The following is a 53,953-nucleotide window of genomic DNA, read 5'->3' as shown; positions in this document are numbered from 1 at the left end:
AGTGGTCCTCTCCCGTCTCTTCCGGCTGGAACTTCCCCCTGGGGGCAGGCCCCCTTTCCCCGCGACCCCTTCGGGATGGCGGCCCTGAAGCCCCTAGCCCAAAGACGCTAAACTAGATGCCATGACCCAGTGCGGGCGGCGGGCACAGGTAACCAAACGCGTTCCGGACCTCCCTGGGCCCCCGGCATGAACCCCTTACGCATCGGCATGGTCGCCTATCCGGGCCTGGGTGGCAGCGGCATCGTGGCCACGGAGCTGGCGGACCGGCTGGCCCGGATGGGGCATAGGGTCTATCTCTTCGCCACGGAAAGGCCCTTCCGCCTCCCCCAGGAAAGCCCCGTGACCTATATCCCCGTAGACCTCCCCTACTATCCCGTCTTTCCCGGACCCCTCTACACCCTCTCCCTGGCTGGGGTATTGGAGCGGGAGGCCAAGCGCCTGGGCCTGGACCTAGTCCACACCCACTACGCCATCCCCCACGCCGCCGCCGCTTTCTTGGCCTTCGGGGAGGACTTCCCTTTGGTTCACACTCTACACGGCACCGACGTTTCGGTCCTGGGCATGGACCCCGCCTTCCACGGGCCCACCCGAAGAGCCCTGTACGCCGCCCGGGCCACCACCGCGGTGAGCCGGGCCCTGGCCAGGGAGGCAGAGCGGGCTTTTGGGGTGAAGCCCACCGTCATCCATAACGCCGTGGACCCGGACCGCTTCTTCCCCAGGCCGGAGCGCAAGCGGCTCTACGCGGCGGAAGGGGAGTGGCTCCTGGTCCATGCCTCCAACTTCCGTCCCATCAAGAGGGTACCGGACATCGTGCGGGCCTTCGCCAAGGTACGAAGGCGGGTGGAGGCCAGGCTCCTCCTCCTAGGGAAGGGACCAGAGGAAGGGGAGGCAAAGCGGGTGGCGGAAGAGCTTGGGGTAGAACGCTTCGTCACCTTCTACCCACCCACCCCCCATCCGGAAGAGATCCTGGGGGCGGCGGACCTTTTCCTTCTGGCCTCGGAGGAGGAGTCCTTTGGCCAGGCGGCCCTCGAGGCCCTGGCCAGCGGGGTGCCCGTGGTGGCCACCGCCGTGGGCGGGGTTCCTGAGCTTATCACCCCGGAGGTGGGCCGCTTGGTGGAACTCGGGGACCTGGAAGCCTTCGCCGAGGCGGTGCTGGAGCTTTTGGAAAGCCCCCAACTGCCCCAGCTCCGCCAACAGGCACGGGCTTACGCCGCGGAGGCCTTCCACCCGGAGAAGATCACCCGCCTCTACCTGGAGGTGTACGCCCACGCTTTAGCGGGCGGCTCCGCCCGCTAAAGCGCTGAAAACCCCTTTCGGACCTGCGGCCGGGGGCCCCACCTTAGGCTCGGGCCACCACCTCCTTCTTGGACTTCCGGGCGGGCACCTTACCCTTTTTCTCCTTGGCGCGGGCCTCGAGGGCCTTGAGCCCTCCCACCAAGGCCAGGTCCAGCACCTGATCCAGGTGTTCCACGAAGTGGAAGGTCATGTTCTGCCGCAAGGGCCTGGGGACGTCCGCCAGGTCGGGCTCGTTCTGCTTGGGGAGGATGACCTCACGGATCCCCGCCCGCCTGGCCCCCAGCACCTTCTCCTTCACCCCGCCGATGGGAAGCACCCTACCCGTAAGGGTGATCTCCCCGGTCATGGCGATGTCGTGGCGGACGGGCACCTCGGTGAGGGCGCTGACCAAGGCGCTCACGATGGCTACCCCCGCGGAAGGCCCCTCCTTGGGGATGGCCCCCGCGGGCACATGGATGTGGATGTCCGAGCCCTCAAAGCGCTCCTCGGGGATGCCGAAGCGCAGGGCGTTCTTCTTCGCGTAGGACAGGGCGGCCCGAGCGGACTCCTTCATCACGTCCCCCAGTTGCCCGGTGAGGATCAGGTTCCCCTTGCCCGGCATCACGGAAACCTCCACGAACATGATGTCCCCGCCCACCGGGGTGTAGTACATCCCCGTGGCCACCCCCACCTGGGGCTCCCGGGCCTCGGTTTCCGGCAGGAAGCGGGGCGGACCCAGGTACCGCTCCAGGTCCTTCTCGGTAATGCGCACCCGCTTCTTACCCTCCTCCAGGATCTGCCGCGCCGCCTTACGGAGGAGGGAACCGATCTCCCGCTCCAGCTGCCGCACCCCCGCCTCGCGGGTGTAGTGGGTGATGAGGCGCATGAGGACCGCCTCCGTCACCACCACCTGCCCTTCGGAAAGCCCCGTTTCCCGCATCTGCCGGGGCAGGAGGTAGCGCTTGGCGATCTCCAGCTTCTCCTGCTCGATGTAGCTGGTGAACTCGATGGCCTCCATCCGGTCCCAGAGGGGGGCGGGGATGTTCTGGGGGAAGTTGGCGGTGCAGATGAACATCACCTCGGAAAGGTCAAAGGGCACCCCCAGGTAGTGGTCCACGAACTCCTTGTTCTGGGCGGGGTCTAGGACTTCCAAAAGCGCCGCCGCCGGGTCCCCCTGGTAGGAGATCCCCAGCTTGTCCACCTCGTCCAGGAGGAAGACCGGGTTCTTGGTCCCCGCCTGACGGAGGCCCTGGATGATCCGCCCCGGCATGGCCCCGATGTAGGTGCGGCGGTGGCCCCGGATGTCGGATTCGTCCCGCACCCCCCCCAGGGAGATGCGCACGTACTTGCGGCCCAAAGCCTCGGCGATGCTTTTAGCGATGGAGGTCTTACCCACCCCAGGCGGGCCCACGAAGAGGAGGATGGGGCCCTTGTTCACCTCTTCCTCGGGGATCTCCCCTCGCTTGGCCCTTTCCACCTTTAGCTTGCGCACCGCCAAAAACTCCAGCACCCGGTCCTTCACCTTCTCCAGGCCGTAGTGGTCCCTTTCGAGGATCTCCTTGGCCCGGGTGAGGTCCAGGTTGTCCTCCGTGCGCCGGTTCCAAGGCAGGTTCACGACCCAGTCCAGGTAGGTGCGGATGACGCTGGCCTCGGCGGAGTCCGGGTGCATGCGGGCGAAGCGGTTGAGCTCCCGCTCCACCTCCTGGCGCACCACGGGGGGCAGGTTCAGCTCCTCCACCCTCTTCCGGAATTCCTCCACCTCCTCGGCGCCCTCCTCCCCGTGGAGCTCGCGCTGGATCGCCTTCATCTGCTCGCGGAGGAAGTACTCCCGCTGGTTGCGGTCGATCTCCTCCTTGACCTGCTGCTGGATGCGGCGCTGGGTTTCGATGAGCTCCAGCTCCGCTTCCAGAAGGACCAGGACCCGCTTCAGGCGCTCGGCGACGTCGGCGGTCTCCAGAACCCGCTGCTTATCCTCCAGGCGGAAGTCCATGTGGAAGGCGATGTAATCGGCGAGCTGGGAGGGGTCCTCCAGGTTGAGGACGAACTGGGCCACCTCGGGGGCCAGGTACTTCCCCTCCTTGAGGAGGGCCTGGAACTTGTCCTTAACCTCCCGCACCAGGGCTTTCACCAGGGTGGGATCGGAGGGTTCGTCCGCCAGCACCTCCCCCTTGGCCTCGAGGTGGTCCTTGAGGTCCAGCCACTCCTTGACCCACACCCGGGCGAAGGCCTGCACCAGAACCTGGACGGTTCCGTCCGGGTTCTTGCGCATCTTTAGGATGTTGCAGGCGGTGCCCACCTCGTAGAGGTCGGAGGGTTTGGGCACCTCCACCTCCTTGTCCTTCTGGCTCACAATGAGGAGCACCCGCTCCCGCGCCAGGGCCTCGTCGATGGCCCGGATGGAGATGGGTCGGCCCGCATCGATGGGCATGACCATGGTGGGGTAGATGACCGACCCCCGCACGGGGCAGACGGGCAACGTTTCCGGTAGCATGCTCTCCCTCCTTTCGCTGTGTTCGTCCATAGCCTAAGCCTACCTGTGTCAAGTTTACTGCAAAGTGCGTTTTAGCGCAAAGCCTCGAGGCCCTGGCGTATGCTTAGAGCCATGCGCCGCCTCCTCTGGCTCCTCCTGGTGGGGTTGGCCTTGGCCCTGGCCCAGAAGAGCGGGGGCGGCGTGGGGGGGCGTCCCTACACCCCAAGCCCACCCCCCATGGCTCCCGGCCCTGCCCCCACCTTCCCCACCCCCGTACCCACCTACCCGGGGCCGGTGGTGGTCTACCCTGGCGGCGGAGGCAGCCTGGGCCTCATGCCCGTCCTGGTCTTCTTCGGCCTGGTGGTGGTGGCGGCCCTCATGGTGCGGGGCCTGCGCCAGGCGGGAGAAGGCCCCGTGGCCAGCGCCGCTCGGCTGCGCCTGGCCCTTCTCCTCCGGCCCGAAACGCAGCGGGCCCTGCGCCGTTTGGCGGAAGAGGCCGATACCACCTCCGCCAAAGGCCTGGCCGATCTGGTGGACGAGGCGGTCCTCATCCTCCTGAGGGAGGAGCCCGCCTGGCGCTTTGCCACCTACGAGGTGAAGGCGGGGGGAGAGGAAGAGGTCATGGCCCGCTTTGATGCCTGGATGGTGGAGGAGCGCAGCAAGTACCAGGAAACCTTCCGCCACTTCGAAGGAAAGAAGCGCTCCGAGGAAAGCTATCAGGCCCAGATGGAGCCTGGGGGAAGGTACCTGGTGGTCAGCCTCCTCTTGGCGGAACGCCGCCTCCATCCGCCCAAACCTAAGCTCTCCCGGGCCGCGGTGCGGGAGGCCCTTCTGGACCTGGCAGGCTCCAGCCCCTACAGCCTTTTGGCCGCCTACCTCTCCTGGACCCCAGAGCGGGAGGGCGAGGCCCTCACGGAGGAAGAACTCCTCCTCCTCTACCCGGAGCTGGAGAAGCTCTGATACCACCCCACGCGGACTATGTCCGCGTGGGCGCCCCGGCAAACGGGTGGGGCATGGCCTCGGGTTTCGGAGAGGAGCCAAGGGTTGAGCGGCAGAGGGTGCAAGCCCTCTCCCTTGGCCCGCCCCGGCGGGTTCCGGGTAGAGTAGGGCCGTGGTGCGGATCGGCACGCGTACGGTGACCTTCTTCCCCCCCGAGGGCGCCGCCGCCCTGGTGGGCGACTTCACCGACTGGGAGCGAAACCCCATCCCTCTCCCCGGGCCCCTCACCCTGGAGTTCCCCGAAGGCGCCTACGTGGAGTACGCCTTCTTGGACGCCAAGGGAAGGCCCTTCCCCGACCCGGACAATCCCGAGAAGGCGGACAACCCCTGGTGGACCTACCCCCGGGCGGTGCGCCTGCCCGGCCACCGCTTCGAAGCACCCCCCGAGCCCCTGCTGGAACCCAAGGTGGAGCGGCACCGTCTGGGGGAAAGGCGCTTTTATGTGGCGGAAACGGGAGATGCCCCCAAGGCCACCCTGGTGGCCCAGGACGGGGTGGCCTTCTACCGCACCGCGGGCCTGCACAAGGTGGCCCAGGCCCTTCTGGAAGAGGGGCACATTCCCCCGGTGCGCCTGGTCTTTGTGGAACCCATAGACCGCAACCGGGAGTACCGCTTCTCCAAAGCCTACGAAGCGGAGTTCCACCACCTCTTGGGGGAGGTGGAAAGGACCTATGGCCCTTTGGGGGAACTGGTCCTGGTGGGGGCCTCATTGGGGGGGCTTTTCTCCTTGTGGCAGGCCTGGCGGCATCCGGGGCGCTTCGCCAAGGTCCTTGCCCTCTCCCCTGCCCTCAAAGCCCACCCCGGGGGGCAGGACGCCTACCGGGACCAGGAGTGGCTCCTGGAGCGCTACGCCGAGGCAGAGGCCCTGCCCAGGGTGTACCTGGAGGTGGGCCTATTGGAGTGGCTCCTGGGCCCCAACCGCCGCTTCGCCGCCTTGCTGGCGGACCGCAAGGCCGCCCACGCCTACCGGGAACGCCCTTCTGGGCACAACTGGGTCACCTGGAAGCAGGCCCTGGCCCCAGGGCTTCGCTACCTTCTGGGGGAGCCGTGAGCGGGGAAGCCCTGCTGGTCCTCCTCTCCGTAGCGGCCCTCGAGGCCCTGCTCTCCGGGGACAACGCCCTGGTCTTGGCGGTGATGGTCAAGCCCCTGCCCCCGGACCTAAGGCGCAAGGCCCTCTTCTACGGGGTGCTGGGGGCCTACGTGCTGCGGGGCCTCGCCCTTCTCTTCGCCGTCTACGTCATCCAGCTGTGGTGGGTGCAGGTGCTAGGGGGGCTTTACCTCCTCTACCTCATGCTCCAGCACCTCCGCGACCACCCCGAGGCCAAGCCCCTGCCCGAGGCCTCGGCCCAAAGCTTCTGGCGGGTGGTCCTCATGGTCAACCTGGTGGACCTAGCCTTCGCCGTGGACTCCATCCTGGCGGTGGTGGCCTTCTCCAAGGACCTCCTCCTGGTCTTCCTGGGGGTGGCCCTGGGCATCCTCTTCATCCGCCTGGCGGCAGGCTACGTGGTGGCCTTCATGGAGCGCTACCCCGGGCTGGAGAGGGTGGCCTATGTCCTGGTGGGCTGGGCCGGGGTCAAGCTCCTCCTGGAGGGGGAGGGCACCCTGGCCCACCTCCTTCACCGGCCCGAGTGGGCCCTGCACCTCCCCAAGGAGGTCTTCTGGGGCATCACCCTGGCCATCCTGGTGGGAGGAAGCCTTCTCTCCCTCAAGAGGCATGCCTAGGGACTGGGACGCTTTCTACCGCAAGGCCCACGGACCGCGGGAGCCCGCCTTCGTGGTGCGGGCCTTCGGGCCCCTGGCCCCCCCAGGGCCGGTGCTGGACCTGGCGGGGGGCCTGGGGCGGAACGCCCATTTCTTTCTCCAGCGGGGCCACCCCGTGGTCCTGGTGGAGAGGAGCCGGGAGGCCCTCCGCGGGCTTGCGGACACCCCTGGGCTTACCCTGCAGGCGCTGGACCTCGAGGCGCCGGGAGCAGAACGGGCGCTACCCCCTGGCCCCTTCGCCGCCATCCTCATGAGCTACTACGTGAACCGCCCGCTCCTCGAGGCCCTCCCTCCTTTGCTCCTGCCAGGAGGGCTCCTCCTGGTGGAGGGCTTCACCCGGAAGGAGGCGGCCAGGCGGGGAAGGCCGGAAAGCCCCTTCTACTGGGAGCCCCTAGAGCTCCTCACCCCTCCCCCTGGCCTTTCCCTGAAGGCCTTCGGGGAGGGGTGGATGGGGGGGTGGCGGGCTTTCGCCGCCTACCTCAAGCCTTGAGGCCCTGGGCCACCAGCTCGGCGATGTCCAGCACCTGGGGCGGGGCCTGGTCCTGGGCCACCTCCACGTTCATCATGGCCATGCAGAAGGGGCACCCGGTGGCGATGACCTCGGCCCCGGTGCCCTTGAGCTCCCGGTAGCGGTTCTCGGAAACCCGCATGGCCCCAGGCTCCTCCTCCTTCCAGAACTGGGCCCCACCCGCCCCGCAGCAGAAGCTCCCTTCCCGGTTCCTGGGCGGTTCCACCAGCTGGAAACCTACCCCCTTGAGCACGTCCCTGGGGGGGTCGTACACCCCGTTGTGGCGGCCCAGGTAGCAGGGGTCGTGGAAGACCACCTTCTTGGTCTCCTCGGACACCTGGAGTTTGCCGCTTTGCAGAAGCTCGGCGATGAACTCCGAGTGGTGCACCACCCGGTACTCCCCGCCAAAATCCTTGTACTCGTTGCCCAGGGTATGGAGGCAGTGGGGGCAGGTGGTGACGATGGTTTTGGGGGCCACCTGGTTTAGGGTTTCCACGTTCTCCGTGGCCAGCTGGAAGAAGAGGTACTCGTTCCCTGCCCTCCTGGCCGCGTCCCCGGTGCACTTCTCCCGCTTGCCCAACACCGCCCAGTCCACCCCGGCGGCGTTCAGGATTTCCACCATGCTCCGGGCGATCTTCTGCGCCCGGGGATCGTAGCTGGCGGCGCACCCCACCCAGTAAAGGACCTCAGGGTGGGGCTTTTCCTCCACCGTGGGCACGGAAAGCCCCTCGGCCCAGTCCAGGCGCTTGTCCTGGCCGATACCCCAGGGGTTGCCCGAGCGCTCCATGCCCCGGAAGGCGTTGTTGAGCTCCTGGGGGAACTCCCCTTCCATGAGCACCTTGGCCCGGCGCACGTCCAGGATGTGGAGCATCTGCTCGTTGCCCACGGGACAGACCTCCACGCACGCCATGCAGGTGGTGCAGGCCCAAAGCGCCTCCTCGTTCAGGGCAAACTCCATGAGGGGCCTCGGGCTTTCCTGCCCGCTGGCAAAGGCCGGGAGGATCTCATTCAGTTCGTACCGCTCGGAGATGACGATGGCCGCCGGGGAGAGGGCCTTTCCCGTGGTGTAAGCAGGGCAGGCTTCCTGGCAGCGGTTGCACATGATGCAGGCATAAGCGTCCAGAAGACGCTTCCAGGAGAGGTCCTCCAGCTTCTCCGCCCCAAACTTTTCCTCTTCCTTCTCAAAGTCCAGGGGCTTGAGGGCGCCGAGCTTCTCCTGGCGGAAGGCCAGGTTGACGGGAGCCATCATCAGGTGGATGTGTTTGGAGCGGGGAAAGTAGGGCAGGAAAAGGAGAATGGAACCCAAGGCGCCCCACCAGAAGACGTGCTCCACCGCCACCAAAGCCCCAGGAGAAAGCCCCGCCAGGACCGAGGCCAAGGCGCTGGCCACCGGCTGGAAGGGGTCGGGCTCCCCCTGGGCCAAGGAAGCGGCCTTGGAGAGCAAGCGGCTTCCCACGTGAAAGGTGATGAAAGCGCCCACGATGGCCGAGTCCCTGGGGATGCCCTCGCGCACCCGTTCGTGCAGGGGCACGTTGGGGTTCCAGGTGAAATCCCGCGGGGCCACCAGGTAGCGGCGGAGCATCAGGCCCAGGATGCCCACCAGGATGGCCGCGGTGAGGAGGTCGGCCACCAGGTTGTAGGGGTTCCACATTCCCCCCTGGGTGTGCAAGGGGAAGTACCCCTCCAGAAGATCCACCAGGTTAACCAAGAGGTAGTACACGAAGCCGTAGAAGACGAAGGCGTGGAGGAGGGAAACCAAGGGCCGCCGCTTGAAGACCGTCTGCTGGGTGAGGGTAAGCCAAATGGCCCGCCCCACCCGTTCGGGAAGGCGATCAAAGCGCTCCTCTGGCCTTCCCCGGCGGATGGCCAGGTAGACCCGGCGGAACCCGGTGTAGGCGAAATAGAGGCTTCCCGCCAGGAGCAGGATAAAGAGGATTTTTTCCGGTAGGGTCAGCATGGGTGTACCCTCCTTATACTCGGTAAAAGTTTACCCCAATCCCCCCCTTTGGCAAGAGCGTACAATGGTGCCCCGTGGAAACCGTAGGCTTTGCCCTCCTTTTGCTCTTCGGGCTTCTCAATCTTTGGGTCTTCCATCGCTTTAAGAAGCCCCTCCTCCCCTTGGTTCTAGCCCTCTTCACCAGCTTTCTCGTCTACTTCCTCTCCCCTGTTTTGGGCCTTTTGGTCTTCCTCATCGGCCAGACCCTGGCCTTTTACGCTGCCGGGAAGAGGTGAAAGCTGACGAAAGCCACCAGCGCTCCCAGGAGCGCCCCCACCAACACCTCCAGGTAGGTGTGGCCCAGAAGTTCCTTCAGAGGCTCCGGGGCAGGCCCCTTTTCCAGCACCTTCTGCAGCTCCTGCACCAGCTGGTTTAAGAGCTGGGCGTGGAGCCCCGCAGCCCGGCGAATGCCGGTGGCGTCGTACATGACGACGAGGGCAAAGACCGCCGCCACGGCGAAGAGGGCGCTCCCGAACCCCTCCTGGAACCCCACCCCCATGGCCAGGGCGCTCACCGTGGCGGAGTGGGAGCTCGGCATCCCCCCCGTCTCCAAGAACCGCTCCCACTGAAAATGGCCCTCTAACAGGTAATAGAGAAAAAGCTTTAGGGTCTGGGCCAGGAAGTTGGCCAGGATGGCAGTCCAGAAAATTTGGTTAGCGAGAAGCTCCATTCCGCCTGAGGAGGGCCGCCTTCACGGTGTTGGCCATGAGCATGGCCACGGTCATGGGCCCCACACCCCCAGGGACCGGGGTGAGGGCCGAGGCCACCTCCGCCACCTCGGGGTGGACGTCCCCGAGGAGCTTCCCTTCCACCCGGTTCACCCCCACGTCCACCACGATGGCCCCGGGGCGCACCCACTCCCTGCGCACCAGGTGGGGGCGGCCCACCGCCACCACCAGGACGTCCGCCCGGCGAGTCACCTCCGGCAGGTTCCGGGTGCGGGAGTGGGCCACGGTGACCGTGGCGTCCTCCCGGAGGAGGAGGCCCACCAGGGGCTTGCCCACGATGTTGGAGCGGCCCAAAACCACCACCTCCTTGCCGCCAAGCTCCACCCCGTAGTGCTTCAAGAGGCGCACGATGCCCAATGGGGTGCAGGGGAAAAGCCCCTCGCCCCCGCTCCAAAGCCGCCCCACGTTCACCGGGTGGAAGCCGTCCACGTCCTTGGCAGGGGAAATGGCCTCCAGAACGCGCTCCGCCCGGATATGCTTGGGAAGGGGGAGTTGCACCAAGATGCCGTCCACCTCGAGGTCCTCGTTGAGCTCCGCAATGCGCTCCAGCAGGGCTTCCTCGCTGAAGTCCTCGGGGTAGACCTCCACCTGGCTCCTTAGGCCCAGCTCCCGGGCCCGCTTGTCCTTGAGCCGCACGTAGGACACCGAGGCTGGGTCCTCCCCCAAACGGATCACCCTTAGAGAGGGGATAAAAGGAAGGCTCTGAAGGGTCTGCCGCAGCTCCTGGTACACTGCATCTGCCACCTCGTGGCCGGAAAGAACTCGGGCTAGCGTCATCTCACCCCTCCTTGGGAACGGTGCTCACTTCCCCCTCCTGGATCCGCCGGTAGAGGCGGCCCAGCACCCCATTCACAAAGGCCCCGGAGTGCTCCCCCCCGTAGCGGTTAGCGATCTTCACCGCCACCTCAATCAGGGGCGCAAAAGGTGTGGGCTCGTAGAGCATCTCGTAAGTGGCCAAGCGCAAGACGGTGAGGTCCGTTTTGGACATCTGGGCGAAATCCCAGCCCTCCACGGTATCCCGCAGGACGCGGTCCACCTCCTCCTGGTGGGCCTTGTACCCCGCAAGGAGCCTTCGGGCAAAGACCACGCCCTCCTCGTCCAAGGCCTCCCCGTAAGCCTCCTCGTCCCCCCCCATCTCCTCCAGGGCATGGCGCAGAGCCTCCTCCAACTCCACGCCCCCTTGGGTATGGGCGAAGAGGGCCCGCATGGCCAGCTCCCTAGCCCGCCTGAGCATGGGCCTCCTTCCGGTATTCCACCTGGGCCACGGTGAGGTTCACCGCCCGCACCTTCTCGCCGGTGGCCACAAAGAGGGCCTCGGCCACCGCCTTCTGCACCGCCTGGGCCAGCTCGGGGATGACGACCCCGTAGTCCACGGAAAGCACCAGGTCCACGGAAAGCCCTTCAGGGGAACGCTCCACCTTCACCGGCTTCATCCGGCGGAACACCTCCCCCAGGGAGCGGGGAGCCGTCTCCAGAAGCCGCACCCCCTCGAGGCCCTCCAAGGCGTGCGCCACAAGGCCCTCGAGGGCGTGGTCGCTGATCTCGTAGTCCACCATCACACGCCCAGTCTACATCTCCATGCGCCGGGCCACGAAGTTGGTGTAGACGGCACCGCGGCGGAAGAAGGCGTTTTGGAGCACCTTCTGATGGAAGGGAATGGTGGTCTTGAGCCCAGGGCCCTCAATCACCGTCTCAGAAAGAGCCCTTTCCATGCGCCTTATAGCCTCCTCCCGGGTGGGAGCCCAGGCGATGATCTTGGCGATGAGGCTGTCGTAGTGGGGCGGGATCTGGTAGCCCGCATAGAGGTGGCTGTCCACCCGGATGCCAGGTCCACCTGGGAACAAAAGGGTTTCCACCTTGCCGATGGAAGGCCTAAAGCCCTTCTCCGGGTCCTCGGCGTTGATCCGCACCTCAATGGCGTGCCCCCGGGCCTGGATCTCCTCCTGCCTAAGCCAAAGCCTCTCCCCCCGGGCGATGCGGAACTGGGCCTGGACCAGGTCTACCCCGGTGATCATCTCCGTGACCGGGTGCTCCACCTGGATGCGGGTGTTCATCTCGATGAAGTAAAAGTTCCCCTCCTTGTCCACCAAAAACTCCAGGGTACCCGCGGAAACGTACCCCACGTGCTTGGCCAGGCGCACCGCGGCCTCGGCGATGGCCCTCCGCGTCTCATAGGGGAGAACGCTGGGCGCCTCCTCCAAGAGCTTCTGGTGGCGGCGCTGGATGGAGCAGTCCCGCTCCCAGAGGTGCACCACGTCCTCCCCATCCCCCAGCACCTGGATCTCGATGTGCTTGGGTTCTTCGATGTACTTTTCCAGGTACACCGCCGGGTTGCCGAAGGCCGCCCGCGCTTCCTCCTGAGCCTGCTGGATGGCCCTTTCCAGCTCTTCCTCCGTGTGCACCACCCGCATCCCCCGGCCCCCACCCCCGGCGGAGGCCTTGAGGATCACGGGGTAGCCGATCTCCAAGGCGGCGCGTTTAGCCTCCTCCACGCTCGTGAGCTCATCCGTGCCCGGCACCGTGGGCACCCCTGCCTCCCGGGCCACCTTCCGGGCGGTGGCCTTGTCCCCAAGGGCGCGCATGTTCTCCGGGGTGGGACCGATGAAGGTGATGCCGTGCTCCCGGCACATTTCGGCAAAGGTGGCGTTCTCCGCCAGGAAGCCGTACCCGGGGTGAATGGCGTCCGCCCCGGTGACGATGGCCGCGGATAGTAGGTTGGGGATGTTCAGGTAGCTCTGCCCCGAGGGGGGGGGTCCGATGCAGATGGCCTCGTCCGCCAAGAGCACGGGCAGGCTCTTCTCGTCGGCGGTGGAGTGGGCCACCACGGTCTTGATGCCCAGCTCCCGGGCGGCCCGGATGATCCTGAGGGCGATCTCGCCCCGGTTGGCGATCAGCACCTTTTTCATAGGGGCTGGATCAGGAAAAGGGGCTGCCCGTACTCCACGGGCTCCCCGTTTTGCACCAAGATCTTCTTGACGATGCCCGAAATCTCGGACTCAATCTCGTTCATCAGCTTCATGGCCTCGATGATGCAGAGCACCTGCCCCTTTTCCACCCGGTCCCCTTCCTTCACATAGGGGGGAGCGTCGGGGGCTGGAGCCCGGTAAAAGGTGCCCACGATGGGGGCCTTGACCTCCACGCACCCGGGGCACTCCTCTGCCTTCTCCCCTCCCCTAGGGGCCTCCTGTGGAGGTGGGGTGGGGGGGGTAGCCTCTGCCGCAGGCGCAGGCACGGGGGCCGGGGCCACCTGAACCTGAGAGGCTGGGGCCGCCACCACCTGGGGTACCGCCACCACCTGCACCTCGCCGCCTCGGCGCACGGTGAGCTTGTAGTCGGGGGTCTCTAGGGTGAGTTCGCTCACCCCATGCTCCACCAGGGCCTGCAGTATCTGCTTGAGCTCCTTGGGCGTCATAGGCCTACCTCGTGCCATAAAGCTTACCCTATGAACGGAAAGACTGCGCTTTAAACCGGGTCAAGATAAAGACGAGGGCCCGGCCCTCTGGCCAGGCCCGCAGGGGCTCGGCCTCAGGCCCGGCCCACGTATTGGCCGGTGCGGGTGTCCACCTTGATCACCTCCCCCGGCTCCACAAAAAGGGGCACCTGCACCACCGCTCCCGTTTCCAGGGTAGCGGGCTTGCTACCGCCCGAGACCGTATCCCCCCGTACCCCCGGGGGCGTGTCCACCACCTTGAGCTCCACCACCGTGGGGGGGGTGATCTTCAGGGGGCGCCCCTCGTACATGTCCCCTAAAACGGTCATCCCCTCCTTAAGGAAGCGGGCCGCCTCCACCTGGTTCTTGGGGAGGTGGAACTGCTCGTAGGTTTCCAGGTCCATGAAAACCAGGTCGTCCCCCTCCTGGTACAGGTACTGGAGCTCCCGGGTTTCCACGTAGATGTCCTCCAGCTTCTCCCCGGAGTTGAAGGTGCGCTCAATGGTGGCCCCGGTTTCCAGGTTCTTGAACTTGGCCACCACCTTGGCCCCACCACGGCCAATCTTTTGGTGCTGGTACTCCACGCACTCCCAAAGGCCGCCCTCCATCTTCACCTTGGTTCCGGGTCTAAGGTCGGTCACGCTGATCATGCTTCCTCCTGTAGGTCCAGGACCTGGGGCCTAAGCCCTAAGAGGTCAATATACCGGAGGTACTCCTCCTCCCCAAGCTCCCGCCCGGCCAGGGCCACCAAAAGGGCCTCCATGACGTTGGTACCAAAGCTCCTCCCTCCCAGGCGAGGCGTGGTGGTGATGAGGCGCTTTACCCCCCGCTCTCGCAAGAAGTCCACGTCCTCCTTGGTGGTGGTGTTGGTGAGGACAGACTTGCCCCGCATATCGTCGGGCATGTGCCGCCTTAAGTAGTGCCAGTCCCCGGCCACCAGGTCTGCCCAGGCGTAGTAGCGGCTCCGCCAGTCCACCACCCGCCTTTCCTGCTTCTCCCCCGTGGGGTAGAGGAGCTGAAAGGGAAGCTGGGTCAGCACGGGCAGGAGGACGTAGGCCAGCTTCTGCAGGAAGGAGAGGGAGTAGAGGGGGATGGGAAGCCCCAAGGCGAAGATGAAGTCCCCGTAGAGCACCCTGGCCCCCGCCTCCGCCAAGGCCTCGGCCAGACCGAAGCGGTCCACCGCCGAGGGGAGGAGCACCTTCGTGTTTTTCCAATCTATTAGGACGGAAAGCTCGGCCACCGCCCGCCGCTCCAGGGTGTGCTTGAGGCCGGAGCCATCCACCACCGGCGTCCTCTTGGCCGCCTCCTTGAGCCTCCGGGCATCCCGGATGGTGTACCGCCTTCCCCCGGCCCAAAGGTAGAGATCGATCCCTCCCAGCCCAATGGCGTCCACCTGGCCGTCCAGCTCCGCGATGAGGCGAAGGGCCTTCTGGAAGTCCCCATCCGTGCCCCGCCGCTCCAAGACCACCTTTTCCCCCAGGAGCTCCACCTCGGCCACGGAGTCCCGGCGGCTTGCCCCCAGGGATACGGAAACCACGCGCTTGGCCACGAGGGGCTATTTTAGCCCAGTCCAAAGGGCTAGCGTCAGGAACAAAGCGGCGAGAAGGAAAAAGGGCCAGACCCGCTGCGCCCCCATCAAGCGGGCCAGCAGGCCGTACACCGTGCCGCCAAAGGCCAGGGCCAGGAAGAGGGCCGGAAGGTTCTCCAAGAAGACCCGCATGCCCTAAGCCTACCGGAAAATCCGCCCCAGGAAACCCAAAACCCGTTTTTGGAACACCCTCTTCGCCTCCCCGTGGAAAAGGTGGCCGGCGGGATAGCTGAAGCATTCCACCGACTTCCCCAGGGCCTTAAGCCTCCGGCAAAGCTCCCATGACCATTCCGGGGGCACCTGGGCGTCCTGGGTGCCGTGGTGAACGCTAAAGGGCACGGAAAGCCTCTCCAGGTAGGTCCAGGCAGAGGCCTCCTCCAGGGTTTCTGGAGGAAGGGTAAAAAGCTCTTGGCCTCGAGTACCCCCCGACCAGTCGCGGATCCGCTCCAGGTTCCGCCTCTCGTCTCCGCTCATGCTCCCGTAAAGCACCACACCCCTCAGACGAGGATCCACCAGGGCCGCCACCTGGGCGATCCCCCCACCCATGGAGTGCCCGAAGAGGGCAATGCGTTTCCCGTCCGCTTGGGAAAGGACGCCCTTCCGCACCTCGGCCAGCAAATGCAGCACGTCCACCGCGTAGACATGGCGGAGCCCCTTGGCAGGCCTCCCCTCGGAGGGGGGGTGGCCCCGGTAGTTGGGGTGGAGGACCAGATACCCTGCCGCGGCCAAAAAGTCAGCGTAAGGGGTGGTGTACGCAAGGGTCCGGTAACGGCTGGGTTCCACGTACCCGTGGAGCACCACCACCACGGGAAAGGGACCCTGCCCCAAAGGCAGGTTGGCAAATCCGTACACCCGAAGCCCATCGGAAAGATGGGAGAAAAGCACTCGGGTGAAACGGGGGGTCCTCTCCAAGACCCGTTCCACCCGAAACCCCCCTTCCCCGTAAACCCTCTCCCAGAGGTCGGGCAGGGTGAGGGGCTGGGCCAGACCCACCTCCAAGAGGAGCACGCCCAGGAGCCAGGGCATCCTGTTCCCAAGCTACGGGCAAGCGAGCGAAGGAAATGTAGCCTACAGGCCCCTGGCCACGAGCCACCCTGCCTGGAGGCCCTTCAGGCCGATGGCGTGGTAGACCAGCTGGGCCGCGGTCATCTCCGCGTGGAACTGCCCGTTGGGGGAAAGCTCCACGAAGTCCATCCCCACCACCTCCTTCTCCCGGAAGACGGCCTCCAGGAGGTCCACCGCCTGGCGGTAGGTGAGGCCCCCGGGGAGGGGCGTGCCCACGCTGGGCATCACCGAGGGGTCCAGGGCGTCAAAGTCAAAGCTGATGTAGACCCGCTCCCCTAGGGCCTCGAGGATTTCCCTCAAAGGTAGCCCCTCCCGGTGAAGCCGGTGGGCGGAAAAAAGGCCCACCCCCCGCTCCCGCGCCAGCTCCAAGGACTCCCGGTCCATGGCCCGGAGGCCCACCTGCACCAGGGGAAAGCCCTCCTGCAAGAGCCGATAGAAGGGGGAGGCGTGGGAGTACACCGAGCCCTGCCACTCCGGGTAGAGATCGGCGTGGGCGTCGATATGCAGGAGGGAGAACTCCCCCAAGGCCTCCCGGTGGGCCTGGACCAGGGGGTGGGTGATGGAATGGTCCCCCCCCAGAGCCACCAGGAACTTGCCCGCCCGAAGATGGGTGAGGGCGGCTTCCCGGATCAAAGCGTGGCTTTCCTCAGCGCTTCCCGCCACCCAGGGCACCGGCTCCGCCGCGTGGATCCCCACCTCCTCCGGAGCCACCCCGAGCTCCAGGAGAAAAGGCTCCAGCTCCCGGCTGGCCAGAAGGATGGCCTCAGGGCCCCGCCGGGCCCCCGGCAAGAAGGAAAGGGATAGGTCGTAGGGCACGGGCAGGACCACCACCCGGGCCTCTTGGTAAGGGGTATCGCGCTCACCAAAGACTAGGCGCATACCCCAAAAGCCTAGCAGATGCCGGGTCTAGCGGCCCAGGAAGTAGAGCTCCAAGAGCCTGAGGAGGGCCAGGGTGCCCCGTTCAAAGTCCTGGATGCGGATGTGCTCGTTGGGGCTATGCACCCGGCTCCCCGGGTACCCCACCCCCAGGCCCACCGCCGGGGCCTTCAGGTGGTGGAGGAAGGGGTGCATGGGGCCGGAGCCCGCCATGTTGGGGTACACCACCGCCTTCTGGCCGAAGGCCTCCTCCAAGGCCCGCCTCGCCAGACCCACGAAGGGGTGGGTGAGGTCCGAGCGGGCGGGGTGTTCCCCCTTTTCCAAGACCACCACTTCCACGTCGTGGAAGCCCTGGGCCTCGAGGTGCCGCTTAAGAAGCCCTGGGATCTCCTCCGGATCCTGGTCCGGCACCAAGCGAAAGTCCAGCTTGGCGAAAGCTTCCGCTGGGAGTACCGTCTTGGAGCCTGGGCCCCCATAACCGGAGTGAAAGCCGTTGATGTTGACGCAGGGCTCCGCATAAAGGCGCTGGTTGAACTCCAGGTTCCTGGCCCCGCCCAGGAAGTCCCGCACGCCGAAAGCCCCCCTTAGCGCTTCTGATTCATCGGGAATCTCCGCCAGCACCTCCATCTCCGTGGGCGAGAGGGGCCGGACCCGGTCGTAAAACCCCGGGATGAGGACCCTCCCTTCCTCATCCCTAAGGCTGGCGATGGCCTGGCTCAGGCGGTAGATCGGGTTCTCCACCACCGCGCCGTAGGAGGAGTGGAGGTCAAAAGCCGCGGTGTGCACCCTAAGCTCCAGGGCCACGATGCCCTTGAGCCCTGCATACAGGTAGGGACGGCCCTTAGCGTCCACCCCTCCTGCCTCCCAGACGATAGCCTCGGACTTCAGGAGGTCCTTTTTGTCCCTGACGTAGTCCGCCAGGTGAGGGCTCCCCACCTCCTCCTCTCCCTCTACCACGAACTTCACCCAGGGAAGGAAGCCATGCCGTTCCCGGAAAAGCCTGAGGGCCACGAGCCGGGCCACCAACTCCCCCTTGTCGTCGTGGGTGCCCCGCCCGTACCAGGCCCCATCCCGCTCGGTGAGGGTAAAGGGGTCGCTCTCCCATAGCGCCAAAGGGTCTGGGGGCTGGACATCGTAGTGGTTGTAAAAGAGAAGGGCTTTCTCCCCCTCGCCCCCTTCCGCGTACACCACCTTGGGGCCGTAGCCCCCGTGGAGCTCGGCCCTGAGCCCCAAGCCCTCCAAGAGCTCGGCCACCTTGGCCGCACCCTCCTCGAGGGCCCTCCCCTCCGCGCTCACCGTGGGTAGCGCCACCAGCTCCGCCAAAACGGCCTTGGCCTCCTCCAGAAAAGGGCGCATGGTAGACTGAGCATACTATGGTGGAACCCTCCTTGGTCCTCTATGGGGCGCTTTACGACCGGGCCCTCGGTATCCTAGACGAAACCCTCCGGGAAACCGGGGCCCGCTACGCCTTGCTGATCGACCGCAAGGGCTTCGTTCTGGCCCATAAAGAGGCCCTCTGGGCCCCCAAGCCCCCGCCCCTGGACTCCCTGGCCACCCTGGTGGCGGGCAACGCCGCCGCCACCCAGGCCCTGGCCAAGCTCCTGGGAGAGGTTCGCTTCCAGGAGGTGGTCCACCAGGGAGAGCGCATGGGCCTTTATGTGGACGAGGCGGGCGACCACGCCCTTTTGCTTCTCGTCTTTGACGAAAACGCACCCCTAGGCAAGGTGAAGCTGTACGGCAAGCGGGCGGCGGAGGCCCTGACCCAGCTGGCCGAGGAAGCCATCGCCAACCCGCCAAAGCTCAACCTGGACACCCAGTACCGCGAGGAGGCCAAAGCCCTCTTGGACGAACTCTTCGGCAACTAGCATGAGCACCATCAACTTCGCCAACCGCGAGATCAACTTCAAGATCGTCTACTACGGCCCTGGGCTATCTGGGAAGACCACCAACCTGAAGTGGATCTACGGCAAAATCCCCGAGGGCCGCAAGGGCGAGATGGTTTCCTTGGCCACGGAGGACGAGCGCACCCTTTTCTTTGACTTCTTGCCCCTGGATCTGGGAGAGGTCAAGGGATTCAAAACCCGCTTCCATCTCTACACCGTACCGGGGCAGGTCTTCTACAACGCCAGCCGCAAGCTGATCCTTCGGGGCGTGGACGGCATTGTCTTCGTGGCCGACTCCGCTCCCAACCGCCTACGGGCTAACGCCGAGAGCATGCGCAACATGCGGGAGAACCTGGCTGAGTATGGCCTTAAAGTGGAAGACATCCCCGTGGTGCTCCAGGTGAACAAACGGGATCTGCCCGACGCCCTCCCCGTGGACATGGTCCAGGCAGTGGTGGACCCGGAGGGGCGCTTTCCTGTGTTCGAAGCCGTGGCCACAGAGGGCCGGGGGGTCTTTGAAACCTTGAAGGAGGTAAGCCGCCTGGTGCTGGCCAGGGTGGGCAGCAACGCCTGAACCCAAGGTCTCCGGTTCCGCCACCCCCATACCCCCATGGGTATGGGGGTTTTTCCAAGCCCTAAGAGGCCCCCAACTAAAGGAAGGGACAAATGTACTTCACGCTTTTCCAGGCCTTTCGCTAACATAAGCCCCGTATACGGCAAGCCGCCGTAAGGGAGGAAGGGTATGGAAGAAAAGCCTGTCGGCGCCATGGGAGTAATCGTGGTTCTTACCCTCAGCATCCTTGTCTTTTGGTTGGGGGTATACGCCGTCTTCTTCGCAAGGGGGTAAGGTATGGTGGACGAGCACAAGGCCCACAAGGCGATCCTGGCTTACGAGAAGGGCTGGCTGGCGTTTTCCTTGGTAATGCTCTTGGTCTTCATCGCCCTGATCGCCTACACCTTGGCCACCCATAGCGCCGGGGTGATCCCTGCAGGGCAACTGGAACGCGTGGACCCCACCAAGGTGCGCGCCGAGGGCCCCTGGGCTGACCCAACACAGGCTGTGGTGCAGACCGGGCCCAACCAGTACACGGCGCACGTCTTGGCCTTTGCCTTCGGGTATCAGCCCAACCCCATAGAAGTCCCCAAGGGGGCGGAAATCATCTTCAAGATCACCAGCCCCGACGTGATCCACGGCTTCCACGTGGAAGGCACCAACATCAACGTGGAAGTCCTCCCCGGTGAGGTGTCCACCGTGCGCTATACCTTCAAGAAGGCGGGCGAGTATCGGATCATCTGCAACCAGTACTGCGGCATCGGCCACCAGAACATGTTCGGCAAGGTCGTGGTGAAGGAGTGAGCCATGGCGGTGCGCGCAACGAATATCACTCGTGTCTACGAAGCCTACCCGGAGAAGAAGGCCACCCTCTACTTCCTGGTGCTGGGCTTCATCGCCGTGATCATCGGGAGCCTCTTTGGCCCCTTCCAGGCCCTGAACTACGGCAACGTAGACGCTTATCCCCTGCTTAAGCGCCTGCTGCCCTTCGTCCAGTCCTACTACCAGGGCCTGACCCTCCACGGCGTTCTCAACGCCATCGTCTTCACCCAGCTCTTTGCCCAGGCCATCATGGTGTACCTTCCCGCCCGGGAACTGAACCTAAGGCCCAACATGAGCCTGATGTGGCTCTCCTGGTGGATGGCCTTCATCGGCTTGGTGATGGCTGCCTTGCCCCTTCTCGCCAACGAGGCCACGGTCCTTTACACCTTCTACCCCCCTCTCCAGGGGCACTGGGCCTTCTACCTGGGGGCCAGCATCTTCGTCTTGTCCACTTGGGTGAGCATTTACATCGTGCTGGACCTCTGGCGGCGTTGGAAGGCCCAGAACCCGGGTAAGGTGACCCCCTTGGTCACCTACATGGCCGTGGTCTTCTGGCTCATGTGGTTCATCGCCTCCATCGGGCTGGTGCTGGAAGCGGTGCTCTTCCTCCTGCCCTGGTCCTTCGGACTCATCAAAGGGGTAGACCCGCTCATCGCCCGCACCCTCTTCTGGTGGACGGGGCACCCCATCGTGTACTTCTGGCTCATGCCTGCTTACGCCATCATCTACACCGTGTTGCCCAAGCAGGCCGGGGGGAAGCTGGTTTCCGACCCCATGGCCCGGTTGGCCTTCCTCCTCTTCCTCGTCCTCTCCACCCCGGTGGGGTTCCATCACCAGTTTGCCGACCCCGGCATCGACCCCACCTGGAAGATGATCCACTCCATCCTCACCATGTTCGTGGCGGTCCCCAGCCTTATGACCGCCTTCACCGTCGCCGCCAGCCTGGAGTTCGCCGGGCGCTTGCGGGGCGGGAGGGGGCTTTTGGGCTGGATCAAGGCCTTGCCTTGGGATAACCCCGCCTTCGTAGCCCCGGTCCTGGGGTTGATCGGCTTCATCCCTGGGGGGGCCGGAGGCTTGGTGAACGCCAGCTTCACCCTGGACTACGTGGTGCACAACACCACCTGGATCCCCGGCCACTTCCACCTCCAGGTAGCGAGCCTAGTTACCCTTACCGGTATGGGCTCCTTGTGGTGGCTCATCCCTAACCTCACGGGCAAGCCCATCTCCGATGCCCAGCGGCGGCTTGGGCTGGCGGTGGTCTGGCTCTGGTTCATCGGCATGCTGGTCATGGCCATCGGTCTCCACTGGCAGGGCCTTCTCAACGTGCCCAGGCGGGCCTACATCGCTCAGGTGCCTGACGCCTACACCCATAGCGCCATCCCCATGGTCCTGAACATCATTGCGGGGGTCATCTTGCTCGTGGCGCTGCTCCTCTTCATCTACGGCCTCTTCAGCGTCTTGCTGGGACGGGAGCGCAAGCCCGAGCTGGCCGAGACCCCCGTGCCCTTTGCCGAGGTCATCTCCGGCCCTGAGGACCGGCCCTTGGTTGCCGCCATGGACCGCATCGGCTTCTGGTTCCTGGTGGCGGTGATCCTGGTGGTGCTGGCCTACGGGCCCACCCTGGTGCAGCTTTTCAGCAACCTGAACCCCGTGCCGGGCATGCGGCTCTGGTAGGCCCTCGAGGGGTCAAGGGCCAGGGTCTCCTGGCCCTTGACCTTTTTTTCCGGAGGCGCAAGGCTATGCCCGTGGGCTTCGTGACCTCCTCTGCCCTGAGCTGGATGGTGAGCCTGACCCTTCTCCCCTTTTTTCTCCAGTTCCTTGGGCTGGGCCTGGGTCAGGTGCTGGGACAAGGGCTTTGCGGAAGCGCCCTGGGGGTTTCCGAGGCGGAGGCTGTCCGCCACGGTCTGGTGAACGAGTACTACCTTTACGGCCAGCTCTTCCTCCTTTTACTGGCCCTAAAGGTCACCTACGCCCTTGTCCTGATCACCCTGCGCTTCATGTACCCCAAGGGGGAACCCCCCGTCGCCCCCTTGGTGTGGCGCCTTGGGGTGGGGCTTTCCACCGTTTTCCTCCTGCTCTTCCTCCTCACCCGCACCCTGCCCCTACCCTTCGCCACCCCCCTGGGGCCAGCCCTGCTTTCCCCAGCCCCTTTGGACCCCCTTTCCCTGCTGATGGTCCTTCCAGAAGCCCCCCTGCTTTTCCTTTACCTGAGGTATCGGCCATGAAGCTTCCCACGCAAGTGTACCTCCTGGGCTTGGTCAGTTTCCTCATGGACGTGGCCAGCGAGATGGTTTATCCCCTTTTGCCCCTCTTCCTCACCGGACTGGGAGCAGGCGCTGGGGTGCTGGGCCTGGTAGAAGGCATCGCCGAGGCCACGGCCAGCCTCTTTAAGGTGGTGGGAGGAAGGGTTTCGGACCGGGTAGGCCGAAGAAAGCCCCTGCTCCTCCTGGGCTACGGCCTTCCAGCCTTTTTACGACCCATCTTGGCCCTGGCCCAAAGCCCGGTCCACGTGCTCCTCTACCGCTTCCTGGACCGCACGGGCAAGGGGCTGCGCACGGCGCCGCGGGACGCCCTCTTGGCGGAAAGCGTGGATAAGGGCGCCTTAGGGCGGGCCTACGGCCTCCACCGGGGCCTGGACACCCTGGGGGCCACCGTGGGCCCCTTCCTGGCTTTTCTCCTCCTGCCGCACCTGGGCATCCGGGGGGTCTTCTGGGCCTCGGCCGTCCCCGCCTTTCTGGCCCTCTTGGCCCTTTTATGGGTGAAAGAGGCCAAGCGCCAAGAAACCAGGCCCCCGCTACCCCCCTTGCGCCTGGCGGCCTACCTCCGCGCCCTCCCCGCTTCCTACCGACGCTTTCTCCTCATCTCCGGGGTCTTCGCCCTGGCCCTTTCCTCCAACGCCTTCCTCCTCCTGCGCCTGAAGGAATTGGGCCTAAGCCAGGAGCAGGTCACCCTGGCCTACACCGGGTACAACCTCCTCTATGCCCTCCTTTCCTACCCCCTGGGCAGCCTGGCAGACCGGGTAGGGTTGCGGCGCGTGGTGGCCTGGGGGTTCAGCCTTTATGCCCTGGTGTACCTGGGCTTCGCCCTAGCGCAAAACGCCCTGTGGGGAGTAACCCTGCTCCTCCTCTACGCCCTTTACTCCGCCGCCTTTGAGGGGTCAAGCCGAGCCTACCTGGCTACCTTAGTGCCCGAGGCCACCAAGGCCACCGCCATCGGCCTTTACCACACGGTGGTGGGGGTCTTGCTCCTCCCGGCCAGCCTGGTCTTCGGAGCCCTTTGGCAAGCCTACGGGCCTGGGCTGGCCTTCGGCGCGGGTGCCGGCCTGGCCCTTTTGGCCCTGGCCCTTTTCCTGCTTGACGGAAGGAGGCCAAGGGCCTATTCTGGTTCAGGCCCCACGGGGCTTTGAGGAGGAAGGGGCATAAGCGCCTTCCCCCCTGACGGAGGAGAAAATGCCCATCACTAAGGAAGAGAAGCAGAAGGTCATCCAGGAGTTTGCCCGCTTCCCGGGGGATACGGGGAGCACCGAGGTGCAGGTGGCTTTGCTCACCCTGCGCATCAACCGGCTCTCAGAGCACCTGAAGGTCCACAAGCACGATTTCCACTCCCACCGGGGCCTCCTGATGCTGGTGGGGCAGCGGCGGAGGCTTCTAAGGTACCTGGAGCGGGAGGACCCGGAGCGCTACCGGGCCCTGGTTGAGAAGTTGGGCCTCAGGAAGTAAACTGGACGTTAGGTCGGGGGCGGGGCCTTTGGGCTCCGCCTTTCGTTTGAGGACAGCCATGCCGGATGCCACACCCAACACCCCCCAAGCTCAGCGGTACGAAACCCAGGTGGCGGGCCGCCGCCTGGTGCTGGAAACCGGTAAGTACGCCAAGCAAGCCTCTGGAGCCGTCTTGCTTCGCTACGGGGACACCGTGGTCTTGGCCACGGCCCAAGCCTCGGAGGAGCCCATAGAGGCAGACTTCCTCCCCCTCACGGTGGAGTTCGAGGAGCGGCACTACGCCGTGGGCAAGATACCGGGGAGCTTCATGCGCCGGGAAGGACGCCCTGGAGAGAAGGCCATCCTTTCCGCTCGCATGACGGACCGGCCCATCCGTCCCCTCTTCCCCAAGGGGTTCCGGCACGAGGTGCAGGTGATCGTCACCGTGCTCTCCGCCGACCAGAAGAACCCTCCGGACATCCTGGGGCCTACGGCGGCCAGCGCTGCCCTCATGCTCTCGGACATTCCCTGGGAAGGCCCCGTGGCGGCCGTGCGGGTGGGCCTCATTGGGGGGCAGTTCGTCCTGAACCCCACCCTGCAGGAGCTGGAGGAAAGCGCCCTAGACCTGGTGGTGGCGGGAAGCCGGGAGGCCATCCTCATGGTGGAGGCCGGAGCCCAGGAGGTGGACGAGGAGACCCTGGTCCAGGCCCTGGAGTTCGCCCATCGGGAGATGCAGCCCATCCTGGAGCTGCAGGAGGCCATGGCCCGGGCCCTGGGCAAACCCAAGATGGCCTGGACGCCTCCCGAGAGCCTATCCGATGAGGAGAAGGAGGCCCTTTACCGCCTGGCCCTGGAACGGGGGCTTTCCGCCGTGCTCCAGACCGCCAGCAAAGGGGAAAGGAGCCGGGCCCTCGAGGCCTTCGCGGAAGCCCTGATCCTCGAGGCCCTACCCAGGCTGGAAGACGGCACCCCGGACGAGAGCAAGAAACCCCTCTACGTGAGCGCCTTTGATGAGATCGTGCGCCGGGAGCTGAGACGGCTGGTGCTGGAAGAAGGCAAGCGGGCAGACGGCCGCAGCCCTAAGGACCTCCGCCCCATCTGGATCGAGGTGGATGTCCTGCCCCGCACCCACGGCTCGGCCGTCTTCACCCGGGGGGAGACCCAGGTGCTGGGCACCGTCACCCTGGGCACGGGCCGGGACGAACAGATCATCGACGACCTGGGCATCGACGAGACGGAAAAGTTCCTGGTCCACTACAACTTCCCTCCCTTCTCCACCGGCGAGGTCAAGCGCTTAAGGGGGGTTTCCCGCCGGGAGGTGGGCCATGGCAACCTGGCCAAGCGGGCCTTGAAGGCGGTCTTACCTCCAGAAGACGCCTTCCCCTACACCATCCGCGTGGTGGGGGATGTGCTGGAGTCCAACGGCAGTAGCTCCATGGCCACGGTCTGCGCCGGGTGCCTGGCCCTCATGGACGCCGGGGTACCCATCCGCGCCCCCGTGGCCGGGGTGGCCATGGGCCTGGTGTGGGAGGGGGAGCGGGCGGTGATCCTCACCGATATCCTAGGGCTGGAGGACGCCTTAGGCGACATGGACTTCAAGGTGGCGGGGACGCGCCAGGGGGTTACCGCCTTGCAAATGGACAACAAGGTGGGTGGGCTTCCCCGGGAGGTGCTTAAAGAGGCCCTCATGCAAGCCCGTGAGGCCCGCATGAAGATCCTGGACCTCATGGAAAGCGTCCTTCCCGCCCCACGCCCCGAGCTCAAGCCCTTCGCGCCGCGTATCCTGAGCCTCAAGGTGCCGGTGGAGAAGATCGGCATCGTGATTGGCCCAGGGGGCAAGAACGTGCGGGCGCTGGAGGAGCTTGGGGTGGAGGTGGACATCGAGGAGGACGGGACGGTGCGCATCTACTCCAGCGATATGGAGGCGGCCCAAAAGGCCAAGAAGCGCATCGAGGAGCTCACCATGGAGGCCAAGGTGGGCGAGATCTACGAGGGCACCGTCACCAAGATCACCCCCTTCGGTGCCTTCGTGAGCCTCTTCCCCGGCACCGAAGGGCTCCTCCACATCAGCCAGATCGCCCCCGGCCGGGTGGAGCGGGTGGAGGACCACCTCAAAGTGGGGGACGTGATCAAGGTCAAGGTCCACCGCATCGACGAGCGGGGCAAGATCGACCTGATCCGCCCCGAGCTGGAAGGCAAGATCCCCCCCAGGCGGCGCGGCTAGCCCCTGGAGGTCTTCTCTAGCACCCATCCCGGCTGGGCCGGGAAAATAGGAGGCTTATGGAAAACCAAGAGCGCAAACCCAGAAGGAGGCGGCGGCGCAAGCCCCAAGGGGGTGTGGCCCTCGAGGCGGGAAGCCCCCAGGACCACGTGGAGATCATCCCCTTAGGAGGGATGGGGGAAATCGGCAAGAACATCACCGCCTTCCGCTTCCGGGATGAGATCTTCGTTCTGGACGGCGGGTTAGCCTTCCCTGAGGAGGGGATGCCCGGGGTGGACCTCCTGATCCCCCGGGTGGACTACCTGGTGGAAAACCGTCACCTCATCAAAGCCTGGGTCCTCACCCACGGCCACGAGGACCACATCGGGGGGCTTCCCTTCATCCTCCCCATGGTCTTCGGCAAGGACTCCCAGGTACCCATCTACGGGGCCAAGCTCACCCTGGGCCTCCTAAAGGCGAAGCTGGAAGAGTTTGGCCTGAGGGCCAGCGGCTTCAACTTAAAGGAGGTCTCCCCCGATGACCGCATCCAGGTGGGGCGGTACTTCACCCTGGACCTCTTCCGCATGACCCACTCCATCCCCGACAACTCCGGGGTGGTCATCCGCACCCCCATCGGCACCATCGTGCACACCGGGGACTTCAAGCTGGACCCTACCCCCATTGACGGGCAGGTTTCCCATCTGGCCAAGGTGGCCCAGGCAGGGGCGGAGGGGGTCTTGCTCCTCATTGCCGACTCCACCAACGCCGAGCGCCCGGGCTACACCCCTAGCGAAATGGAAATCGCCAAGGAGCTGGACCGGGTGATCGGCCGGGCCCCGGGAAGGGTCTTCGTCATCACCTTTGCCAGCCACATCCACCGCATCCAAGCGGTGATTTGGGCGGCGGAGAAGTACGGGCGCAAGGTGGCCATGGAGGGGCGGAGCATGCTGAAGTTCAGCCGCATCGCCTTAGAGCTCGGCTACCTCAAAGCGAAAGACCGCCTCTACACCCTGGAGGAGGTGAAGGACCTCCCCGACCACCAGGTGCTGATCCTGGCCACGGGAAGCCAGGGCCAGCCCATGTCCGTCCTCTCCCGCCTGGCCTTTGAGGGCCACGCCAAGATGGCCATCAAGCCCGGCGACACGGTGATCCTCTCCAGTAGCCCCATCCCCGGCAACGAGGAGGCGGTGAACCGGGTCATCAACCGCCTCTACGCCCTGGGGGCCTACGTCCTCTACCCCCCCACCTACAAGGTGCACGCCTCCGGCCACGCCTCCCAGGAGGAGCTCAAACTCATCCTGAACCTGACCACGCCCAAGTTCTTCCTCCCCTGGCACGGGGAGGTGCGCCACCAGACCAACTTCAAATGGCTGGCGGAAAGCATGAGCCGCCCCCCGGAGAAGACCCTCATCGGGGAGAACGGAGCCGTGTACCGCCTCACCCGGGACACTTTCGAGAAGGCGGGGCAGGTGCCCTCGGGGGTGCTCTACGTGGACGGGCTGGGGGTGGGGGACATCACCGAGGAGATCCTGGCCGACCGCCAGCACCTGGCCGAGGAGGGCCTCGTGGTCATCACCGCCCTAGCCGCCCGGGACCCGGTGGTGGAGGTGGTGTCCCGGGGCTTTGTGAAGGCCGGGGAAAGGCTTCTCGGCGAAGTGAAGCGCATGGCCCTCGAGGCCCTGCAAAACGGCGTGAGGGAGAAGAAGCCCTTGGAGCGCATCCGGGACGACATTTACTACCCGGTGAAGAAGTTCCTCAAAAAGGCCACGGGCCGCGACCCGGTGATCCTTCCCGTGGTCATCGAGGGGTGAGCCATGTACCAAAGCCTCCTCCTCCCCACCGACGGCAGCGAGGCTGCCGAACGTGGCGTGCGGGAAGGCCTCCGCTTGGCCAAGGCCCTGGGAGCCAGGGTGGCCTTCCTGTACGCCCTGGAGCCCTTGGGGCCCAGGCTCCTCCTGGGCCCGGAAACCCTCCCCTACTACCAGGAGCTTCTGGAGGACGCGCGCCAGGCGGGCCTGGCCGCCCTAGACCGGGCCACCCGCCTGGCGGAAGAACTCGGCGTGCCCTTTGAGGCCCACCTCCTCGAGGGCCGGGCGGCGGAGGTCATCCTCAGGGAGGCCGAAAACCACGACCTGGTGGTCATGGCCTCCCACGGGCGCACGGGGTTGGACGCGCTCCTTCTGGGCAGCGTAACGCAAGAGGTGGTCCGCCGCAGCCCCAAGCCCATCCTGGTGGTCCCCTATCGGCCCAGCGACAGCCAAGCGGCCAGCAGGTAAAGCCCCAGAATCGCCCAGGAATCGTAGGCTAATACCCAGAGCTTGCGCAGGCTCTGGTACATCAGGCCCACCAGCACTGCCCCCGACATGGCCAGAAGGATGAGAACGCTGACCAGGTGGCCCTCCCCCACCTCCCGCCCCAGGGGCCCCGGCGCCAAGAGGTCGGCGTAAAAGAAGAGGAAGCTGTTGAACATGCCGCTGCCCAGGGCATTACCCAAGGCCAGGTCCACGGCCCCCAAGCGGGCGGCGGCCATGGTCACCGTGGCCTCGGGGAGCGTGGTCACCAGGGCCACCAAAAAGGTCCCCACCCAAGCCTCCCCCAAGCCCGTTTCCTGGGCCAAGCGCTCGGCTAGGCCGGGCAGGAGCACCGCTGCCCCCACCAGGAACAAGGCCCCTACCAGGTAGCGCACCAAGGCCCCCGCCAGGGTGAAACCCTCGTAGGCCTCAGCCTCCACCTGCTCGTCGCGGGGAAAACGCCTGGCGTAGCGAAAGGACAGCCAAAGGGCGAAGAGGTAGAGGGGAAGCAAGGCCAGGGTAAACATCCCAAGCCGGCCGCTACCCCGGTCCAGGACCAAGCCCAGCCCCAAAATGGCCAGGAGTACGATGAGTAGCCCCAAGCTCAGGGCATGCTCTTGGCTAGCCCGGGCGGTGAGGGGCCTAGGGTGAAGGGCATCCAGCAGGGTGAGCAGGAGGAAGTTCACCATGGTGGCGCCCAAGAGGTTGCCCACCGCGATTTCCGGCAGGTCCTGGAGCACGGCGCTGGTCACGTTGAAGAGCTCCGGCAGGCTGGTGGTGACCCCCACCAGGAAAAGCCCCATGAAGGTGCGGCCCAAGCCCGTCTTCCCCGCCAGCACGTCGCCGTAAAAGGCCACCTGGCGCCCCGCCAGGAGGATGACCAAGGCTACGCCCAGGAAAGCCCAAAGGGTCATAGGTGGGGCCTTAGGAGGCGCAACAGGTCAAAACGGGTGATGATGCCCACAGGCCTTCCCTCGGCATCCACCACGGGCACATGGTTGATGTCGTACTCCAGCATGATCTCCAGCACCTGGGACAGGGGCGCCTCCGGGCCCACCGCATGAACGGGTGCGCTCATGATCTCCTCCACCTTGGTGCGCTTGGCCTCCTCCAGCAGGTGGTCCAACCCTTCCCTTCCCAAAAAGCGCCCCAGAAGCACAGGGGCGCGGAACGTGGAAAACGGGATGCCCCGTTCCTTGAGGAAGTCGCTTTCCGTGACAATCCCCGCCAGGCGCCCCTCCTCGTCCAGCACCAGCACGCTACCGATCCTTTTCTCCAGCATGAGACGGGCAACCTCCTCCAAGGAGGTCCCGAGGGGCACACCCACCACCGGGCTGGTCATGGCGTCCTTCGCTTTCATGGTCTAGCCTCCTTTCGCCAAAGCCATCGATCCACACCCTCGGCCATCAGCCAAGCGAGAAGGGCCAACCCCAGTATGACACCCCACCCCCAAAGGGGAAGGGCAACCCCTTCCACGAACTGGGGCGCCAAAAGGCCCAAGAGAAGCTGCACCAGAATGCCCAGGGCCACGGCCCCGTGCAGGTAGGGATTGGGCAGGGGGATGAGGTGGGTGTGCCGGGCGGCGTAGGCGAAGAAGAGCTGGCCAATGGCCATGAAGTGGAAGGTGGCGGAGCGGGCCGCCTCGAGGCCCAGCCACCCCGGGAAGACCGCCAAAATGGCCAAGGCCACCCCCGCTTTCACCGAACCGGTGATGAGCACGAAGCGGAGAGAAATCCGGTCCAGAAGGGGAGCCTCCTTGGGCCTTGGGGGAGAGCGCAACACCCCGGGGTTCTGGTCCAGGGCCAGGGCCAAGGCGGGCAAACCATCGGTGACCAGGTTGATCCAAAGGATCTGCGCCGCGGTCAAGGGAAGCAGCAAGTGCCCAGCCGCGTCCCTGAGGTTCAAAAGGGCGGCGAAAACCATACCGATGGCCACCACCAACACCTCGGAAAGGTTGGTGGAGAAGAGGAAGCGGATGAACTTCTGGATGTTCTCGTAGATGTTGCGCCCCTCCTCGATGGCCGCCACGATGGTGGCGAAATTGTCGTCCAAGAGGACCAAGTCCGCCACCTCGCGGCTCACGTCGGAACCCCTTTGCCCCATGGCCACGCCCACGTCCGCCCGCTTCAGGGCGGGGGCATCGTTCACCCCGTCCCCGGTCATGGCCACCACCTCTCCAGCCTTCTGCAGGGCCGCTACGATGCGGAGCTTGTCCTCGGGACGGACCCGGGCAAAGACGTCCACCTCCAAAAGCTCCTCGTCGGAAAGCTCGGCGATTTCCTCCCCGGTGGCCACCACCTCGGCGGGGATGCCCACCTGACGGGCGATGGCCAGGGCGGTGGCCGGGTGGTCCCCTGTAACCATCACCACCCTCACCCCCGCCTCCTGGACCCTCCGCACCGCTTCCGGCACCTCGGGGCGGGGAGGATCCAAGAGGAGGACAAAGCCCAAAAACCTCAGGCCCTCTTCCCGCTCCCCCTCGCCATAGGCCAGGGCCAGGACGCGGAAACCCCTTTGAGCGTGGGCCTCGGCCTCCTCCAGGAGACGGGCCTTTTCCTCCGGGGAAAGGGCCAGGCGGGGGATGAGGGCCTCGGGAGCCCCTTTGAGGAAGCTCCCCTTGGGGGTGGCGACCCGCATAAACTTCCAGGCGCTGTCGAAGGGGCGCTCGGAAAGCCGGGGGTGCTTGGCCCTAACCTGGGCCACATCGAGATAGGGAGCGGCGTAGCGCAAAAGGCCTAGCTCCAAGGGGTCTCCCGCCCCCGTGTCCAGGTCGGCGTCGTTGCAGAGGACCATGGCGAGCAGGGCCCCTTCCGGGTCTGGCCCCACCACCTCCCGCACCTCCATGCGGTTTTCCGTGAGGGTGCCGGTCTTATCGGTGGCGATCACCGTGACGCTCCCCAGGGCCTCCACCGCCGCCAGGCGGCGCACCACCGCCTTGCGCCGGGCCATGCGCTCCACCCCCAGGGCCAGGGCCAGGGTGAGGATGGCAGGAAGCCCCTCGGGCACCGCGGCCACCGCTAAGGCCACGGCGAAGAGGACCACCTGCGCGGATACCCCTTCCACCAGGAAGCCGAGGACCACCAAGGCCGCGGCCAGGAGGATCACCCAACGGGCCACCCGGTGGCCGAAGGCGGTAAGGCGCCGCTCCAATGGGGTTTTTTCCTCCACCATCCCTGCCAGCAGGCCCGCGATGCGGCCCATGGCGCTCTGGGGGCCCGTGCGGGTCACCTCCACGAGGGCCCGGCCCCGCACGAGAAGGGTGCCCGCATAGACCTCCTCCCCCATCCCCTTCTCCACGGGGACGCTCTCCCCGGTGAGCAAGCTTTCGTCCACCATGACCCCGCCCGCCTCTACCAGCACGCCATCCGCAGGCACCCGGTCCCCGGCCTCGAGGCGCACCACATCCCCTGGGACGATCTCCCGGCTCCGGATGTGCCTAAACTCCCCATCCCGGAGCACCCAGGCCATGGGCTCCGCCAAAGCCTTCAGGCGGCGCAGGGCATCCTCGGAGCGCTTCTCCTGCAGGGTGCCAAGCCCCGCGTTCAGAAGGAGAATGGCCGAGATGGCCAAAGACTCTAAGGGTAGACCCTGTGCCCCCTCAAGACCCCACAAGACCAGGTCCACCGCCAGGGCAAAAAGCAGAATGTAGATGAGAGGACTTTGGAATTGGCGCAGAAACTTTCGCCAGAGAGGCTCGGGAGGTTTTTCAGGGAGGGCATTAGGCCCATACTCTTTGAGCCTAAGCCTGGCCTCTTCCGAGGAAAGCCCGCGCATAGGGCCAGGATAACCGAAAAGGCCCAGGGCCATTGTCCCGAAAGCCGCGGCGTTGATACCATGGGGCCATGCTCCAGTATCCCGAGCTTCCCTTAGAAAGCCCCCTCATCGACGCCGAGCTTCCCGACCCCCGGGGCGGGCGGTACCGGCTTTCCCAGTTCCAAGAGCCCCTTTTGGCCGTGGTCTTCATGTGCAACCACTGCCCCTACGTGAAGGGCTCCATCCGGGAGATCGTCGCCCTGGCGGAGAAGTACCGGGGCCGGGTGGCCTTCGTGGGCATCAACCCCAACGACTACGAGAAGTACCCGGACGATGCCCCGGAGCAGATGGTGGCCTTCGCCGAGGAGCACGGCATCTTCTTCCCCTACCTCCTGGACGAAACCCAGGAGGTGGCCAAGGCCTACCGGGCCCTGCGCACCCCCGAGGTTTTTCTCTTTGACCAAAAGCGCCTCCTCCGCTACCACGGGCGAGTGAACGACAACCCCAAGTTCCCCGACCAGGTGCAAAGCCACGACCTGGAGGCGGCCCTCGAGGCCCTGTTGCGGGGAGAGGAGCCCCCGCTGAAAGAGGCCCCGGCCATCGGTTGCACCATCAAGTGGCGCCCCGGCAACGAGCCCGAAGTCAAAATCGGCTAGCCCCCTTGGGGTAAGGGAGTCTTTCCTGCCGGGCCGGTTTCGGGTAAACTGGCCCGGGTTTTTTGGAGGTGCCCTATGCGCGTACTGGTCACGGGCGGTGCCGGGTTCATCGGGAGTCATATCGTGGAAAGCCTCCTGGAAGAGGGCGTGGAGGTGGCCGTCTTGGACAACCTCTCCACGGGCAAGCGGGAAAACGTCCCCAAAGGGGTCTACTTCTACAAGGTGGACCTCAGGGACCGGGAGGGGCTGGAAAGGGTCTTCCGCGAGTTCCGCCCCACCCACGTCTCCCACCAGGCGGCCCAGGCCTCGGTGAAGGTGAGCGTGGAAAACCCCGTCCTGGACTTTGAGGTGAACCTCTTAGGTGGCCTTAACCTCCTCGAGGCCATGCGCAAGTGGGGGGCAGAGAAACTGGTATTCGCCTCCACCGGGGGAGCCATCTACGGGGAGGTGCCCGAAGGGGAGGCCGCGGAGGAAACCTGGCCCCCCCGGCCCAAAAGCCCCTACGCCGCCAGCAAGGCTGGTTTCGAGCACTACCTTTCCGCCTACGGCCAGAATTACGGCCTCAAGTGGGCTTCCCTCCGCTACGCCAACGTCTACGGCCCCCGGCAGGACCCCCACGGGGAGGCGGGGGTGGTGGCCATCTTCGCCGAGCGGGTGCTGAAGGGAGAGCCCGTCACCCTCTACGCCCGCAGAACCCCGGGGGACGAAGGGTGCGTGCGGGACTACATCTTTGTGAAGGACGTGGTGCGGGCCCATAACCTGGCCCTCAAGTCCCTGGAAGGGGTATACAACGTGGGCACCGGGGAGGGGCACACCACCCAGGAGGTACTCCAGGCCGTGGCCGAAGCCGCAGGGAAAACGCCCGCCGTGAACCCCGCTCCCCCTCGCCCCGGGGACCTGGAGCGGAGCGTCCTCTCCCCCGCCAAGCTCCTGGCCCACGGCTGGCGGCCTGAGGTGGGTTTTGCCGAGGGCATCCGGCTCACGGTGGACCACTTCCGCGCCCATTGACCTACCCCCTCCCCGTATCCCATCATGGGGGGTATGAGCGTGCGTTTTTTCCACCCCGCATGGTTCGCCGCCATCATGGGGGGAAGCGGGGTAGCTTTGGTTCTAACCCACTTTGGTTTACCCAGCCTGGGGCTTGGGGTGTATGCCCTCGCAGGTCTCTTTTTTGCCCTCACCCTGGCCTTCTTCCTCGCCAAACTCTTCCGCCACCCCGGCCAGGTGTGGCAGGAGCTTCACCACCCCTTGCTCTCCCAGATGTACGCCACCTTCCCCCTGGCCTTCCTCCTCTTCTCCCTGGCCAGCCTCAAGGTGGCGGGCCTAAAGGGCCTGGCCCTGGCCGCCTTCGCCTTGGGGGCCCCTTTGGTGCTCCTCTTCAGCCTGCTTCTGGGCTACCTGGTCTTCACCCGCATGCGCCTGCCCTTTGAGGCCGCCAACGGCACCTGGTTCATCCCGCCGGTGTCCGCCATCGTGGTGCCCCTGGCGGGTGGCCCCCTCCTGCCCCTCATAGGTCCCTTGGCCAGGGAAGCCTTTTCGTGGATGCTCATGTTTTTGGGGCTTGGGCTCGTGCTCTTCCTCTGGGTAGGGGCCAACCTCTTCGCCCGGCTCTATGCCCACGAGCGCCCGGCCCCAGAACTGGTGCCCAGCCTCTTCATTGGCCTAGCCCCGGTGGGGGTGGGCATCCTGGCCCCTCTGCACCTCTTTCAGGGAGCTAAAGCAGCCGGCCTGTATTCAGGGGGCCTCGAGGCCCTCCACCTCCTGGGCGCCGCCCTTTGGGGCCTGGGGGGGTGGTGGTTCACCCTAGCCCTGGCTCTCCTGGTGGAGAACTACCTCCTGCACCGGGTGCGGCTGGCCTTCCAACCGGGGCTCTGGGGCCTGGTCTTCCCCATGGCCGCCTTCACCCTGGCCACCAAAACCCTGGCCGATGGCCTGCCCAGCCTCGTCTTCCAAGCCTTCGCCCACGGGCTCTTCGCCGTACTACTCGCCTTCTACCTGCCCCTCCTCCTGCGGAGCCTCCAGGCCTTCTGGCGCCTGGAGGTCCTGCAGCAGCCTCCGGCGAGCCAGCCGCACCCGGGCTCGCAAGGCGGCTAGGACTTTCCTGTTCTGCCGCAAGGCGGCCTTGGCCCGGCGCAGGGCTTCCTCACGGGCCTTGGGCCCCACGCCCCCCAGCACCTCCCGGCGGGCGAAGAAACCCTCCAGGCTCATCCAAGCGATAAGCTCCTCCCGCCCCACCCCCAGGAGCTCGGGCCGAACCCCAGGCAGGGCGCCCTGCACCCGCCGGTAGGCCTCCGCCAGGGGCACCCCTTTGCGCACCAACAGGTCCACGGCCTCCGAGGCCAGGACCTCCGGAGAAAGCTCCTCTAGGAGGAGGGCGGGCTCAAAGCGGCTTTCCTCCAGGGCCACTCGGGTGAGCTCCAAGGCCGCCTCGGCGCTTTCCAAAAGAGCCGTCAAGGGCTCCAGCACCCCGGTGGAGTGGTCGTTGAGGTCGGTAAAGGGGGTGTTGTGGTTCAAAAGGGCCAGGGTCCCCACCCCACCCACCAGATGGCCCGCATAGATGCGGGCGTGCTCCAACACCACGGGATTCCGCTTCTGCGGCATGAAGCTGGAACCCTGGGCGAGGCGTTCCCCCACCACGAAGGCTCCCCGCTCCGCCCAGAAGAGGAAGTCGGTGAGCAGGCGGGAAAGGCTTGCCCCCAGACCCGCCAGGGCCGAGGCCAGCTCCAGGGCGTAGTCCCCCGAGGCCACGGCGTCCAGGGTGTTTTCCAAAGGCGCCGCAAACCCCAAAAGCGCGGCGAGCCTCCAGCGGTCTACGGGATAGGGGCTACCCGCTAGGGCGCTGGCCCCGAGAGGGCAGCGGTCCAAGGTCTCCAGGGCATGGGAGAGGCGGGCGTAGTCCCGGGAAAGGAGCCCCTCCACCCCTAGGAGGTAGTGGTCCAGGGTGGAAGGCTGGGCCGGGCGATGGTGGGTCCTCAGCACCAGGGGCACCCCCGCATACTCCTGGGCCACCCGTAAGAGGGTACGGCGCAAACGCCAGAAATCCCCCAGCAAGGCCAGGGTTCGGTCCCTCAGGTAGGCACGGAAGGCGGTGAGGTCCAGGTCGTTGCGGGAAAGGCCGCGCCGCACCGCCCCTGCCACCTCTTCCCCCCAATGCTCGGAAAGCTGGGCCTGGATGGAGAAAAAAACGTCCTCTGCCTCCCCGCTAAAGCTGGGAAGGGGAAGGGTGCGCAGCTCTTGCAAGGCCTTGGCCGCTTCCCAAGCTCGCGGCACCCCAAGACGGGCCAGCTCCAGGGCATAGGCAGTGAGGGCGTCAAAGAAGTGGGGCACCAGTTCTTGGCGGGCGAAGCGGTAGTGGCGGCCCAGGACAAAGCGGCGGTAAACGGCGTGCCAGCGCATGCCTCCATGCTAGGCCCTCGAGGACCCCCAGCAGGCCTGGCCCTAGACAGCTCCCCTTGCGCCCATGGAATGGCGTCTGACTCACCGGTTGGAAATCGGGTGCGGCACCGCCCTGCAGGTTCTTATCCCGCCCCACAAGGCCGCTTTCCCCCCACGGCCCTGGGCTCCGAGGTTCCCCAACTTGCCGAGGCAGGAAGAACATGGTATCTTTGCACCGAGCACAACCGGAAAGGAGGCGCACGATGAAGCGCAGGGAGTTTTTGCGGAAGCTGGGAGTAGGATCATTGGCGGCTTTAGGGATGCCCTACTTCGCCACCGCCCAAGCCAAACCGGTGAAGTTGGCCGTCCTCCTCCCCCTCACCGGCCCCTTCGCCTTCGCAGGCAACGCCGGTCGGGAAGGGTTTGTGGACGGGGTGGACTACGTGAACGAAGTCCAGGGTGGTATCAGCGGGCGAAAGCTGGAGCTCATCGTGGAGGACACCGGCTACGACGTGGCCAAAGGAACCGCCGCCTTCAATCGGGTGATCGCCCGGGAGCGGCCGGACGAGCTCCTCTTCGTCTACGGAGACTCCACGGGCCTTTCCAAGGCCCTGGCCCCGGAGATCGCCCGCATGGGCCTGCCCTACTCCGCCACCAGCTTCGCCAACGAGCTCGCCGACCCCAAGACCTACCCCACCATCTTTGTTTTCGGGCCCACCTACAACGATATGATGGAGGCCCTTCTGCGCCAGATCCGGCTCCAGAAGGGACGGGCCAAGATCGCCCTGGTCTACTCCAACACCGAGTTCGGACGCGACCCCATCCCCTACGTCAAGGAGCGGGCCAAGGCTTTGGGTATGGAGGTGGTCCACGAGGAGGTCACCCCACCCGCCTTCACCGACGCTACCCCCGTGGTGCTGAACCTGCGCCGGGCGAACCCTGACTTCGTCATCCTTCAGGGCTATGCCCTCTCCGCCGAACCCCTCATCCTGCGGGCCGCCCGGGAGCAGGGCCTGCAGGCCCAGTTCATGGGCACCTACTACTCGGCGGAGCTGGCCCTCATCCAGCGGGCCGGCCCCACCGCCGAGGGCTTCATCGTCACCTACCACAACGCCTACTGGTACGACACCCTGGTGCCGGCGGTGGAAGAGATGCGGAAGTTCCGTCAGCGTAAGGGCCGGGACACCTCCTACCGCCCCACCTATTACATGGGAAGCCTGGCGGTGGCCCTGGCGGTGGCCGAGGCCATGCGGCGGGCGGCGGGAGCAGGCAAGCTCACCCGGGCGGGGGTGGTGGAGTACTTGGAGAAGCTCGGGGACTACAATGGCCTGGGGCTCCAGCGGAGCTACCAGTTCGTCAACCACCGCCTGCCCTACACCAAGCTTTACCGGGCAAGCGTCAAGGACGGGCGCTTTAACGCCATCACCGACTGGATCAAGCTGGCTTAGGCCGATGCCCCGCCCGGGCCAGCCAAGCTGGCCCGGGCCCCAGGAAGACCCATGTCCGACCTCCTGCCTTACCTCATCGGGGGCCTGGCCAACGGGGCCCTTTACGGCCTGCTGGCCCTGGGCTTTGTGCTCGTCTACCGGGCTACCAGCGTGGTGAACTTCGCCATTGGAGAGTTCCTGCTGGTGGGGGCCTACCTCACCTACACCTTCGCCCTCTTCCTGCCCTTGCCCCTGGCCATGCTGGCCGCCCTCCCCGCTGCTTTCCTCTTTGGGATTATTGTGGAAAGGGGTTTCGTGCGGCCCCTTTTGGGGCGGAACGTGGTGGCGGTGATCATGGCCACCATCGGGCTGGCCTCCACCCTAGACGGGGGAGCACAGCTGGTTTGGGGCCCGGACCTGAAGTACCTTCCGGGGAGCCTGCCCAACCTGGGCTTCCAGACCGGGGAGATCTTCGTCTCCTCCCGGGCCGTGTGGAACCTGCTCCTGGCCCTGCCCCTGGGGCTTGGCCTTCTTTGGCTCCTCCGGAGAAGCCGCTACGGCATCCTGGTGCGGGCCATCTCCGAAAGGGAGGTGGCCGCCCTGGCCCTAGGGATTCCCACCGCCCGCATCCTGGCGGGGGTCTGGGGGGTTTCCGCCCTGCTCGCCACCCTGGCCGGGGCGCTTTTGGCGGTGGCCAGCGGGGTGGGTCCCAACCTGGTCTTCCTGGGGCTCAAGGTCTTTCCCGTGGCTATCCTGGGGGGCTTGGACTCCGTGGGGGGAGCTTTGCTGGCGGGCTTTATCTTAGGGATCCTCGAGGCCCTCTCCCAGCGCTACCTGGAAACCGTACTCCCTGGCTTCACCGAAGCCCTGCCCTTCTTGGTGGTGCTTTTGGTCCTCTTGGTGCGGCCCTATGGCCTCTTGGGAGAACGGCAAATCGAGAGGGTGTGAGGCCCCATGGCCAGCTGAAAGGATGCGGAGAGAAAAGGCATGATCCTGTCCGTGGAAAACCTCAAAGTGGTCTACCGGGGAGTGATCCTGGCCCTGGACGGGGTTTCCCTCGAGGTGAGGGAGGGGGAAGCCGTGGCCCTCTTGGGGCCCAACGGGGCCGGAAAAAGCTCCTTGGTCCGGGCGGTGGCGGGGCTTCTGCCCAAGTTTGAGGGGCGGGTGTTGGACGGGCACGTCCGCCTTTTCGGGGAAGAAGCCACCCACTTGGACCCGGTGCGCATCACGGGCTTGGGGCTTACGGCGGTCCTCGAGGGGCGTCCCCTCTTCCGCTACCTCACCCCGGTGGAGAACCTGGTGGCCGCCGGCCACCGGCTCTCCCCCCGAGAGCTTAGGGAAGGCATGGATGAGGTCTTCACCCGCTTCCCCCGCCTCTATGAGCGCCGCCACGAGCAGGCCGGCTACCTCTCGGGAGGCGAACAGCAGATGCTCCTCATCGGCATGGCCCTCCTCACCCGGCCCAGGGTGCTGGTGGTGGACGAACCCTCCCTGGGCCTAGCCCCCAAGCTGGTGGAAGAGGTGATGCACACCCTGGACGCCCTGAGGCGCGAAAAGGGCTTGAGCCTGCTCCTGGTGGAGCAAAACGCCCGGGCTGCTTTGGCCATCGTGGACCGGGTGTACGTGATGGAGCGGGGCCGGGTGGTGTTTGAAGGGGATGCCCAGTCCGCCCAAGAGGACCAGGACGTGATGGAGTTCTACCTGGGCAAGGAGGAGGTGGGCTTCCGCCAAGCCCGGCGCTACCGGAGGAGGAAGCGGTGGGTGTGAAGGTAAAACCCCCAAGGAGGGCAACGCCATGAGCGCCATCCTGGAGGCCAAGGATCTGCACCTCTCCTTCAAAGGGGTCAAGGCCCTGGCGGGGGTGGGGTTCCACGTGGTGGAGGGGGAGTTTTTCGCCGTCATCGGCCCCAACGGCGCGGGAAAAACCACCCTCTTGAACGTCCTTTCGGGGGTGTACGAACCCGACAAGGGACAGGTCCTCTTCCGGGGGCAAAACCTTCGGGGAAAAAGCCCCCAAGCGCGAGCCCGCATGGGCTTGGGACGCACCTTTCAAGGGCTGGAAATCTTCCGGGGCATGAGCGTGCTGGATAACGTGAAGCTGGGTGCCGAGCTGGCCCTCCCCACCTATCCCCCGGCCCTGCCCAAGGCGGAACGGGAGTGGCGGCTTAGGGCCTGGGCGGAAGAGGTCCTGGACTACCTCCACCTCTCCCCCTTCCGCCACGCCCCCGCAGGGATGCTCCCCTACGGGTTGCAGAAGCGGGTGGAGGTGGCCCGGGCCCTGGCCGGCCGCCCCAAGCTCCTTCTCCTGGATGAACCCATGGCCGGGCTCTCCCTCGAGGAGAAGCAGGACCTGGCCCGCTTCCTGCTGGACGCCCGGGAGGAGTGGGGCATCACCCTCCTTTGGGTGGAGCACGACCTGCGGGCCGTGCTGGAGCTTTCCGACCGCGTTCTGGTTCTCTCCTACGGAGAGGTGCTCTACCACGGCCCTCCCCATGAGGTACGGAAGGATCCTAAGGTGGTGGAAGCGTATCTGGGCCACGGGTGAGACGACATGGAAGGCACGCTGCTTTTCCATCTGTATGAACACGCAAAGGAGGAACCGGAGGCCGCTGCTCTCCGGGTAAAGCGGCTTGGGGTGTGGCAGAAGACCTCCTGGCGGGAGCTTTGGGAGCGGACCTTAAGCCTCGCTGGAGGGCTACGCACCTTGGGGCTGGAAGAAGGGGAGGTCCTGGCCATCCTCGGGCACAACGCCCCCGAGTGGGTGGAGGCGGAGCTGGGCGCCCAAGCCCTAGGGGCTCTGCCCATGGGCATCTACGCCGATGCCATGCCCGAGGAAGTGGGATACTTCCTGGAGTTCACCGGAGCCAAGGGCATTGTGGTGTCCGACGAGGAACAGCTGGACAAGGTCTACCCCCACCTGCACCTCGTGGACTTCGTCTTGGTCTGGGAAGAAGCCGGCATGACCCGCCACTTCCACGGCAAAGTGCGGCGCTTCAGCCAGGCTTTCGGGGACCCGAAGGTGGGGGAAAAGGCCGTGAGGAGGCGCCGCCCCGATGAGGTGGCCCTCCTCGCCCCCACCTCGGGTACCACGGGCAGGAGCAAGCTGGCCATGCTCTCCCACGAAAACCTCCTGGCAGGGCACCAGGCCCTGCGCCAGGCCCTGGGCTTCCAGCGGGGGGCTTGGGTCTTTAGCTACCTCCCCCTTCCCTGGATTGGGGAGCAGATGCTCACCGTGGTCCAAGGCCTGGTGGAGGGGTCCACGGTGCATTTTCCCGAAGACCCCACCACCCTCCGGGAAGACCTCAAGGAGGTGCAGCCCGACTTCTTCCTGGCCCCGCCCCGGCTCTGGGAGGATATGGCGAGCCTCATCCAAAGCCGGATGGCCGACGCCGACTTCCTCAAAGGCTTTTTCTACCGCGTGGGGATGGGGGCCCTTCTGGAGGGAGCCAGCCGGGAGTTCCGGGGGGAACGGGTGGGCCTATGGCTCAACCTCAAACGGGCCCTCTTCTACCCCCTCATCGCCCGGCCCCTCCGGGCCCGCCTGGGGCTTGCCGCCTGCAGGATTGCCGTCACCGGGGGGGCTCCCCTGGGCAACGAGGTCTTCACCTTCTTCCGCGCCTTGGGCCTGGACATCCGCCAGGTCTACGGCCAGTCGGAGACCGCCGCCGCCACCACCGCCCACGCCACCGGGGACGCCCCCCCCGAGACGGTGGGCCCTCCCCTGCCCCAAACGGAGGTACGCCTCAGCGAGGAGGGGGAGATCCAGGTGAAGGGGCCCCAGGTCTTCCGGGGGTACTTCCGCCAGGAAAAGGCCACCGAGGAAAGCTTCACCCCCGATGGCTTCTTCCGGACTGGAGATGCCGGCTTCTTTGACGAGCGGGGGCACCTGGTGATCCTGGGACGGGTGAAGGAGGTGGGGGCCCTGCTGGATGGGACCCGGTTTGCCCCCCAGTTTCTGGAGAACCGCCTGAAGTACTCTCCCTACATCCGCGAGGCGGTGGTCCTGGGCCATGGCAAGCCCTTCGTGAGCGCCCTCATTGAGCTGGACCCGGAAAACGTGCAGAACTGGGCCCGCAAGCGGGGTCTTCCCTTCACCACCTACCTCTCCCTCACGGAAAGGCCTGAGGTCAAGGCCCTCATTGCGGAGGAGATCCGCATGGTGAACCAGACCCTGCCCGAAAAACTCCGCATCCAGCGCTTCGCCATTTTGCCCAAGGAGCTCCACCCCGACGACGAGGAGATCACCCGTACCCGCAAGGTGCGTCGCCAGGTGGTGGAGACCCGCTACGGCCCCGTGATCCAAGCCCTTTACGGGGAAGGGGGACGGGTGGAGGTGGTGCTCCCCATCCGCTACCTGGAGGGAGAGGGACGACTCCAGGCCACCCTCGAGGTGCAGGAGGTCTAACGTGTACGCCCTTTCCAAGCAACTCACCGACGCCTATAGCCGCCGCTTTGCCCGAGCGGTGCGGGAAACCTACAAGGAGGACGAGGCCTACGCCAGCACCCCCCTGGGGCGGCTGGCGCTTTGGGCCTTCCTGGCCCTTCTCTTCTTCCTACCCCTCCTCCTAGGGCCTTACCCCATGTACGTGGCCACCCTGGTGGCCATCGGGGCCTTAAGCGCCCTGGGCCTTCACCTCCTGGTGGGGGGTGCAGGGCAGATCTCCTTGGGCCACGCCGCCTTCATGGGGGTGGGAGCCTACGCCGCAAGCCACCTTTATGGCCCCTTGGCTCCTTTGGGTATCCTCCTCGGGGGAGGCATCGCCGCCCTTTTGGGCCTCGTGCTGGGTCTCCCCTCCTTGCGCATCAAGGGGGTGTACCTGGCCATCGCCACCCTGGCCTTCCAGTTTTTGGCGGACTACGTGTTCAAGAACTGGGAGGCGGTCACCGGAGGCATCCGGGGGCGCACCCTACCCCCCGCGGAAATCCTGGGTCTGGCCTTGGACACCCCCGACCGGCTTTGGTACCTGGTCCTGCTCTTCGCCCTGCCCCTCTTCTTCTACGGCAAGCGCCTCCTCATGACCCGGGCGGGGCGGGCCTTCATGGCGGTGCGGGACAACGACCTCTCCGCCCGGGTGGCGGGGGTGGACCTGGTGGGGGTGAAGCTCCTGGCCTTTGCCCTTTCCGCCTTCTACGCGGGGGTGGCGGGGGGGCTTTTGGCCCAGCTCTACAAGGCGGTAACCCCCGAGTACTTCCCCCTCACGGTGAGCATCCAGTACCTGGCCATGGTGATTGTAGGCGGGGCGGGCACGGTGCTGGGGGCGGTGCTTGGGGCCTTCTTCGTCCTCCTCATCCCCGAGGTGCTCAACAGCTTCGTGGGAGCCCTGGGGCCCCAGTACGCCGCCGCCCTGGCCGCCTGGCGCAACGTGATCTTCGGCCTCCTGATCCTGGGCTTTCTGATCCTAGAGCCCCTGGGTCTGGTGGGCCTTTGGGGGAGGATCCGCAACTACTTCCGCACCTGGCCCCTCCCCTACTAAGTACCCGCACGCAANCGACGGGGTACTTAACTAGCGGTGCCAGTCCTTGAGGTGGCGTAAGGCCACGGGAAGGCCAAGCCCCAGCCCGAAAAGGAGGTAAGCGGGAGCCGGATGCAGGAAGCTAGCCAAGAAGGGCTGGGCCAAGGCCACGGCCAGAGCCACACGGTAGGGCCTTCGGAAAAGGGCGAAAAGGGTAGCGAAAAGCAGGAGGGAAAGGAAGAGAAGCCGAGGATCTACGGCAAAGAGCACCCCGGCCCCCGCAGCCAAGCCCTTACCTCCCTGGAAGAGGAGCCAGGGGGAAAAGGAATGCCCCCACACCGCCCCCACACCCCCGGCAAGGCCACCCAGAGGGCTTCCCCCCATTCCCTCCCCCAGGGCCACCGCCAGGATTCCCTTGAAGAAGTCCAGGAGGAGAACCATGAAACCCGGCACCGGCCCCAGCACCCGGTAGGCGTTCAAGGCCCCGGGGTTGCCCGATCCCTCCTGAAGGAGGTTCCTTCCCCGAAGGGCTCCAAACCAGTAGGCGATGGGCAAGCTTCCCAGGAAGTACCCAAGGAGAAGGGCTACGAACATAGGCCTAGGAAAGAGCCCTTTGCACCTGGCCTTGGAGCCGCAAGAGAGCCGCCTCGAGGCCCCTTAGCCGCAAGGGGGTGAGGAGTTCCTCTAGCCCTGCTCCTTGGTAGAAGGTGGGGGGCACGGAAAGCACCGCCTCAGGGGACTCCCCCTCGAGGCCCTCCTTCAGAAGCCCTGCAAAGGCCTTCACCGTGGGAGCTTCATCGGGGACGAAGAAGTAAAGCCTAACCCTTCCCCCCTCCACCTCCGCCCTCAGGAAGAAGGGGGTCTGGCATTCATGAACCCGTTCCAGCTCCACCCCAGGAGGGGGGGTGGGCACCTTTTTGGCGTATTCCAGAAGCACCTGGGCCTTGAGCTCCTTGGGCATGGCCCGAATCAGGTCCAGGGCCTCCTGAAGCTTCTTGGGCAAGGCCATGGCCTTAGCTTAGCCTCCCTTGGGGGCGGTCTGGGTGGGGCGGAGCTCAATCTCGCTCACCATAGCCCTTTCCGGCATCTCCGCTGCGAAAAGCACCGCCTGGGCCACATCAAGAGGGGAAAGCTTCCAGGAGGCTCCCGGGGTGTTGCCGGCAAAACCCGTGTCCACCGAGCCCGGCAGGACGTTCACCACCCGAACGCCCGCCTCCCTTAGCTCCAGCATGGCCGCCCCCATGAGGCCTAGGAGGCCGAACTTGCTGGCGTTGTAGGCCGCCCCGCCCTTGAAGGCGTTCTTGCCCGCAAGGCTCCCGATGTTCACCACCACCCCCCTCGAGGCCAAGAGGGCTGGCAAAGCCGCCTTGAGGCCCAAAAAGGGCCCCACCAGGTTCACCTCCAAAACCTGGCGGAACTCCTCCTCGCTGAGCTCGGCCACGGGCTTCATCACGCCAATCCCGGCGTTGTTGACCAGGAGGTCCAGCTGGCCGTAAGCCTGCAAGAGGCTCGCCACCGCCTTCTGCCAGTCCGCAAACGAGCGCACGTCCCCGGGCAAGGCCAAGGCCCCCTCCCCCAGCTCCGAGGCCAAGGCCTCGAGCCTTCCCCCATCCCGGGCAAAGAGCCCCACCCTGTACCCTTTAGCGTGCAGAAGCCGGGCGATGGCCTCCCCAATCCCCCGGCTCGCTCCCGATACCAAGGCCACCCGCATGTCCTCTAGCTTAGCCCAAAACGCTCCTGGATCCGGGCCAGGATTCCCCTCAGTCCCTCCTCCAGCTCCTTAAGCCCTCCTTGGTTCTCCAAAACCCAGGTGGCCCGCTTCCTTTTCTCCTCCTCAGGCATCTGGGCCCTTTCCCGGGCCAAGACCTCCTCCCGCGAAAGTCCGGAGCGGGCCACCACCCGCCTCACCCGCTCCTCCACAGGCGCCGCCACCAAAAGGGTTCCATCCAGGCGGGCCTCCCACCCCTTCTCAAAAAGCAGGGGGATTTCCAGGAAAATCAAGGGGGCTTTTATGCGGGCCAGCTCCTCGGCCAAAAGCCTCCGCACCTCGGGGTGGAGGAGGTCCTCGAGGGCCTTAAGCCTTTCCGGGTCGGAAAAGACCAGCTGGGCCAGCACCCTGCGGTCCAGCTCCCCGCCCGCGAAGGCCTCCGGGAAAACCCGCTTAAGCTCCGCCTTCTTGTTCTCCCTGGCCCGTGCCGCCAGCTCATCCAGATCCAAGACGGGGTAGCCCCAGGACCTCAGGAGAGCAGCCACCGTGCTCTTGCCGCTTCCGATGTTCCCGGTGATGCCGATAATGATGGGGTGCTCCGCCCGATCGCCCATAGGGACTTTCCCTTTTATACCCCCAAGGGGGCCATTCCCGTGGGGGGTGCGTTACGGGACCTCCTTCTGGGACGAAGGCCCTGGGACCTGGACTTCGCCGCCTTGGACCCCTTGAAGGCGGCGGAGGAAGCCCAAGGCCGTCTGGGGGGTACCCTCTTCCCCTTGGATGCCACGCGGGGCCAGTACCGCCTCGTATCCGGCACCCTGGTCCTGGACTTCTCCCCCCTGGAGGGGAGCCTGGAGGAAGACCTCCTCAGGCGGGACTTCCGCCTAAACGCCCTGGCCTGGAAAGGGGGACGGATCCTAGGCCTAAGGGGGGCGGAGGAAGACCTCAGGCGCAAGGTCTTGGTCCCGGTTCGGGAGGAGAACCTCTACCAAGACCACCTGCGAAGCCTGCGGGCGGTGCGCCTGGCCGCCAGCTTGGGCCTGGGCTTGCCCGGGGAAACCCGAAGGGCCCTTTCCCGCCATGCCCGCTTCCTCCAGGCCCACCTCGAGGCCCTCCCGGCGCGGGAGCGGGTGCGGGAGGAGCTTGCTAAGCTCCTCCTCTCCCCAAAGGCGGCCTGGGGGCTTCACCTCCTGGAGCGCACGGGGCTTCTGGACGTCTACCTCCCCGAGCTCCGCCCCCTGGTGGGCCTGGCGCAGGGCGGGGTGCACCACCTGGACGCCTGGCGACACACCCTCTCCGTCCTCTTCCACCTGGCCTGGCTCTGGCCGGAAGCCCCCCTTGCCGCCCGCCTCGCCGCCCTCTACCACGACGTGGGCAAGCCCCTGACCCGCCGCTATGACCCCGAGGTGGGGCGCTACCGCTTCCTGGGCCACGCCGAGGTGGGGGCGGAGGTGGCGGAAGCGAGCCTCCTCTGGCTCCGCTTCCCCAAGGAGGTGGCGGAGGGGGCCAAGGCCCTAGTGCGCCGCCACATGGACCGCCCCCCCGAGGGGCAAAAGGCCCTCCGCCGCTTCTATTTCCGCCGCAAGGATCTCCTTCCCGCCCTCCCCTACCTCATGGCGGCAGACCGCTTGGGCACCCGGGGGGTGGAGGGGGAGGCCTGGGAAGTGCTCAGGGGCTTTCAGGAGGCCACCCAAGAACCTCTCCCCGAGCGGCCCCTCCTTTCCGGAGAAGAGGTGATGGCCCTCCTGGGCTTGAGGCCAGGGCCGGAGGTGGGGCGGGCCTTGGCCCTCCTCCTCGAGGCCCAGGCGGAAGGACGGGTGCGAAGCCCCGAGGAGGCCAAGGCCCTTCTCCTATATTGGAAGGGTGGAGGGCAGGATCCGTCTTCGTGAACCCCAGATCACCCCGGTGGAAGGGGGGTTCCTCCTCAGTGACCCTTACGGGGTCTTCGGGAAACCCCTGGCCCTCACGGAAGGGGGGCTTTTCCTCCTCTCCCTCATGGACGGGAAGACCCTGGAGGAGGTGCAGGAAGAGGTCTTCAAGGCCCACGGGGTCCTGGTGCCCCGGAAGGAGCTGGAAGACCTCCTGAAGGCCTTAGAGGAAGCAGGCCTCCTCCTCACGGAGGGGGTGGAAAGGCGCCTAAAGGAGGAAGAGGAAAGGCTCAGGAAGGAGCGGCCCATGCGCCTGGCGGGCCTCTCCTCCCCCGAGGGGGAGGAAGAGGCCCGCGCCTTTTGGGAGGCCTTCCGGGCCAGCTTTCACGGGGAGGCCCCGGAGGCCCAGGCGCTACTTTTGCCCCACCTGGAGCCCGCCCGCGTGCCCGAGGCCTACGGGGCGGCCCTGGCCGCTCTGGAGAAGACCCCGCCCCCCAAGCGCCTCTACCTGGTGGGGGTGGCCCACCGCCCCTTGAAGGAGAGGGCCGCTGCCTTGCCCGTTCCCTTCCACACCCCCTTCGGCCCGGCGGAGCCCGACCTGGAAGCCCTCCAGGCCCTGGACGCCCTCCTTCCCTATGAGCTCTTCAACACCCCCCTGGCCTTCCGGGAGGAGCACAGCCTGGAGCTTCCCCTCTTCTTCTTGAAAAGGGCCTTTCCCCAGGCCAAGGTGCTGCCCCTCCTGGTGGGGCGGCGAAGCCCCGAGCTGGGGGAGGCCCTAAAGGTGGTTCTCAAGGACTTCCCAGGCCTCTTGGTGCTGGCGGTGGACCTCTCCCACGTGGGGCCCCGTTTTGGCGACAAGCCCTTTTCCCGCCCCCTGGCGGAGGAGGCCAGAAAGCGGGACCTGGGCTTCCTGGAAAGGCTGGCCCAAGGGGAGCCCGAGGCCGCCTTGGCCTTTTTGGGAGGGAATCCCACCCGCGTGGACGCCGTGGAGGTGGTGGCGAGCCTCATCCCCCTCCTCACCGGCAGGAAGGGCCAGGTCCTGGCCTACCGCCTGGACCTCGAGGCCCCCACCCTCTCGGCGGTGGGGGCGGGCACCCTGGTCTTCCCCACCCTTCCCGGCTAAACCCCAGGCGATGGGGCCCCATGCCCTTTCTCCCCGAATCGTACCCCACGGCCACCCAAGGCTAAGTACCCGCACGCAAAGGTTGCCCCACCGGCCAAAGCCAAAGCGGCTTGCTCATGGCCTCTTTGGGGGCTCCCGGCGTGGCGCAAGCCACGACGGGACACTTAGGGCCGAAGGGCTTTGCCGGGTCCCTGGCGAAGCCAGGGTGGGGCGGCATCATACCCTTTCACCGGGGCCCCCACGGGGACTTCGTCCCCGTGGGGTGGTATCAGCGGCGCCTACGCCGCCTCTTGGCCCTGGTGTCCACCGGGCGGTGCATCCCGGCCTTCTCCTCCCTAGGAGCCCACTCGCCGAAGTAAACGGTGTTCACCGTGGCCCGCTCGGGCCGGCTGTCGCGGCTTGTATCCTTAGGCGGTCCTACCACCTTGCGCATCTCCTCCTCCTTTGCCTTTCCCTTCTGCACCAGGGTTTTTCCCCTGGAAGCTTCCTTCTTTTCCTCCTCCCGGTAGGGTAGGAGATCGATCTGCCGGAGCCTGGGGTTGGCGGCGGCGATCACCACCTCCATCTCGTCTCCCAGGCGGATGCGCTTGCCCTTAGGGCCCATGAGGGCCATGGCCTCCTCGCTGTAGGTGTAGGGGCCCAAGGCCTCGAGGCGCACCAGCCCCTCCACCCCGTTTCTCAGCATCACGAAGGCCCCGAAGCTGGCCACCCCCGTCACCTTGCCCAAAAAGCGCTCCCCCAGATGGAGCTCGGCCCACTTGGCCATGTAGTACTTGGTGAGCTCCCGCTCGGCGGCCTCCGCCTTCCTTTCCATCTCCGAGGCGTGCTCGGCCATGGCGGGGAAGGTCTCCTGCCAGCGGGCCTTCTTGGCCGGGGTGAGGGTACGCCGCAGCACCGCCTTCAGCACCCGGTGCACCACCAGGTCCGGGTAGCGGCGGATGGGGCTGGTGAAGTGCAGGTAGTGCTCCATGGCCAACCCGAAATGCCCGAGGTTCTCCGCAGCGTACCGGGCCAAACGCAACGAACGCAGGACCAGGTTGGCCACCACGGGCTCCTCCGGGCGGCCCTTGGCCTCGAGGAGAACCCTTTGCAGGGCCTTGGAGGAAAGCTTCTCCGGCAGGGTATACCCCAGCCGGGCCAAGGCCGTGCGGAGCTTCCCGTAGGCTTCCTCCAAGGGCTCCTCGTGTACCCGAAAGAGCCCGGGAAGCCCCTTCTTGACCAGGTACTCAGCCACCAGCCGGTTGGCCAGGAGCATGAGCTCCTCGATGAGGCCCCTCGCCCTGGGCTCCTCCTGGGGGATGAGGTGGAGGGTGCCGTCTTCCACCTCCACCTTCACCTCGGGGAAGCTGAAGTCCAAGGAGCCCGCCTGCAGGCGCTTTTGCCTCAGCCTCCCCGTCAGGTCCAGGAGGAGCCTCAGGTCCTCCGCCAAAAAGGCGTGCTCCTCGGGAAGGCCGTACCCCTCAGCAAAGGCCTCCACCTCCGTGTAAGTCAACCGGGCCACGCTCCTTATGACCCCCTCGGCGAAGCGCACCCGCTTCACCTCCAGGTTCTCGTCCAGGTCCACCAGGACGGAGAGGACCAGCCGGTCCTCATGGGGCTTCAGGGAGCAGACCCCGTTGGAAAGCCTTTCCGGGAGCATGGGCAAGACCCTTCCCGGCAGGTAGACGCTGGTGCCCCTTAAGAGGGCCTCCTGGTCCAAGGCGCTACCCTCTTTCACGTAGTGGGAGACGTCGGCGATGTGTACCCCGAGGCGGTACCCCTGGGGCAGGCGCTCCACGTGGATGGCGTCGTCAAAGTCCTTGGCGTCCACCCCGTCGATGGTGAAGACCCGCAAGGAGCGGAAGTCCTCCCGCCTTCTGAGCTCGGCCTCAGGGATCTCCAGGGGAATGGCCTCCGCCTCCTTTAAGACCTCCTCGGGAAACTCGGCCCTCAGGCCGTACTTGGCGATGACCGCCTCGGTTTCCGTCTCGGGGGCGTCCCCCTCCCCCAGGTACTCCAAAAACTCCCCATAAGGGCGCCGGTCATAGTGCACCTTCACCACGATCCGGCTTCCGCGCTTGAGGCCGTGGAGCCCCTCAGGAAGAAGCCTAAGCTCCGGAAGCCCCGGCTCATCGGGAAGGAGGACAGCGTAGCCCCTGCGGAAGTCCAGGGTGCCCACCACCCGCTCCCGGGCCCGCTTCAAAACCCGCTCCACCACCCCCCAGGGCTTCCCGTCCCGCCCGGGAGGCATGAGGCGGGCTTCCACCAGGTCCTCGGGCCAAGCGTCTTTGGTGTAGCCGGGTGGGATGAAGAGGTCCTTCTCGGGGAGGCGCACGAAGCCGTACCCGTCCCGGTGGAGGCTGATGGGCCCCTGCACCCGGGCGGGGAGGAAGTACTGGCTTCCCTTTTTCTCCAGAAGGCCCTCCCGCACCAGGCCCCGCAGGTACGCCTTGGCCTCCCGCTTCTCCAGGCCAAACCGGCTCAGGATTTCCTCCAGGCGGTGGGGCCTGCCAGTCTTTTTGAAAAACTCCAGTAAGGTTTCCCGCATTCTAACCCAGGAGGCCCTCCAAGGCCTTCTCCGTGGCCTTCAGGCTTTCCGAGAAGGCCGAAAGGGCCTCGTCCACGTGCTCCTTGCCGATGATGAGGGGGGGCTCGAGGCGCACCACCTTGGGGTTGTTGAGGCCGAAGGCGGTGATCACCCCCCTTTCGGCCAGCTCCGCCACCACCAAGGCCCCGATGTCGGCGTCGGTGAACTCCACGCCCAACATCAGCCCCCGGCCCCGCACGTCCTCAATCAGGTGGGGGTACTGGGCCTTAAGGGCCTTTAGCCCCTCCATGAGGTAGCCCCCCACCTCCAGGGCCCTTTGCGGCAGGTTCTCCTCCAGGGTGACCTCTATAGCCGCCAAGGCCGCCGCCGCCGCTAGGGGGTTCCCCCCGAAGGTGGAGGAGTGAAAGAGGGGATTGGCCTTGAAGACCTCAAAGACCTCCTTCCGCCCCACGCAGGCCCCGATGGGCATCACCCCACCTCCCAGGGCCTTGGCCAGGGTCATGAGGTCGGGGGCCACCCCCTCCCAGTCCACCCCGAAGAGCCTGCCGGTGCGCCCGAGGCCGGTCTGCACCTCGTCGGCGATCATGAGGACGCCCTTTTCCCGGGTGATCTCCCGCACGCCCCGCAAGTACCCATCCGGGGGCACGCGGATGCCGCCTTCCCCCTGGATGGGCTCCACGATCACCGCAGCCGTCTCCTCATCTATGGCCGCTTCCAAGGCTTTCAGGTCCCCGTAGGGCACCGCCTTCACCCCGGGCAGGAGGGGCCTGGCGGGGTCCTGGTACTCGGGCTTGGGGGTGAGGGAAAGGGCCCCCATGGTCTTGCCGTGGAAACCCCCCTGGGTGGTCACGATGCCGGGCTTGCCCGTGTAGGCCCGGGCCAGCTTGATGGCCGCTTCCACCGCCTCCGCCCCGGAGTTGCCGAAGAAGACCATCTCCAGGCCTTCGGGCGTAATCTCCGCCAGCTTGGCGGCAAGCCTGGCCGTGGGCTCGGACACCAGCACCCGCACGGACATGGGCATGCGCTCAAGCTGCCGCTTCACCGCCTCCACCACCTTGGGGTGGCGGTGGCCCAGGTTCAGGGTGCCGTACAGGCCCAAGAAGTCCAGGTAGCGTTTGCCCGTGGTGTCCCACACATAAGGGCCCTCCGCGTGGGACTCGATGCGGTCCAGGCCGGTAAAGCGCAGCAGACCCGCCAAACCAGGGTTGATGTGCCGCTCAAAGAGGGTAAAGGGATCAGGGTTCATGACCACAAGGCTACCCTAAGTGTAGCACACTCAAGGCTTGGTAGATGTCTTCCGGAATACGGCCAGCCTTCTCCCCCACCTGGCATAGGTGCCGGGTAAAGCCCTCCGCCAAAAGGATCCCGTCCCGCTCCACTCGGTAGCGGAAGGTGAGGTCCCGCCGGGAAAGCCCGGCCAGGCGGGTGCGCACCAGCACCTCCTCCCCAAAGCGGGCGGGGGCGCGGAAGGTGAGTCCAAGCTCCACCACCGGGAAATACACCCCCCGGGCCTCCACCTGGGGGTAGGGCAGGCCCGCCCTTTCCAGGAAGTCCACCCGGGCGGCCTCCAGATACACCGCATAGACGGAGTGGTGGACCACCCCCATCTGGTCGGTCTCCGCGTAGCGGACCTTGATGCGAGTCAGGCTCTCCATGGCAGGAACTCCAGCCTGGGTAGGTGGCGCATCCGCACCCGCCGAGCAAGGACCCCAAGGAGCCGGCCCTCGGCATGGCGCAGGGCCGAAAGGGCCTTTTCCTCGTCCTGAAAGGCCTCCACGTACACCGTGAGCACCCGGCCATCCGGGGAAAGGCGCACCCCCTCCACGGTGAGGAGGAAAAGCCTGGGGTCTTCCAGCTCCCCAATGGCCTCCGCCAGGGCGCGCAGGAGCCTCTCCTCCAGGTGGGCCTTCCCGTAGCTCACGCCTAAAGCTTACTCCCGGTCCAAGGCGGCGACCAGGTCGGCAAGCTCCCTCGCCACAGCCTCTGCCCCCTCCTTGGCCTCCACCATGACCCGCACCACGGGCTCGGTTCCCGAGGGGCGCACGTTCACCCGGCCCCGCCCCCCAAACCGCCTCTCCGCCTCCTGCACCGCCTCCCTCAGCCGCGGGTGCCCCATCACCTTGGCCTTGTCCTCCACCCGCACGTTCAGGAGCACCTGAGGGTACATGGGCAGGGCCTCGTACCAGTCGGCCAGGTCCCCCCCCAAAGCCTTCAGGGCCTTTAGGGTGAGGAGGGCGGTGAGGAGGCCATCCCCCGTGGTGTGGTGCCTAAGGAAGATCACATGCCCCGAGGGCTCCCCGCCCAGGTGAAGCCCCTTCGCCTTCAGCGTCTCCAGCACGTAGCGGTCCCCCACCTGAGCGCGGTGGAAGGCCAGGCCCCGCTCCTTTAGGGCCACCTCCAGCCCCATGTTGCTCATCACCGTGCCCACCACCCCCTCCTCCCCAAAGGCCAAGGCGGAGAGGTAGAGGATGTGGTCCCCGTGGAAAAGCCGCCCCTTGCGGTCAATGAACTGCACCCGGTCCCCATCGCCGTCAAAGGCGATGCCCAGGTCCAACCCCAGCTCCACCACGAAGCGGCTCAGGGCTTCCGGGTGGGTGGAGCCGCACCCCCTGTTGATGTTCCTGCCGTCTGGGGTGTTGAAGAAGGCCATCACCTCGGCCCCCGCCCGCTGGAAAAGCCTTGGGCCTATGCGGTAGGTGGCCCCGTGGGCCAGGTCCAGGCCCACCTTGAGCCCGCTGAGGTCGGGGGCGTGGGTCAGAAGGAAATCCAGGTACATCCTCTCCGCCTCCCGGAAGTCCCCCACGGTGCCAATGCCCCGGGTGGGATGCTCCTCCTCCAAAAGGGCTTCGACCTCCTCCTCCGCCTCGTCCGGGAGCTTCTCCCCCTCGGGCCCGAAGAACTTGATGCCGTTGTCCTGGTAAGGGTTGTGGCTGGCGGAGATCATGGCCCCGGCGGTGGCCTTAAGGTGCCGGGTCAGGTAGGCCACCCCCGGGGTAGGCAGAACCCCTAGGTGCTCCACCCTAACCCCCTGGCTCATGAGCCCCGCGGCCAAAGCCGCCTCCAGGAGGTCGGAGGACTCGCGGGTGTCCTTGGCCAGGAGGACCACGGGCTTGGGGCTATGGGCCCGGAAGTAGGCCCCCGCCGCCTGGCCGAGCCTCAGGACGAACTCCGGGGTGAGGGGGGGCTTCCCCGCCTCCCCCCGCACCCCGTCGGTGCCGAAGTAGCGCCTCATCCCCGGCACTATACCAAAAGGCCCCAGGGGAAACCCCTGGGAGCCTTTTGCGAGCTTGAGCTCAGGGCATGTCCGGGAGTTTGATCTGTACCGGCACCAGCTGGTGCTCCCGGTTGCCGGTGCCCAGCTGGCCGGTGTCGTTCCGGCCCCAGACCCAGACCGTGCCATCAGACTTTATCGCCACGTTGCTGTCAGAGGAGCTGCTCACGTATACAACTCCTCCATCCATACTCAATGGAGGAACAGGCGTGCTCCAAAAATTCCGGTTAGGCCCAATCCCTAGAACACCCATAAGCACGCTCCCATCCCATCTGGTGTTATTGCCCCATACCCACACAGCACCCTCATCGGTCAAGACGCCACTATGATGAAAACCAGCAAACACTCTGGACACCTTGCCTGGGATACCCTCGATTTTGCGCTTCTTTTGACACTCAGCAAAAACTCCCACCTGACCTTGCTTGGAATGACCCCATCCTATTACTTCGCCATCTCGGGTCAACACCAAGATATGTCGAGCCCCTGCCGCCAACATTTTCACTGGAGGCAGATTTTCAACCCTTAGAGGCAGAGCCTGCCCCTCTTTATCGTACCTAGATCCGTCACAAGTAGTATCCGTCCCCAGACTTGACCGATATGCGGCCTTGGGGTAAAGAGGGGGCATGACCCTACGCGAGGCCTTGTCCCA

The 53,953-nt window shown here is 65.9% G+C and carries 57 protein-coding genes (1 of these 57 cut by a window edge); 29 read left to right on the top strand and 28 right to left on the bottom strand.

Translation table 11 applies throughout. The features are described 5' to 3' along the window. Together L1088_RS07780 and bshA are read left to right on the top strand one after the other, a co-directional pair. Window positions 1-88 carry the end of a hypothetical protein gene (locus tag L1088_RS07780; RefSeq protein ID WP_234554430.1) on the top strand. The gene continues 416 nt to the left of window position 1, outside the view, so only the last 88 of its 504 coding nucleotides appear in the window; its start codon lies off the left edge, out of view; it ends in the stop codon at window positions 86-88. A gap of 98 nt (window positions 89-186) precedes the next feature. Then, window positions 187-1,296, top strand: coding sequence for an N-acetyl-alpha-D-glucosaminyl L-malate synthase BshA (bshA, locus tag L1088_RS07775; protein ID WP_234554429.1), 1,110 nt, complete (start codon window positions 187-189; stop codon window positions 1,294-1,296). Window positions 1,297-1,339: 43 nt separating this feature from the next. Here the strand turns inward: bshA and lon are convergent, their stop codons facing one another. Beyond that, entirely contained in the window at window positions 1,340-3,766 is a 2,427-nt protein-coding gene (lon, locus tag L1088_RS07770; RefSeq protein WP_234554441.1) for an endopeptidase La, read from the bottom strand. Window positions 3,767-3,877: 111 nt separating this feature from the next. Between lon and L1088_RS07765 the strand changes: the two genes are divergently transcribed. From L1088_RS07765 to L1088_RS07750, 4 genes are all read left to right on the top strand, one after another. Further along, complete coding sequence (locus L1088_RS07765) at window positions 3,878-4,705, top strand: DUF1517 domain-containing protein (protein ID WP_438948063.1); 828 nt, start codon at window positions 3,878-3,880, stop codon at window positions 4,703-4,705. A 151-nt stretch (window positions 4,706-4,856) separates the two neighbouring features. Beyond that, the gene (locus L1088_RS07760; RefSeq protein ID WP_234554427.1) at window positions 4,857-5,795 is read left to right on the top strand and encodes an alpha/beta hydrolase; all 939 of its coding nucleotides are present in this window, start codon (window positions 4,857-4,859) and stop codon (window positions 5,793-5,795) included. Next, window positions 5,792-6,466, top strand: a complete 675-nt coding sequence (locus tag L1088_RS07755) for a TerC family protein (RefSeq protein ID WP_234554426.1) — start codon at window positions 5,792-5,794, stop codon at window positions 6,464-6,466. Before L1088_RS07760 ends, L1088_RS07755 begins: the two co-directional genes overlap by 4 nt. Continuing rightward, window positions 6,459-6,995, top strand: a complete 537-nt coding sequence (locus L1088_RS07750; RefSeq protein WP_234554425.1) for a class I SAM-dependent methyltransferase — start codon at window positions 6,459-6,461, stop codon at window positions 6,993-6,995. The genes L1088_RS07755 and L1088_RS07750 overlap by 8 nt, the downstream gene beginning before the upstream one ends. Here the strand turns inward: L1088_RS07750 and L1088_RS07745 are convergent. Next, window positions 6,985-8,970, bottom strand: coding sequence for a (Fe-S)-binding protein (locus L1088_RS07745; RefSeq protein ID WP_234554424.1), 1,986 nt, complete (start codon window positions 8,968-8,970; stop codon window positions 6,985-6,987). The genes L1088_RS07750 and L1088_RS07745 overlap by 11 nt on opposite strands. Before the next feature lie 74 nt (window positions 8,971-9,044). Between L1088_RS07745 and L1088_RS07740 the strand changes: the two genes are divergently transcribed. Further along, window positions 9,045-9,245: a hypothetical protein gene (locus L1088_RS07740; RefSeq protein WP_234554423.1), complete on the top strand. Its 201-nt coding sequence runs from the start codon at window positions 9,045-9,047 to the stop codon at window positions 9,243-9,245. On the opposite strand, the gene L1088_RS07735 is transcribed toward L1088_RS07740, so the two are convergent. From L1088_RS07735 to L1088_RS07680, 12 genes are all read right to left on the bottom strand, one after another. Then, on the bottom strand, window positions 9,224-9,679 hold the full coding sequence (locus L1088_RS07735; protein WP_234554422.1) for a divergent PAP2 family protein: 456 nt from the start codon (window positions 9,677-9,679) through the stop codon (window positions 9,224-9,226). The genes L1088_RS07740 and L1088_RS07735 overlap by 22 nt on opposite strands. After that, window positions 9,663-10,514 (bottom strand): bifunctional 5,10-methylenetetrahydrofolate dehydrogenase/5,10-methenyltetrahydrofolate cyclohydrolase, encoded by an 852-nt coding sequence (locus tag L1088_RS07730; protein ID WP_234554421.1) that lies wholly within the window; start codon window positions 10,512-10,514, stop codon window positions 9,663-9,665. Before L1088_RS07730 ends, L1088_RS07735 begins: the two co-directional genes overlap by 17 nt. Before the next feature lies 1 nt (window position 10,515). Next, window positions 10,516-10,971 carry a transcription antitermination factor NusB gene (gene nusB / locus L1088_RS07725; RefSeq protein ID WP_234554420.1) on the bottom strand — a complete coding sequence of 152 codons (456 nt, stop codon included), beginning with the start codon at window positions 10,969-10,971 and terminating at the stop codon, window positions 10,516-10,518. Continuing rightward, window positions 10,955-11,293: an Asp23/Gls24 family envelope stress response protein gene (locus tag L1088_RS07720; RefSeq protein WP_038046242.1), complete on the bottom strand. Its 339-nt coding sequence runs from the start codon at window positions 11,291-11,293 to the stop codon at window positions 10,955-10,957. The genes nusB and L1088_RS07720 overlap by 17 nt, the downstream gene beginning before the upstream one ends. 12 nt (window positions 11,294-11,305) lie before the next feature. Then, window positions 11,306-12,643, bottom strand: coding sequence for an acetyl-CoA carboxylase biotin carboxylase subunit (gene accC, locus L1088_RS07715; protein WP_234554419.1), 1,338 nt, complete (start codon window positions 12,641-12,643; stop codon window positions 11,306-11,308). Further along, window positions 12,640-13,149 carry an acetyl-CoA carboxylase biotin carboxyl carrier protein gene (gene accB, locus L1088_RS07710; protein ID WP_234554418.1) on the bottom strand — a complete coding sequence of 170 codons (510 nt, stop codon included), beginning with the start codon at window positions 13,147-13,149 and terminating at the stop codon, window positions 12,640-12,642. The genes accC and accB overlap by 4 nt, the downstream gene beginning before the upstream one ends. A gap of 113 nt (window positions 13,150-13,262) precedes the next feature. Beyond that, on the bottom strand, window positions 13,263-13,817 hold the full coding sequence (gene efp, locus L1088_RS07705) for an elongation factor P (RefSeq protein WP_038046238.1): 555 nt from the start codon (window positions 13,815-13,817) through the stop codon (window positions 13,263-13,265). Then, on the bottom strand, window positions 13,814-14,716 hold the full coding sequence (locus L1088_RS07700; protein WP_234554417.1) for a DUF8754 domain-containing protein: 903 nt from the start codon (window positions 14,714-14,716) through the stop codon (window positions 13,814-13,816). Before L1088_RS07700 ends, efp begins: the two co-directional genes overlap by 4 nt. 6 nt (window positions 14,717-14,722) lie before the next feature. Next, window positions 14,723-14,887 (bottom strand): hypothetical protein, encoded by a 165-nt coding sequence (locus tag L1088_RS07695; protein WP_200874478.1) that lies wholly within the window; start codon window positions 14,885-14,887, stop codon window positions 14,723-14,725. A gap of 9 nt (window positions 14,888-14,896) precedes the next feature. Continuing rightward, the gene (locus L1088_RS07690) at window positions 14,897-15,781 is read right to left on the bottom strand and encodes an alpha/beta hydrolase family protein (protein ID WP_234554416.1); all 885 of its coding nucleotides are present in this window, start codon (window positions 15,779-15,781) and stop codon (window positions 14,897-14,899) included. Between the two features lie 42 nt (window positions 15,782-15,823). Further along, window positions 15,824-16,699: an agmatinase gene (gene speB / locus L1088_RS07685; protein ID WP_234554415.1), complete on the bottom strand. Its 876-nt coding sequence runs from the start codon at window positions 16,697-16,699 to the stop codon at window positions 15,824-15,826. Between the two features lie 27 nt (window positions 16,700-16,726). Next, window positions 16,727-18,052, bottom strand: a complete 1,326-nt coding sequence (locus L1088_RS07680) for a M20/M25/M40 family metallo-hydrolase (RefSeq protein WP_234554414.1) — start codon at window positions 18,050-18,052, stop codon at window positions 16,727-16,729. Window positions 18,053-18,069: 17 nt separating this feature from the next. On the opposite strand from L1088_RS07680, the gene mglB reads away from it, so the two are divergent. From mglB to L1088_RS07625, 11 genes are all read left to right on the top strand, one after another. Then, complete coding sequence (gene mglB, locus L1088_RS07675; protein ID WP_234554413.1) at window positions 18,070-18,561, top strand: GTPase-activating protein MglB; 492 nt, start codon at window positions 18,070-18,072, stop codon at window positions 18,559-18,561. Window position 18,562: 1 nt separating this feature from the next. Then, window positions 18,563-19,153 (top strand): GTPase MglA, encoded by a 591-nt coding sequence (mglA, locus tag L1088_RS07670; protein WP_038046224.1) that lies wholly within the window; start codon window positions 18,563-18,565, stop codon window positions 19,151-19,153. A 168-nt stretch (window positions 19,154-19,321) separates the two neighbouring features. After that, complete coding sequence (locus L1088_RS07665) at window positions 19,322-19,426, top strand: cytochrome c oxidase subunit 2A (RefSeq protein ID WP_038046221.1); 105 nt, start codon at window positions 19,322-19,324, stop codon at window positions 19,424-19,426. Window positions 19,427-19,429: 3 nt separating this feature from the next. After that, complete coding sequence (locus L1088_RS07660; protein WP_234554412.1) at window positions 19,430-19,936, top strand: cupredoxin domain-containing protein; 507 nt, start codon at window positions 19,430-19,432, stop codon at window positions 19,934-19,936. 3 nt (window positions 19,937-19,939) lie between these two features. After that, a complete protein-coding gene (locus L1088_RS07655; RefSeq protein ID WP_234554411.1) occupies window positions 19,940-21,628 on the top strand; it encodes a b(o/a)3-type cytochrome-c oxidase subunit 1 in 1,689 nt (562 codons plus the stop codon). 65 nt (window positions 21,629-21,693) lie between these two features. Further along, window positions 21,694-22,179, top strand: a complete 486-nt coding sequence (locus L1088_RS07650) for a hypothetical protein (RefSeq protein ID WP_234554410.1) — start codon at window positions 21,694-21,696, stop codon at window positions 22,177-22,179. After that, a complete protein-coding gene (locus L1088_RS07645) occupies window positions 22,176-23,360 on the top strand; it encodes an MFS transporter (RefSeq protein WP_234554409.1) in 1,185 nt (394 codons plus the stop codon). The genes L1088_RS07650 and L1088_RS07645 overlap by 4 nt, the downstream gene beginning before the upstream one ends. Before the next feature lie 43 nt (window positions 23,361-23,403). Further along, window positions 23,404-23,673 carry a 30S ribosomal protein S15 gene (gene rpsO, locus L1088_RS07640; protein WP_234554408.1) on the top strand — a complete coding sequence of 90 codons (270 nt, stop codon included), beginning with the start codon at window positions 23,404-23,406 and terminating at the stop codon, window positions 23,671-23,673. A gap of 58 nt (window positions 23,674-23,731) precedes the next feature. Further along, on the top strand, window positions 23,732-25,876 hold the full coding sequence (gene pnp / locus L1088_RS07635; RefSeq protein WP_234554407.1) for a polyribonucleotide nucleotidyltransferase: 2,145 nt from the start codon (window positions 23,732-23,734) through the stop codon (window positions 25,874-25,876). A 56-nt stretch (window positions 25,877-25,932) separates the two neighbouring features. Continuing rightward, complete coding sequence (locus L1088_RS07630; RefSeq protein ID WP_234554406.1) at window positions 25,933-27,663, top strand: ribonuclease J; 1,731 nt, start codon at window positions 25,933-25,935, stop codon at window positions 27,661-27,663. Between the two features lie 3 nt (window positions 27,664-27,666). Next, complete coding sequence (locus L1088_RS07625; protein ID WP_038046208.1) at window positions 27,667-28,128, top strand: universal stress protein; 462 nt, start codon at window positions 27,667-27,669, stop codon at window positions 28,126-28,128. Here the strand turns inward: L1088_RS07625 and L1088_RS07620 are convergent. From L1088_RS07620 to L1088_RS07610, 3 genes are read right to left on the bottom strand one after another with little or no spacing between them, the layout of a single operon-like run. Then, on the bottom strand, window positions 28,092-29,057 hold the full coding sequence (locus L1088_RS07620; protein WP_234554405.1) for a sodium:calcium antiporter: 966 nt from the start codon (window positions 29,055-29,057) through the stop codon (window positions 28,092-28,094). The two genes, L1088_RS07625 and L1088_RS07620, sit on opposite strands and share 37 nt — an antisense overlap. Next, window positions 29,054-29,503: a CBS domain-containing protein gene (locus tag L1088_RS07615; protein ID WP_234554404.1), complete on the bottom strand. Its 450-nt coding sequence runs from the start codon at window positions 29,501-29,503 to the stop codon at window positions 29,054-29,056. Before L1088_RS07615 ends, L1088_RS07620 begins: the two co-directional genes overlap by 4 nt. After that, complete coding sequence (locus L1088_RS07610) at window positions 29,500-31,917, bottom strand: cation-translocating P-type ATPase (RefSeq protein ID WP_234554403.1); 2,418 nt, start codon at window positions 31,915-31,917, stop codon at window positions 29,500-29,502. The genes L1088_RS07615 and L1088_RS07610 overlap by 4 nt, the downstream gene beginning before the upstream one ends. Before the next feature lie 68 nt (window positions 31,918-31,985). Here L1088_RS07610 and L1088_RS07605 point away from each other — a divergent pair, with 68 nt between their 5' ends. The 3 genes from L1088_RS07605 to L1088_RS07595 all read left to right on the top strand — a co-directional run bounded on the left by L1088_RS07605 (window position 31,986) and on the right by L1088_RS07595 (window position 34,646). Then, entirely contained in the window at window positions 31,986-32,552 is a 567-nt protein-coding gene (locus L1088_RS07605) for a thioredoxin family protein (protein WP_234554402.1), read from the top strand. Between the two features lie 75 nt (window positions 32,553-32,627). Further along, window positions 32,628-33,560, top strand: coding sequence for an NAD-dependent epimerase/dehydratase family protein (locus L1088_RS07600; RefSeq protein ID WP_234554401.1), 933 nt, complete (start codon window positions 32,628-32,630; stop codon window positions 33,558-33,560). 33 nt (window positions 33,561-33,593) lie between these two features. Beyond that, window positions 33,594-34,646 (top strand): SLAC1 family transporter, encoded by a 1,053-nt coding sequence (locus L1088_RS07595; protein ID WP_234554400.1) that lies wholly within the window; start codon window positions 33,594-33,596, stop codon window positions 34,644-34,646. Here L1088_RS07595 and L1088_RS07590 read toward each other — a convergent pair. Further along, complete coding sequence (locus tag L1088_RS07590; protein ID WP_234554399.1) at window positions 34,533-35,948, bottom strand: lyase family protein; 1,416 nt, start codon at window positions 35,946-35,948, stop codon at window positions 34,533-34,535. The genes L1088_RS07595 and L1088_RS07590 overlap by 114 nt on opposite strands. Before the next feature lie 242 nt (window positions 35,949-36,190). On the opposite strand from L1088_RS07590, the gene L1088_RS07585 reads away from it, so the two are divergent. Genes L1088_RS07585 through L1088_RS07560 form a run of 6 tightly spaced genes read left to right on the top strand, consistent with a single transcriptional unit; the run spans window position 36,191 to window position 42,828 of the window. Beyond that, entirely contained in the window at window positions 36,191-37,375 is a 1,185-nt protein-coding gene (locus L1088_RS07585) for an ABC transporter substrate-binding protein (protein ID WP_234554398.1), read from the top strand. Window positions 37,376-37,426: 51 nt separating this feature from the next. Beyond that, a complete protein-coding gene (locus L1088_RS07580) occupies window positions 37,427-38,302 on the top strand; it encodes a branched-chain amino acid ABC transporter permease (protein WP_234554397.1) in 876 nt (291 codons plus the stop codon). A 42-nt stretch (window positions 38,303-38,344) separates the two neighbouring features. Next, the gene (locus L1088_RS07575; protein WP_152560817.1) at window positions 38,345-39,121 is read left to right on the top strand and encodes an ABC transporter ATP-binding protein; all 777 of its coding nucleotides are present in this window, start codon (window positions 38,345-38,347) and stop codon (window positions 39,119-39,121) included. Between the two features lie 28 nt (window positions 39,122-39,149). Continuing rightward, window positions 39,150-39,899, top strand: a complete 750-nt coding sequence (locus tag L1088_RS07570; protein ID WP_234554396.1) for an ABC transporter ATP-binding protein — start codon at window positions 39,150-39,152, stop codon at window positions 39,897-39,899. 6 nt (window positions 39,900-39,905) lie between these two features. Further along, window positions 39,906-41,759, top strand: coding sequence for an AMP-binding protein (locus tag L1088_RS07565; RefSeq protein ID WP_234554395.1), 1,854 nt, complete (start codon window positions 39,906-39,908; stop codon window positions 41,757-41,759). 1 nt (window position 41,760) lies between these two features. After that, window positions 41,761-42,828, top strand: coding sequence for a branched-chain amino acid ABC transporter permease (locus L1088_RS07560; protein WP_234554394.1), 1,068 nt, complete (start codon window positions 41,761-41,763; stop codon window positions 42,826-42,828). Window positions 42,829-42,858: 30 nt separating this feature from the next. On the opposite strand, the gene L1088_RS07555 is transcribed toward L1088_RS07560, so the two are convergent. From L1088_RS07555 to coaE, 4 genes are read right to left on the bottom strand one after another with little or no spacing between them, the layout of a single operon-like run. Then, on the bottom strand, window positions 42,859-43,401 hold the full coding sequence (locus L1088_RS07555; protein WP_038042728.1) for a glycerol-3-phosphate acyltransferase: 543 nt from the start codon (window positions 43,399-43,401) through the stop codon (window positions 42,859-42,861). A 4-nt stretch (window positions 43,402-43,405) separates the two neighbouring features. Further along, window positions 43,406-43,816: a SufE family protein gene (locus L1088_RS07550; RefSeq protein WP_135259497.1), complete on the bottom strand. Its 411-nt coding sequence runs from the start codon at window positions 43,814-43,816 to the stop codon at window positions 43,406-43,408. Window positions 43,817-43,825: 9 nt separating this feature from the next. After that, window positions 43,826-44,518, bottom strand: a complete 693-nt coding sequence (locus L1088_RS07545; protein ID WP_135342735.1) for an SDR family oxidoreductase — start codon at window positions 44,516-44,518, stop codon at window positions 43,826-43,828. Between the two features lie 5 nt (window positions 44,519-44,523). After that, window positions 44,524-45,129: a dephospho-CoA kinase gene (gene coaE, locus L1088_RS07540; RefSeq protein WP_234554393.1), complete on the bottom strand. Its 606-nt coding sequence runs from the start codon at window positions 45,127-45,129 to the stop codon at window positions 44,524-44,526. On the opposite strand from coaE, the gene L1088_RS07535 reads away from it, so the two are divergent. Beyond that, window positions 45,109-46,404: an HDIG domain-containing metalloprotein gene (locus L1088_RS07535; protein WP_234554392.1), complete on the top strand. Its 1,296-nt coding sequence runs from the start codon at window positions 45,109-45,111 to the stop codon at window positions 46,402-46,404. The genes coaE and L1088_RS07535 overlap by 21 nt on opposite strands. Then, window positions 46,379-47,506: an AmmeMemoRadiSam system protein B gene (amrB, locus tag L1088_RS07530; protein WP_234554391.1), complete on the top strand. Its 1,128-nt coding sequence runs from the start codon at window positions 46,379-46,381 to the stop codon at window positions 47,504-47,506. Before L1088_RS07535 ends, amrB begins: the two co-directional genes overlap by 26 nt. A gap of 268 nt (window positions 47,507-47,774) precedes the next feature. Here the strand turns inward: amrB and rnr are convergent, their stop codons facing one another. From rnr to L1088_RS07500, 6 genes are all read right to left on the bottom strand, one after another. Continuing rightward, window positions 47,775-50,033: a ribonuclease R gene (rnr, locus tag L1088_RS07525; protein ID WP_234554390.1), complete on the bottom strand. Its 2,259-nt coding sequence runs from the start codon at window positions 50,031-50,033 to the stop codon at window positions 47,775-47,777. 1 nt (window position 50,034) lies between these two features. After that, window positions 50,035-51,279, bottom strand: coding sequence for an aspartate aminotransferase family protein (locus L1088_RS07520; RefSeq protein WP_234554389.1), 1,245 nt, complete (start codon window positions 51,277-51,279; stop codon window positions 50,035-50,037). A gap of 10 nt (window positions 51,280-51,289) precedes the next feature. Beyond that, the gene (locus L1088_RS07515) at window positions 51,290-51,688 is read right to left on the bottom strand and encodes an acyl-CoA thioesterase (protein ID WP_234554388.1); all 399 of its coding nucleotides are present in this window, start codon (window positions 51,686-51,688) and stop codon (window positions 51,290-51,292) included. Beyond that, window positions 51,676-51,954 carry a ribosome-binding factor A gene (locus tag L1088_RS07510; RefSeq protein ID WP_135259490.1) on the bottom strand — a complete coding sequence of 93 codons (279 nt, stop codon included), beginning with the start codon at window positions 51,952-51,954 and terminating at the stop codon, window positions 51,676-51,678. Before L1088_RS07510 ends, L1088_RS07515 begins: the two co-directional genes overlap by 13 nt. A gap of 9 nt (window positions 51,955-51,963) precedes the next feature. Then, window positions 51,964-53,265 (bottom strand): phosphoglucosamine mutase, encoded by a 1,302-nt coding sequence (gene glmM, locus L1088_RS07505; RefSeq protein ID WP_234554387.1) that lies wholly within the window; start codon window positions 53,263-53,265, stop codon window positions 51,964-51,966. A gap of 61 nt (window positions 53,266-53,326) precedes the next feature. Continuing rightward, on the bottom strand, window positions 53,327-53,953 hold a 627-nt coding region (locus L1088_RS07500; RefSeq protein ID WP_369123616.1), incomplete at its 5' end, for an RCC1 domain-containing protein.

Origin of the sequence: Thermus caliditerrae (genome assembly GCF_021462525.1) — a bacterium.
GTDB classification, from domain to species: Bacteria; Deinococcota; Deinococci; order Deinococcales; family Thermaceae; genus Thermus; species Thermus caliditerrae.
Note: the sequence above shows the minus strand (reverse complement) of the source record. Positions and strands in the feature narration are given on the sequence as shown.

What these genes read in the sequence shown, in the direction of transcription:
- bshA (WP_234554429.1), top strand. Translation starts at nt 187, where the DNA reads ATGAACCCCTTACGCATCGGCATGGTCGCCTATCCGGGCCTGGGTGGC.
- lon (WP_234554441.1), bottom strand. Translation starts at nt 3,766, where the DNA reads ATGCTACCGGAAACGTTGCCCGTCTGCCCCGTGCGGGGGTCGGTCATC.
- L1088_RS07765 (WP_438948063.1), top strand. Translation starts at nt 3,878, where the DNA reads ATGCGCCGCCTCCTCTGGCTCCTCCTGGTGGGGTTGGCCTTGGCCCTG.
- L1088_RS07750 (WP_234554425.1), top strand. Translation starts at nt 6,459, where the DNA reads ATGCCTAGGGACTGGGACGCTTTCTACCGCAAGGCCCACGGACCGCGG.
- L1088_RS07745 (WP_234554424.1), bottom strand. Translation starts at nt 8,970, where the DNA reads ATGCTGACCCTACCGGAAAAAATCCTCTTTATCCTGCTCCTGGCGGGA.
- L1088_RS07735 (WP_234554422.1), bottom strand. Translation starts at nt 9,679, where the DNA reads ATGGAGCTTCTCGCTAACCAAATTTTCTGGACTGCCATCCTGGCCAAC.
- L1088_RS07730 (WP_234554421.1), bottom strand. Translation starts at nt 10,514, where the DNA reads ATGACGCTAGCCCGAGTTCTTTCCGGCCACGAGGTGGCAGATGCAGTG.
- nusB (WP_234554420.1), bottom strand. Translation starts at nt 10,971, where the DNA reads ATGCTCAGGCGGGCTAGGGAGCTGGCCATGCGGGCCCTCTTCGCCCAT.
- L1088_RS07720 (WP_038046242.1), bottom strand. Translation starts at nt 11,293, where the DNA reads ATGGTGGACTACGAGATCAGCGACCACGCCCTCGAGGGCCTTGTGGCG.
- accC (WP_234554419.1), bottom strand. Translation starts at nt 12,643, where the DNA reads ATGAAAAAGGTGCTGATCGCCAACCGGGGCGAGATCGCCCTCAGGATC.
- accB (WP_234554418.1), bottom strand. Translation starts at nt 13,149, where the DNA reads ATGACGCCCAAGGAGCTCAAGCAGATACTGCAGGCCCTGGTGGAGCAT.
- efp (WP_038046238.1), bottom strand. Translation starts at nt 13,817, where the DNA reads ATGATCAGCGTGACCGACCTTAGACCCGGAACCAAGGTGAAGATGGAG.
- L1088_RS07695 (WP_200874478.1), bottom strand. Translation starts at nt 14,887, where the DNA reads ATGCGGGTCTTCTTGGAGAACCTTCCGGCCCTCTTCCTGGCCCTGGCC.
- L1088_RS07690 (WP_234554416.1), bottom strand. Translation starts at nt 15,781, where the DNA reads ATGCCCTGGCTCCTGGGCGTGCTCCTCTTGGAGGTGGGTCTGGCCCAG.
- speB (WP_234554415.1), bottom strand. Translation starts at nt 16,699, where the DNA reads ATGCGCCTAGTCTTTGGTGAGCGCGATACCCCTTACCAAGAGGCCCGG.
- L1088_RS07680 (WP_234554414.1), bottom strand. Translation starts at nt 18,052, where the DNA reads ATGCGCCCTTTTCTGGAGGAGGCCAAGGCCGTTTTGGCGGAGCTGGTG.
- mglB (WP_234554413.1), top strand. Translation starts at nt 18,070, where the DNA reads ATGGTGGAACCCTCCTTGGTCCTCTATGGGGCGCTTTACGACCGGGCC.
- mglA (WP_038046224.1), top strand. Translation starts at nt 18,563, where the DNA reads ATGAGCACCATCAACTTCGCCAACCGCGAGATCAACTTCAAGATCGTC.
- L1088_RS07665 (WP_038046221.1), top strand. Translation starts at nt 19,322, where the DNA reads ATGGAAGAAAAGCCTGTCGGCGCCATGGGAGTAATCGTGGTTCTTACC.
- L1088_RS07660 (WP_234554412.1), top strand. Translation starts at nt 19,430, where the DNA reads ATGGTGGACGAGCACAAGGCCCACAAGGCGATCCTGGCTTACGAGAAG.
- L1088_RS07655 (WP_234554411.1), top strand. Translation starts at nt 19,940, where the DNA reads ATGGCGGTGCGCGCAACGAATATCACTCGTGTCTACGAAGCCTACCCG.
- L1088_RS07650 (WP_234554410.1), top strand. Translation starts at nt 21,694, where the DNA reads ATGCCCGTGGGCTTCGTGACCTCCTCTGCCCTGAGCTGGATGGTGAGC.
- L1088_RS07645 (WP_234554409.1), top strand. Translation starts at nt 22,176, where the DNA reads ATGAAGCTTCCCACGCAAGTGTACCTCCTGGGCTTGGTCAGTTTCCTC.
- rpsO (WP_234554408.1), top strand. Translation starts at nt 23,404, where the DNA reads ATGCCCATCACTAAGGAAGAGAAGCAGAAGGTCATCCAGGAGTTTGCC.
- pnp (WP_234554407.1), top strand. Translation starts at nt 23,732, where the DNA reads ATGCCGGATGCCACACCCAACACCCCCCAAGCTCAGCGGTACGAAACC.
- L1088_RS07630 (WP_234554406.1), top strand. Translation starts at nt 25,933, where the DNA reads ATGGAAAACCAAGAGCGCAAACCCAGAAGGAGGCGGCGGCGCAAGCCC.
- L1088_RS07625 (WP_038046208.1), top strand. Translation starts at nt 27,667, where the DNA reads ATGTACCAAAGCCTCCTCCTCCCCACCGACGGCAGCGAGGCTGCCGAA.
- L1088_RS07620 (WP_234554405.1), bottom strand. Translation starts at nt 29,057, where the DNA reads ATGACCCTTTGGGCTTTCCTGGGCGTAGCCTTGGTCATCCTCCTGGCG.
- L1088_RS07615 (WP_234554404.1), bottom strand. Translation starts at nt 29,503, where the DNA reads ATGAAAGCGAAGGACGCCATGACCAGCCCGGTGGTGGGTGTGCCCCTC.
- L1088_RS07610 (WP_234554403.1), bottom strand. Translation starts at nt 31,917, where the DNA reads ATGCGCGGGCTTTCCTCGGAAGAGGCCAGGCTTAGGCTCAAAGAGTAT.
- L1088_RS07605 (WP_234554402.1), top strand. Translation starts at nt 31,986, where the DNA reads ATGCTCCAGTATCCCGAGCTTCCCTTAGAAAGCCCCCTCATCGACGCC.
- L1088_RS07600 (WP_234554401.1), top strand. Translation starts at nt 32,628, where the DNA reads ATGCGCGTACTGGTCACGGGCGGTGCCGGGTTCATCGGGAGTCATATC.
- L1088_RS07595 (WP_234554400.1), top strand. Translation starts at nt 33,594, where the DNA reads ATGAGCGTGCGTTTTTTCCACCCCGCATGGTTCGCCGCCATCATGGGG.
- L1088_RS07590 (WP_234554399.1), bottom strand. Translation starts at nt 35,948, where the DNA reads ATGCGCTGGCACGCCGTTTACCGCCGCTTTGTCCTGGGCCGCCACTAC.
- L1088_RS07585 (WP_234554398.1), top strand. Translation starts at nt 36,191, where the DNA reads ATGAAGCGCAGGGAGTTTTTGCGGAAGCTGGGAGTAGGATCATTGGCG.
- L1088_RS07580 (WP_234554397.1), top strand. Translation starts at nt 37,427, where the DNA reads ATGTCCGACCTCCTGCCTTACCTCATCGGGGGCCTGGCCAACGGGGCC.
- L1088_RS07570 (WP_234554396.1), top strand. Translation starts at nt 39,150, where the DNA reads ATGAGCGCCATCCTGGAGGCCAAGGATCTGCACCTCTCCTTCAAAGGG.
- L1088_RS07565 (WP_234554395.1), top strand. Translation starts at nt 39,906, where the DNA reads ATGGAAGGCACGCTGCTTTTCCATCTGTATGAACACGCAAAGGAGGAA.
- L1088_RS07555 (WP_038042728.1), bottom strand. Translation starts at nt 43,401, where the DNA reads ATGTTCGTAGCCCTTCTCCTTGGGTACTTCCTGGGAAGCTTGCCCATC.
- L1088_RS07550 (WP_135259497.1), bottom strand. Translation starts at nt 43,816, where the DNA reads ATGGCCTTGCCCAAGAAGCTTCAGGAGGCCCTGGACCTGATTCGGGCC.
- L1088_RS07545 (WP_135342735.1), bottom strand. Translation starts at nt 44,518, where the DNA reads ATGCGGGTGGCCTTGGTATCGGGAGCGAGCCGGGGGATTGGGGAGGCC.
- coaE (WP_234554393.1), bottom strand. Translation starts at nt 45,129, where the DNA reads ATGGGCGATCGGGCGGAGCACCCCATCATTATCGGCATCACCGGGAAC.
- rnr (WP_234554390.1), bottom strand. Translation starts at nt 50,033, where the DNA reads ATGCGGGAAACCTTACTGGAGTTTTTCAAAAAGACTGGCAGGCCCCAC.
- L1088_RS07520 (WP_234554389.1), bottom strand. Translation starts at nt 51,279, where the DNA reads ATGAACCCTGATCCCTTTACCCTCTTTGAGCGGCACATCAACCCTGGT.
- L1088_RS07515 (WP_234554388.1), bottom strand. Translation starts at nt 51,688, where the DNA reads ATGGAGAGCCTGACTCGCATCAAGGTCCGCTACGCGGAGACCGACCAG.
- glmM (WP_234554387.1), bottom strand. Translation starts at nt 53,265, where the DNA reads ATGAGGCGCTACTTCGGCACCGACGGGGTGCGGGGGGAGGCGGGGAAG.